49 protein-coding genes, 1 tRNA gene and 1 pseudogene (2 of these 51 only partly in view) are annotated in these 56788 nt (G+C 72.5%); 29 read left to right on the top strand and 22 right to left on the bottom strand.

The features are described from left to right. The 9 genes from topA to ABFY07_RS18080 form a co-directional block, all read left to right on the top strand. Positions 1 to 574, top strand: the final stretch of a protein-coding gene (topA, locus tag ABFY07_RS18120; RefSeq protein WP_346175487.1) for a type I DNA topoisomerase. It extends 2321 nt beyond the left edge of the window; the window shows 574 of its 2895 coding nt (coding positions 2322-2895); its start codon lies beyond the left edge, outside the window; its stop codon occupies positions 572 to 574. Between the two features lie 104 nt (positions 575 to 678). Beyond that, entirely contained in the window at positions 679 to 3963 is a 3285-nt protein-coding gene (gene tmk, locus ABFY07_RS18115) for a dTMP kinase (RefSeq protein WP_346175486.1), read from the top strand. Between the two features lie 93 nt (positions 3964 to 4056). Further along, on the top strand, positions 4057 to 5334 hold the full coding sequence (locus ABFY07_RS18110) for a DNA polymerase III subunit delta' (RefSeq protein ID WP_346175485.1): 1278 nt from the start codon (positions 4057 to 4059) through the stop codon (positions 5332 to 5334). A gap of 145 nt (positions 5335 to 5479) precedes the next feature. Beyond that, positions 5480 to 7021 (top strand): alpha/beta hydrolase, encoded by a 1542-nt coding sequence (locus tag ABFY07_RS18105; protein ID WP_346175484.1) that lies wholly within the window; start codon positions 5480 to 5482, stop codon positions 7019 to 7021. Between the two features lie 129 nt (positions 7022 to 7150). Further along, positions 7151 to 7224: transfer RNA gene (locus ABFY07_RS18100), tRNA-Thr, on the top strand. A 116-nt stretch (positions 7225 to 7340) separates the two neighbouring features. Then, a complete protein-coding gene (locus ABFY07_RS18095) occupies positions 7341 to 7664 on the top strand; it encodes a hypothetical protein (protein WP_346175483.1) in 324 nt (107 codons plus the stop codon). Positions 7665 to 7674: 10 nt separating this feature from the next. Continuing rightward, positions 7675 to 8328: a nucleotidyl transferase AbiEii/AbiGii toxin family protein gene (locus ABFY07_RS18090; RefSeq protein WP_346175482.1), complete on the top strand. Its 654-nt coding sequence runs from the start codon at positions 7675 to 7677 to the stop codon at positions 8326 to 8328. A gap of 1337 nt (positions 8329 to 9665) precedes the next feature. Further along, on the top strand, positions 9666 to 10307 hold the full coding sequence (locus tag ABFY07_RS18085) for a hypothetical protein (RefSeq protein WP_346175481.1): 642 nt from the start codon (positions 9666 to 9668) through the stop codon (positions 10305 to 10307). Between the two features lie 112 nt (positions 10308 to 10419). After that, on the top strand, positions 10420 to 11043 hold the full coding sequence (locus tag ABFY07_RS18080) for a hypothetical protein (protein WP_346175480.1): 624 nt from the start codon (positions 10420 to 10422) through the stop codon (positions 11041 to 11043). A 278-nt stretch (positions 11044 to 11321) separates the two neighbouring features. On the opposite strand, the gene ABFY07_RS18075 is transcribed toward ABFY07_RS18080, so the two are convergent. The 11 genes from ABFY07_RS18075 to ABFY07_RS18025 form a co-directional block, all read right to left on the bottom strand. Beyond that, positions 11322 to 12455, bottom strand: a complete 1134-nt coding sequence (locus ABFY07_RS18075; protein WP_346175479.1) for a polyprenyl synthetase family protein — start codon at positions 12453 to 12455, stop codon at positions 11322 to 11324. Between the two features lie 240 nt (positions 12456 to 12695). After that, complete coding sequence (locus ABFY07_RS18070; RefSeq protein ID WP_346175478.1) at positions 12696 to 13478, bottom strand: sensor histidine kinase; 783 nt, start codon at positions 13476 to 13478, stop codon at positions 12696 to 12698. After that, the gene (locus ABFY07_RS18065) at positions 13475 to 14161 is read right to left on the bottom strand and encodes a response regulator (RefSeq protein WP_346175477.1); all 687 of its coding nucleotides are present in this window, start codon (positions 14159 to 14161) and stop codon (positions 13475 to 13477) included. Before ABFY07_RS18065 ends, ABFY07_RS18070 begins: the two co-directional genes overlap by 4 nt. Before the next feature lie 6 nt (positions 14162 to 14167). Continuing rightward, the gene (locus ABFY07_RS18060; RefSeq protein WP_428836952.1) at positions 14168 to 14956 is read right to left on the bottom strand and encodes a phosphatase PAP2 family protein; all 789 of its coding nucleotides are present in this window, start codon (positions 14954 to 14956) and stop codon (positions 14168 to 14170) included. Between the two features lie 394 nt (positions 14957 to 15350). Then, the gene (locus tag ABFY07_RS18055; RefSeq protein ID WP_065961442.1) at positions 15351 to 16028 is read right to left on the bottom strand and encodes a response regulator; all 678 of its coding nucleotides are present in this window, start codon (positions 16026 to 16028) and stop codon (positions 15351 to 15353) included. Beyond that, on the bottom strand, positions 16025 to 18310 hold the full coding sequence (locus tag ABFY07_RS18050) for a PAS domain S-box protein (RefSeq protein WP_346175476.1): 2286 nt from the start codon (positions 18308 to 18310) through the stop codon (positions 16025 to 16027). Before ABFY07_RS18050 ends, ABFY07_RS18055 begins: the two co-directional genes overlap by 4 nt. Further along, positions 18310 to 18765, bottom strand: coding sequence for a hypothetical protein (locus ABFY07_RS18045; RefSeq protein WP_346175475.1), 456 nt, complete (start codon positions 18763 to 18765; stop codon positions 18310 to 18312). Before ABFY07_RS18045 ends, ABFY07_RS18050 begins: the two co-directional genes overlap by 1 nt. 106 nt (positions 18766 to 18871) lie before the next feature. Beyond that, positions 18872 to 20545 (bottom strand): hypothetical protein, encoded by a 1674-nt coding sequence (locus ABFY07_RS18040; RefSeq protein ID WP_346175474.1) that lies wholly within the window; start codon positions 20543 to 20545, stop codon positions 18872 to 18874. Between the two features lie 25 nt (positions 20546 to 20570). Next, complete coding sequence (locus ABFY07_RS18035; protein WP_346175473.1) at positions 20571 to 22499, bottom strand: ArnT family glycosyltransferase; 1929 nt, start codon at positions 22497 to 22499, stop codon at positions 20571 to 20573. Further along, positions 22489 to 23781, bottom strand: a complete 1293-nt coding sequence (locus ABFY07_RS18030) for a glycosyltransferase (protein WP_346175472.1) — start codon at positions 23779 to 23781, stop codon at positions 22489 to 22491. The genes ABFY07_RS18035 and ABFY07_RS18030 overlap by 11 nt, the downstream gene beginning before the upstream one ends. After that, entirely contained in the window at positions 23778 to 24275 is a 498-nt protein-coding gene (locus ABFY07_RS18025) for a GtrA family protein (RefSeq protein ID WP_346175471.1), read from the bottom strand. The genes ABFY07_RS18030 and ABFY07_RS18025 overlap by 4 nt, the downstream gene beginning before the upstream one ends. 462 nt (positions 24276 to 24737) lie before the next feature. Here ABFY07_RS18025 and ABFY07_RS18020 point away from each other — a divergent pair, with 462 nt between their 5' ends. The 5 genes and pseudogenes from ABFY07_RS18020 to ABFY07_RS43160 form a co-directional block, all read left to right on the top strand. Beyond that, on the top strand, positions 24738 to 25799 hold the full coding sequence (locus tag ABFY07_RS18020) for a S8 family serine peptidase (RefSeq protein WP_346175470.1): 1062 nt from the start codon (positions 24738 to 24740) through the stop codon (positions 25797 to 25799). 158 nt (positions 25800 to 25957) lie between these two features. Then, a complete protein-coding gene (locus ABFY07_RS18015) occupies positions 25958 to 26911 on the top strand; it encodes a glycoside hydrolase family 6 protein (RefSeq protein WP_346175469.1) in 954 nt (317 codons plus the stop codon). Positions 26912 to 27302: 391 nt separating this feature from the next. Beyond that, on the top strand, positions 27303 to 27650 hold the full coding sequence (locus ABFY07_RS18010; protein ID WP_346175468.1) for a response regulator transcription factor: 348 nt from the start codon (positions 27303 to 27305) through the stop codon (positions 27648 to 27650). Continuing rightward, positions 27647 to 28945, top strand: coding sequence for a glycoside hydrolase family 5 protein (locus tag ABFY07_RS18005; RefSeq protein ID WP_346175467.1), 1299 nt, complete (start codon positions 27647 to 27649; stop codon positions 28943 to 28945). The genes ABFY07_RS18010 and ABFY07_RS18005 overlap by 4 nt, the downstream gene beginning before the upstream one ends. 294 nt (positions 28946 to 29239) lie before the next feature. Then, positions 29240 to 29698 (top strand): annotated as a pseudogene (locus ABFY07_RS43160) (signal peptidase II); the annotation flags it as partial. A 19-nt stretch (positions 29699 to 29717) separates the two neighbouring features. On the opposite strand, the gene ABFY07_RS18000 reads toward ABFY07_RS43160, so the two are convergent. From ABFY07_RS18000 to ABFY07_RS17975, 6 genes are all read right to left on the bottom strand, one after another. Further along, on the bottom strand, positions 29718 to 30212 hold the full coding sequence (locus ABFY07_RS18000; protein WP_346175466.1) for an anti-sigma factor family protein: 495 nt from the start codon (positions 30210 to 30212) through the stop codon (positions 29718 to 29720). Continuing rightward, positions 30209 to 30880, bottom strand: coding sequence for an RNA polymerase sigma factor (locus tag ABFY07_RS17995; protein ID WP_346175465.1), 672 nt, complete (start codon positions 30878 to 30880; stop codon positions 30209 to 30211). The genes ABFY07_RS18000 and ABFY07_RS17995 overlap by 4 nt, the downstream gene beginning before the upstream one ends. A 197-nt stretch (positions 30881 to 31077) precedes the next feature. After that, complete coding sequence (locus ABFY07_RS17990) at positions 31078 to 31893, bottom strand: zf-HC2 domain-containing protein (protein ID WP_346175464.1); 816 nt, start codon at positions 31891 to 31893, stop codon at positions 31078 to 31080. Then, positions 31890 to 32483, bottom strand: a complete 594-nt coding sequence (locus ABFY07_RS17985; RefSeq protein ID WP_043491081.1) for a sigma-70 family RNA polymerase sigma factor — start codon at positions 32481 to 32483, stop codon at positions 31890 to 31892. The genes ABFY07_RS17990 and ABFY07_RS17985 overlap by 4 nt, the downstream gene beginning before the upstream one ends. A 317-nt stretch (positions 32484 to 32800) precedes the next feature. Then, positions 32801 to 33829, bottom strand: coding sequence for a rod shape-determining protein (locus ABFY07_RS17980; RefSeq protein WP_346175463.1), 1029 nt, complete (start codon positions 33827 to 33829; stop codon positions 32801 to 32803). Positions 33830 to 34083: 254 nt separating this feature from the next. Further along, entirely contained in the window at positions 34084 to 35814 is a 1731-nt protein-coding gene (locus tag ABFY07_RS17975; protein ID WP_346175462.1) for a bifunctional 3'-5' exonuclease/DNA polymerase, read from the bottom strand. 224 nt (positions 35815 to 36038) lie between these two features. Here ABFY07_RS17975 and ABFY07_RS17970 point away from each other — a divergent pair, with 224 nt between their 5' ends. Beyond that, the gene (locus ABFY07_RS17970; protein WP_065961482.1) at positions 36039 to 36263 is read left to right on the top strand and encodes a DUF397 domain-containing protein; all 225 of its coding nucleotides are present in this window, start codon (positions 36039 to 36041) and stop codon (positions 36261 to 36263) included. A gap of 90 nt (positions 36264 to 36353) precedes the next feature. Next, complete coding sequence (locus tag ABFY07_RS17965; RefSeq protein ID WP_346175461.1) at positions 36354 to 37505, top strand: site-2 protease family protein; 1152 nt, start codon at positions 36354 to 36356, stop codon at positions 37503 to 37505. A 135-nt stretch (positions 37506 to 37640) separates the two neighbouring features. On the opposite strand, the gene ABFY07_RS17960 is transcribed toward ABFY07_RS17965, so the two are convergent. After that, on the bottom strand, positions 37641 to 38144 hold the full coding sequence (locus ABFY07_RS17960) for an ATP-binding protein (protein WP_346175460.1): 504 nt from the start codon (positions 38142 to 38144) through the stop codon (positions 37641 to 37643). A gap of 305 nt (positions 38145 to 38449) precedes the next feature. Between ABFY07_RS17960 and ABFY07_RS17955 the strand changes: the two genes are divergently transcribed. The 3 genes from ABFY07_RS17955 to ABFY07_RS17945 all read left to right on the top strand — a co-directional run bounded on the left by ABFY07_RS17955 (position 38450) and on the right by ABFY07_RS17945 (position 41581). Further along, positions 38450 to 39313 carry a helix-turn-helix domain-containing protein gene (locus tag ABFY07_RS17955; protein ID WP_346175459.1) on the top strand — a complete coding sequence of 288 codons (864 nt, stop codon included), beginning with the start codon at positions 38450 to 38452 and terminating at the stop codon, positions 39311 to 39313. Positions 39314 to 39436: 123 nt separating this feature from the next. After that, positions 39437 to 40894, top strand: coding sequence for an aldehyde dehydrogenase family protein (locus ABFY07_RS17950; protein WP_346175458.1), 1458 nt, complete (start codon positions 39437 to 39439; stop codon positions 40892 to 40894). 126 nt (positions 40895 to 41020) lie between these two features. Next, complete coding sequence (locus tag ABFY07_RS17945) at positions 41021 to 41581, top strand: DinB family protein (RefSeq protein WP_346175457.1); 561 nt, start codon at positions 41021 to 41023, stop codon at positions 41579 to 41581. Between the two features lie 43 nt (positions 41582 to 41624). On the opposite strand, the gene ABFY07_RS17940 is transcribed toward ABFY07_RS17945, so the two are convergent. Continuing rightward, entirely contained in the window at positions 41625 to 44096 is a 2472-nt protein-coding gene (locus ABFY07_RS17940; RefSeq protein ID WP_346175456.1) for an ABC transporter permease, read from the bottom strand. After that, complete coding sequence (locus ABFY07_RS17935) at positions 44090 to 44848, bottom strand: ABC transporter ATP-binding protein (RefSeq protein WP_346175455.1); 759 nt, start codon at positions 44846 to 44848, stop codon at positions 44090 to 44092. The genes ABFY07_RS17940 and ABFY07_RS17935 overlap by 7 nt, the downstream gene beginning before the upstream one ends. A gap of 133 nt (positions 44849 to 44981) precedes the next feature. Here ABFY07_RS17935 and ABFY07_RS17930 point away from each other — a divergent pair, with 133 nt between their 5' ends. From ABFY07_RS17930 to ABFY07_RS17900, 7 genes are all read left to right on the top strand, one after another. Further along, positions 44982 to 46490 (top strand): sensor histidine kinase, encoded by a 1509-nt coding sequence (locus ABFY07_RS17930; protein WP_346175454.1) that lies wholly within the window; start codon positions 44982 to 44984, stop codon positions 46488 to 46490. After that, positions 46463 to 47122 carry a LuxR C-terminal-related transcriptional regulator gene (locus tag ABFY07_RS17925; RefSeq protein WP_346175453.1) on the top strand — a complete coding sequence of 220 codons (660 nt, stop codon included), beginning with the start codon at positions 46463 to 46465 and terminating at the stop codon, positions 47120 to 47122. The genes ABFY07_RS17930 and ABFY07_RS17925 overlap by 28 nt, the downstream gene beginning before the upstream one ends. Before the next feature lie 313 nt (positions 47123 to 47435). Then, positions 47436 to 48128: a PadR family transcriptional regulator gene (locus ABFY07_RS17920; protein ID WP_346175452.1), complete on the top strand. Its 693-nt coding sequence runs from the start codon at positions 47436 to 47438 to the stop codon at positions 48126 to 48128. A 220-nt stretch (positions 48129 to 48348) separates the two neighbouring features. Beyond that, entirely contained in the window at positions 48349 to 49341 is a 993-nt protein-coding gene (locus ABFY07_RS17915; protein WP_346175527.1) for an ATP-binding cassette domain-containing protein, read from the top strand. A 128-nt stretch (positions 49342 to 49469) separates the two neighbouring features. Continuing rightward, positions 49470 to 50222: an ABC transporter permease gene (locus ABFY07_RS17910; RefSeq protein WP_346175526.1), complete on the top strand. Its 753-nt coding sequence runs from the start codon at positions 49470 to 49472 to the stop codon at positions 50220 to 50222. Positions 50223 to 50299: 77 nt separating this feature from the next. After that, the gene (locus tag ABFY07_RS17905) at positions 50300 to 51706 is read left to right on the top strand and encodes a hypothetical protein (RefSeq protein ID WP_346175451.1); all 1407 of its coding nucleotides are present in this window, start codon (positions 50300 to 50302) and stop codon (positions 51704 to 51706) included. A 36-nt stretch (positions 51707 to 51742) separates the two neighbouring features. Further along, entirely contained in the window at positions 51743 to 51979 is a 237-nt protein-coding gene (locus tag ABFY07_RS17900) for a hypothetical protein (protein WP_346175450.1), read from the top strand. Here ABFY07_RS17900 and gad read toward each other — a convergent pair. Beyond that, a complete protein-coding gene (gad, locus tag ABFY07_RS17895; protein WP_346175449.1) occupies positions 51940 to 53361 on the bottom strand; it encodes a glutamate decarboxylase in 1422 nt (473 codons plus the stop codon). The two genes, ABFY07_RS17900 and gad, sit on opposite strands and share 40 nt — an antisense overlap. Before the next feature lie 105 nt (positions 53362 to 53466). After that, on the bottom strand, positions 53467 to 54183 hold the full coding sequence (gene leuE, locus ABFY07_RS17890; RefSeq protein WP_346175448.1) for a leucine efflux protein LeuE: 717 nt from the start codon (positions 54181 to 54183) through the stop codon (positions 53467 to 53469). A 120-nt stretch (positions 54184 to 54303) separates the two neighbouring features. On the opposite strand from leuE, the gene ABFY07_RS17885 reads away from it, so the two are divergent. The 3 genes from ABFY07_RS17885 to ABFY07_RS17875 all read left to right on the top strand — a co-directional run. Continuing rightward, positions 54304 to 55065 carry a MerR family transcriptional regulator gene (locus ABFY07_RS17885; RefSeq protein ID WP_346175447.1) on the top strand — a complete coding sequence of 254 codons (762 nt, stop codon included), beginning with the start codon at positions 54304 to 54306 and terminating at the stop codon, positions 55063 to 55065. 261 nt (positions 55066 to 55326) lie between these two features. After that, complete coding sequence (locus ABFY07_RS17880; RefSeq protein WP_346175446.1) at positions 55327 to 56028, top strand: DedA family protein; 702 nt, start codon at positions 55327 to 55329, stop codon at positions 56026 to 56028. Positions 56029 to 56168: 140 nt separating this feature from the next. Continuing rightward, a protein-coding gene (locus tag ABFY07_RS17875) for a threonine/serine exporter family protein (protein ID WP_346175445.1) crosses the window boundary here: on the top strand, positions 56169 to 56788 show its beginning. Its footprint extends 1087 nt past the window's final position; the window shows 620 of its 1707 coding nt (coding positions 1-620); it begins with the start codon at positions 56169 to 56171; its stop codon lies off the right edge, out of view.

Raw genomic sequence — 56788 nt, 5'->3', positions numbered from 1 at the left:
GCCGCGCGTGGTCGGCACCGACCCCGAGGGCGTCGAGATCACCGCGCAGAACGGCCGCTACGGCCCGTACCTGAAGAAGGGCACGGACTCGCGGTCGCTCGACAGCGAGGAGCAGCTCTTCACGATCACGCTCGACGAGGCGCTCGCGATCTACGCGCAGCCCAAGCAGCGCGGCCGGGCCGCGGCCAAGCCGCCGCTGAAGGAGCTGGGCACCGACCCGGTCAGCGAGCGGCCGGTCGTGGTCAAGGACGGCCGCTTCGGCCCGTACGTCACCGACGGCGAGACCAACGCGACCCTGCGCCGCGACGACGACGTCGAGACGATCACCCCGGAGCGCGGCTTCGAGCTGCTCGCCGAGAAGCGTGCCAAGGGCCCGGCCAAGAAGACCGCCAAGAAGGCGGCGAAGAAGACCACCACGGCCAAGAAGACGGCGGCCAAGAAGACGGCGGCGAAGAAGACCACGACCGCCAAGAAGACCGCCGCCAAGAAGACGACCGCGGCCAAGAAGACCGCGGCGAAGAAGACGGCGACGGCTGCCAAGGCGGCCGACAAGCCGGCGGCCGAGACCGACTGAACCGGGCGGCCGAGGCCGGGCGAACCCGGCGGAACCGCGCGGACGCCCGCCCGTTTGTTCGGGCGGGTGGCCGTGGGTTCACGCGATCCGGATAGGCTGGCGGGATGACGCGAGAGCAGCCTACGGACGTGACCCCCACATCCGGCGCCCTTGCCGCGGACTCCCGCGAGCGAGCCGTACGAGCCCTGCTGCGCCATCCGCCCCTGCGCCGCCTGTGGAGCGCGGGCCTCGTCGGTGGCACGGCGGACGCGCTGGCCGTCCTGGTGCTCGTCCTCCTGTCGCTGCAGGCGTCCGTCACCACCGGCGCCTTCGGCGACGGCTACCGCGGCGCGGCGCTCGCCGTCGCGGCGGTCCTCGGCGTGCGGCTCCTGGCGACGCTGCTGTTCGGGGCGGTGCTGCTCGGCCCGCTGTCCGCGCTGGTCGGGCCGCCGGGCCCGCTGGACCGCCGCTGGACCATGATCGGCGCGGACGCGGTGCGGCTGGCGCTGCTCGTCGTCGCCCCGCTGTGGATCGACTGGACCCCCGACGACGCCGTCGCCTGGCTGCTCATCACCACCTTCGTCGTCGGCGTCGCCGAGCGGCTGTGGACCGTGGCCAAGGACGGCGCCGCGCCCGGGCTGCTCCCGGCCCCGCCCGCCGAGGGCGCGGCCGTCCGCCCGCTGCCGGACCACCTCGACGCGCTGCGCCGGCTGTGGCTCCGTACGGGCTTCGTGGCGCTGCCCCTCGCCGCGGCCGCGCTGCTCGCCGCCATGCTGGTCGCCCGGCTGCTGGCCACCGGCGTCGCGTGGTTCGACCTCCACCAGGCGGCCCTGGGCTCGTACCTGGGCGCGGGGCTCTTCTCCGCCTCCCTGTCGATCCTGTACTTCGTCGAGCTGCCCGGGGCGCAGGCCCCCCGCGCGCGCTCCCCGCTCGAGGGGCTGCGCCGCCCGCGTGCCGCGTCGGGCTCCGGCCCCGACAAGGGCCGCACCGGCGCCGTCCCGCTGCTGGTCCTGGCCTGCGGCGCCGTCGCGGCCGCGATCGCCGCCGCCGTCGGCGTGGCCGCCCTCCAGGCGGTCGACCTCGGCGGCGGGCCGGTCGGCTTCTCGCTGCTCGTGCTGGCCCTCACCGGCGGCCCGGCCGTCGGCATCCGCTGGGCCCCCAAGGTCCTGCCCGGCCTGTCGCGGCGCCGCCTGCTCGCGCTGGCGATCGCCCTGACCGGCCTCGCGCTGCTGGTCGCGGGCCTGGTCCACGACACCACGACCGTGATGCTGATCGCCGTGGTCGCGGGGGTCTCGGCGGGGGTCGCCGCCAACATCGGCCACACCCTGCTCGACCAGGAGAGCGAGGACTCCCGCCGGGCCCGTACGACCGAGCACCTGCACGCCGTCGTCCGCGTCCTGGTCGGGCTCGGCGCGGTCGCCGCCCCGCTGCTGGCCGCCGTGATCGGGCCGCACCGGCTGGGCAGCGGCGACTTCGTCTTCGCCCACGGCGGCGCGGCCTTCACCCTGATGCTCGTCGGCGCGCTGCTGCTGCCGGTCGCCGCCCTCGTCCTCGGCAAGACCGACGACCGCCAGGGCGTGCCGCTGCGGCACGACCTGCGCGAGGCGCTGCGCGGCGCCGACCCCGTGGAGGCCCCGGCCCCGACCGGCTTCTTCATCGTCGTCGAAGGCGGCGACGGGGCGGGCAAGACCACCCAGGTCGAGGCGCTCGCGGAGTGGATCAGGGCCAAGGGCCACGAGGTCGTGGTGACCCGGGAGCCCGGCGCGACCGCCATCGGCAAGCGGCTCCGCTCCATCCTGCTGGACGTGTCCTCCGCCGGGATCTCGCACCGCGCGGAGGCGCTGCTGTACGCGGCCGACCGCGCCGAGCACGTCGACACGGTGGTCCGCCCGGCGCTGGAGCGCGGCGCCGTCGTCATCTCGGACCGCTACATCGACTCCTCCGTCGCCTACCAGGGCGCCGGCCGCGACCTCGCCCCCACCGAGATCGCCCGTATCTCGCGCTGGGCCACCGGCGGCCTCGTGCCGCACCTGACGGTGCTGCTGGACGTCTCGCCGGAGACCGCGCGGGAGCGCTTCACCGAGGCCCCGGACCGGCTCGAGTCCGAGCCCGCCGAGTTCCACCAGCGGGTACGGGCCGGATTCCTGACCCTCGCGGCGGCCGACCCGGCCCGCTACCTCGTCGTGGACGCCGGCCAGCTGCCGGAGGCCGTCACCGCCGCCGTCCGCCACCGCCTGGACCGGATGCTGCCGCTGTCCGAGGCGGAGGTGAAGGCCCAGGAGGAGGCGCGCCGCAAGGCCGAGGAAGAGGCGCGCCGCAAGGCCGAGGAGGACGCCCGCCGCAAGGCGGAGGAGGAGCGGCTGGAGCGCGAGCGGCAGGAAGCGCTCGCCAAGGCGCGCGCCGAGGAGGAGGAGCGCAAGCGCCGCGAGCTGGAGGAGGCCCGGCAGCGCGAGGCCGAGCGGCAGGCGGAGGAGGCTCGCAAGCGGGCCGAGGACGCCCGTCGGCGCGCCGAGGAGGAGCGCAAGCGCATCGAGGCCGAGGACCGCGCCCGCGCCGCCGAGGAGGAGCGGCGCCGCCGCCAGGCCGAGGAGGAGGCCCGGCTGCGGGCCGAGGCGGAGGAGCGCCGCCTGGAGAAGCAGCGCCAGGCCGAGGAGGCCCTGCTGCGGGCCGAGCAGGCGCGGCTGGCGGCGGAGGCGGCGACCTCCGGCCCCGCGAGCACGCCGCCCGCCCCGGCCACCCCGCCCGCGCCTCCCGCCGCGCCGCCCGTCCCTCCCGCCGCCCCGCCCGTGGGTGCCGACGCGCCGACGATCGAGACCCCGGCCGTCGGGACCCCCGCCTCGGTGCCGCCCCCGGCCTCCGCCCCGGCCGACGACGCGACCGGCGCCACGACCGGCGCCACGTCCGGTGACGCGGACTCGACGGACACCGTCCAGACGCCGCGCGTCGACCCCCGGGTCGCCCGCCCCGGCGGTGGTTCCCCCGACGCCGACGAGACGGCCGTACTGCCGCCCGTACGGCCCCAGGAAGGCCCGGACGCCGAGGAGACGGCCGTCCTGCCCAAGCCGCCCGTCCCGCCGGCGGGCGCGGCCGACGAGACGGCCGTGCTGCCGCCCGTGCGCGACGACCGGCCCGGCGACCACCGGTCCGCCGACCCGGCCGACCGGGTGCCGCCGTGGCTGTTCCGGCCGGAGGAGTCGCAAGGCGGCGCGGAGGGCAACGAGCGCACCCGCGAGCTCCCGCAGTTCGGCGAGGGCGGGCCGCCCCGGCAGGCCGAGCCCGAGCCGCGCCGCTCCCGGCAGCGGCGCCGCCCGGAGTGGGCGGAGGAGACCCCGCTGGACGACCTGCCGACGCTGGCCGACGAACTGCTGGGCCCGCACGACGACGAGGACGGGGGCCGGCGGCGCCGGTGACCCCGCGCCGGTCGTGCTGGTCGGCGCTGTCGGTGGGGTGACCCACAATGGGAGGCCGGAGAGGACGAACGGCGGGGCACGGCGGAGGCGGTCATGGCGGTGTGGGACGACCTGGTCGGACAGGACCGGGTGGCGAGCCAGCTGACCGCTGCCGCGCGTGACGCGGACGCCCTGGTCACGGCGGAGGCGGCCGGCGGCGGCCGGCCCGCCTCGCGGGACGCGGCCGACGCCTCGGCTGCCTCGCCGGTCTCGGCTGCCTCGCCTGCCTCGCCTGCCTCGTCGAAGATGACCCACGCCTGGCTGTTCACCGGCCCGCCCGGCTCCGGCCGGGCCGCCGCCGCCCGCGCCTTCGCCGCCGCGCTGCAGTGCGTCAGCCCCGACCGGGCGCTCGGCGGCGCCCCCGGCTGCGGCTTCTGCGAGGGCTGCCACACCACCCTGGTCGGGACCCACGCCGACGTCGAGGTGGTGCGTACGGACCTGCTGAGCATCGGCGTGAAGGAGACCCGCGACCTCGTCCGCCGCGCCCAGCTCTCGCCCGCCGGCGGCCGATGGCAGGTGATCGTCCTGGAGGACGCCGACCGCCTGACCGAGGGCGCGGGAAACGTGCTGCTCAAGGCCGTCGAGGAGCCCGCCCCGCGCACGGTGTGGCTGCTGTGCGCGCCCTCCCTTGAGGACGTGCTGCCCACCATCCGGTCCCGCTGCCGGCTGCTGACCCTCCGCACCCCGCCGGTGGACGCCGTCGCGGACCTCCTCGTCCGCCGGGACGGCATCGAGCCCGAGCTCGCCGCCTCCGCCGCCCGCGCCACCCAGGGCCATATCGACCGGGCCCGCCGGCTGGCCACCGACGAGCGGGCGCGGGCGCGCCGCGCGGCGGTGCTGAAGCTCCCCCTCCGGATCGACGACGTGGGCGGCTGCCTCAAGGCCGCCCAGGAGCTGATCGACGCGGCCGCCGAGGACGCCAAGCAGGTCGCCGAGGAGACCGACGCCAAGGAGACCGAGGAGCTGCGCGCCGCGCTCGGGGCCGCCGCCGGGACGGGCGGACGGCTGCCGCGCGGCACCGCCGGGGCCATGAAGGAGCTCCAGGACCGCCAGAAGCGCCGGGCCACCCGTACCCAGCGCGACAGCCTCGACCTCGCCCTGACCGACCTGGCGGGCTTCTACCGGGACGTGCTCGCGCTCCAGTTCGGCTCGCGCACGGCCCTCGCCAACACCGATGTCCAGGGCGCGCTGGAGCGGATCGCGGCCGGCTCCAAGCCGGAGCGGACGCTGCGCCGGATAGAGGCGGTCAGGGCCTGCCGTGAGGCGCTGGACCGCAATGTGGCTCCGCTGCTGGCGGTCGAGGCGATGACCATGGCGCTGCGCGCGGGCTGAGCCCCCTCCCGGCGCCCGCGATCACCCGTACGGGCGCCGCCTGTCCACAGACGTGGTCCACAGGCGTGGTGGCGTATCCACAGGCGGACGCAGAAAGCGCCGATCCGGATACGCTCCGCATATCCGACTCGACCGAGGATCGCCGATGGACATCAGCCGCAGCTCGTTCCGCGCCATCGGCGCCGCGCTCGCCGCCCTCGCCCTGCTGCTCTCCGGCTGCACCTCCGGCGCCGCCTCGCCCCGCACCCCGGCATCGACGAAGGCGGCGGCCCGCACCGCCCTCACCCCGTACTACCTGCAGAAGCTCGCCTGGCACGAGTGTGGCGGCGGCGCGGGCTTCGAGTGCGCCACGCTGAAGGCCCCGCTGGACTACGCCCGGCCCGCCGACGGCCGCGACGTGAGCCTCGCGGTGTCCCGCAAGAAGGCCACCGGCCCCGGCGAGCGGCTCGGCTCCCTCATGGTCAACCCCGGCGGCCCGGGCGGCTCAGCAATCGACTACCTGCAGTCCTACGCGGGCATCGGCTACCCGTCCCGGATCCGCGCGCGCTACGACATGGTGGCCATGGACCCGCGCGGGGTGGCCGCCAGCGAGCCCGTCACCTGTCTGGGTGACAAGCAGATGGACGCCTTCACCCAGACGGACCTGACCCCCGACGCGCCCGCCGAGACGCGTCGCCTGGTCGCCTCGTACAAGAATTTCGCGCGCGGCTGCGCGACCCGCTCGGGCGGCATCCTCGGCCATGTCTCGACCGTGGAGGCGGCGCGCGACATGGACCTGCTGCGGGCGGTCCTGGGCGACCGCAAGCTCACCTACGTCGGCGCCTCGTACGGCACGTTCCTCGGCGCGACCTACGCCGACCTCTTCCCCCACCGCGTCGGCCGCCTGGTCCTCGACGGGGCGCTCGACCCGGCGCTGTCCTCCGAGCGGATCAACCGCGACCAGACCGCCGGCTTCGAGACCGCCTTCACCGCCTTCGCCGAGGACTGCGTCCGCCGCGCCGGCTGCCCCCTGGGCACCCAGGACGTCGCCCGGGCCCGCGAGCGGCTCACCGCCTTCTTCACCCACCTGGACACCCACCCCCTGCCCACCGGCGAGCCCCGCCGCCTCGGCGAGTCCCTGGCCACCACCGGTGTCCTCGCCGCCCTGTACGACGAGGGCGCCTGGCCCCAGCTGCGCACCGCCCTCCGCTCGGCCATGCGCGGCGACGGCAGCGGCCTGCTCACCCTCGCCGACCTCTACTACGAGCGCGACGCCGACGGCTCGTACGCCAACCTCATGTACGCCAACCCCGCCGTCAACTGCCTGGACCTCCCGCCCGCCTTCCGTACCCCCACCGACGTCCGCGCCTCCCTCCCCGCCTTCCGGAAGGCGTCCCCCGTCTTCGGTGAGGCCCTCGCCTGGGCCGCCCTGAACTGCGCCTACTGGCCCGTCCCTCCGACCGGCACCCCCCACCCCCTGCGCGCCAAGGGCGCCGCCCCCATCCTCGTCGTCGGCACCACCCGCGACCCGGCCACCCCCTACACCTGGGCCCGCTCCCTGGCCTCCCAGCTCACCTCCGCCACCCTCCTCACCTACGACGGCGACGGCCACACCGCCTACGGCCGCGGCAGCGCCTGCGTCGACACCGCCATCAACACCTACCTCCTCACCGGCACACCCCCAGCCCCCCAGAAGCGCTGCACCTGACCTGCGCCGACGCTCCCCGTACACTCCGCGCCCGGGTCGCGTCCGGGCCGCGGTCAACCCCGTACGGAGCACCCCTCGAAACTGTGTAGACTTGGCGACGCTGCTGATGCCAGCCTGGCCAGGCAGCATGCCGCCTTAGCTCAGTCGGCCAGAGCGACGCACTCGTAATGCGTAGGTCAAGGGTTCGATTCCCTTAGGCGGCTCCGAGAGGAAACCGCAGGTCAGAGTCTCTGACCTGCGGTTTCCTTTTCTCTTGGACCATGGACTTCCCTTGCCGTGAGGACTCCCTGCTGCGGGCTTCCATCGGCATACTGGGCGCATGGAGACACGCGTGCGGTATGCCGAGATTCGGCCGTACACGGTCCCGGCGACGCTTGCGGAGCTTGCCGGACCGACGGGTGGGGTCGTTGTGCTGCCGACCGCGTTGGACTGGACGCCCAAGAAATCCTATGACCTGGCGGATGACGTTGACCTCCGCATGCTCTACGAAACGGTCATCCGCGAGGCCATGCACATCGAGGACTTGCGAACATTCCTGAACGCACGGCTTCTCGCGGAGGCGTGGCCGAGATTGTGGCTCCCGCTACGGGTGCGGGGCGCCTGGGAGAGCCGGTTCCCTGACCTGGCGAAGGCCGCCGCGTAACATCACGGGCATGGACCCCTTGCACGCCAGGCTCGCCCGTCTTGGGCTCGAGGCGGCAGCCAAATACGGCTTTGTTCTGGCCGGCGGTTATGCCGTGCAGGCGCATGGGTTCTTGGAACGTCTCTCGGATGATGTCGACCTCTTCACCGACGTTGGCGACCCAACCGCGTTCGCTGAGGCGGTGGCTGCCGTGACCGAGGCCTACCGCATAGCGGGATTGACTGTTGAAGTTGACTGCAGCGGCGATGTCTTCGCCCGCCTGTCCGTCGTGGATGAGCAAGGGCGCGACGCGAAGATCGAGATGGGCTGTGATTGGCGGTCCCGGCCGCCGGCGTTTCTGGAGATCGGACCAGTCCTGCACCCGGACGATGCGGTGGCCAACAAGGTGACCACCCTGTTCGGGCGCGCCGCGCCGCGTGACTACTTGGACGTACACGCGGCGCTCGTGTCGGGCCGGTACTCCCCAGACCGCCTACTGGAGTTGGCGGCGGAGCACGATGACGGTTTTGACCAAGGTTACTTCGCCCAGGCGCTCGAAGCGGTCGATCGCTGGCCGGACCGGGAGTACGAGGTCTACGGAATTGGAAAGGAGCAGATCGAGGCCATGCGTCAGGGTCTTCGGGCCTGGGCCGCAGAAATCCTTCGAGGTCGCGGAACGCGCTAATGCCGTGATCGACAGTTGTCCACGTTCAGTCATGCAAGAGCGCAGCGGGCATCCAGGTTCCGGGGCGGTGGAAAACCGGCACACCTCGGCCGTACGCCTCGGTGCTCCGCTACCAGGACGTGCTCTCCGTGAGCGCGGCGACGATCACGCAGACGCAGAGCAGCACCACATCTGACGTGGACTACTCGCCGGTGGAGGCGATCTGTCGAGTGGTCCGGGTTGCTTCGTGCGACGGGAAGTGACCGACGCCGTGTGGCTTGCCGTGTCAGCACCGCGCAGGTTGCTCTCGTCTGCCTCGCTCAAGGCGAGTGGACGCTGTCGTGAGGGTGGCCGTGGAGCGCCGTATGGGAACCAACTGCGAGCATGGGCGTGGAGCGTGCGCGCAGTCCGTGGGTCGAGCGAGTCGGCTGAACGCCGTGGCTCGGCATTTGCCGTCGTGCCGGCACCGAGCTTGCCTGGCCCAACATGGAGCCCCGGATGCGCAGGTGGCCTGGCTCCGTTTGTAGAGGAAACTAGTTAACAGTGAACGACGCAGCGTGGCCACTGCTTTGCGTATTTGATCTGGGAAGTACGCAGGTCAGAGGGGTCGATCGAATCACGTTTCAGATGGTTGTCGACTCTGTTGTGTGCCATGTGAACTTCTTGCGCAGTGCACTGCGCAGTTGTTGAGGTTCTAGCACGCCACCTACCGTGACGGCCATGAACACCACCGATCCACTGCTTACGGGTGCCGACATCGCGCGGCTGGCCGGGGTGAAGCGGCCGGCCGTCAACAACTGGCAGCGACGCCACCAGGACTTCCCCACGGCCGTCCACTCGGGCGGCGTAGCGTGCTTCCCGCTTAGCCGCGTCGTGGCCTTTCTTGACTCTCGTGTCATCCCGACCAGGTTCCTGACCGAGCATGAGCTGCCGGGGACCACCTACGGGGACAGAGTGCGCGCGGCTCCGCCTTACCCTGTCGAAAACAGTACGTCATACCGGTCAGAGGGCCTCTCCGGAAGCCCGGCTCAGGCAGATCGCATCGGGCCCCTACAGGCGGCTCCGGAAAAGGCCAGGTCACAGAGCCCGTGACCTGGCCTTTCGGCTTGCCCGCCGCAGCCCCGGCCAACCCCTCCGTTGCCCTGGCGCGGCCTTGCCGCCGGCCTGCTCGGGTCGTGGGTGCGGTTGTGGCTTTTCCCGTATCTCGAACGCGGTTCGCCATTTCGGCAGTTGATGCTAACTGGTGTTGTCATGTACAGATCCTTCGAGGAGGGTGTCCGGTGGAACGATGCAGGATGACCCGACGCGCGGTGCTATCCGCGGCGGCGGGGATGGCGGCGTTGGGCTCCGGGGCGTTCATGGGGACCGCTGAGGCGGCGGCGAAGGTGGGGGCGAAGGCGGCCGCCGCGCCGCCGGCCGGGACGGTGCGGGTGCTCTGGCTCAGGCCCACGGATGTGGCGTTCGATCAGCGGTACCCCGATGGCATCACGCGCGTGATGCAGGAGTCGCAGCGTTTCTATCGGCAGGAACTCGGGAAGACGTTCAAGCTGAACAACCCGACGGTGGAAGTGGTCACGGGCGACCACAACCGGGCGTGGTACGAGAACACCGCCAACGGCGACGACCCGTACTGGTGGGTGGTCTTCAACATGCAGCGGGAGTTGATGACCAAACTGGGGCTCCGCGCCCCGGACTCGCGGTGGCTGTGCGTGGGCGAGATCAGCGCCGAGAAGCAGGGCGTCTCCGGTGGGGGTGGAGGGGGCGGCTGGGTGATCCTCAGCGGGCATGACGCCGACGGGGCCGCTGGTACGAACGGGGCCATGAACCGGTGGTACGGCGGCATGGTGCATGAGCTGGGTCATGCGCTCGGGCTGCCCGACTCCACGTACACGGACGGGATGCCAATGTCCGCGTCGTTCTACGACTACCCGAACTGCCACTTCAGCCAGGCCCAGAAGAACGGGATGCTGAACGGCCCGTACGGCAGCTTCCTCCCTTGAGCCCCTAGGGACAGGAGGGACAGGGGTACCCGAAAGGGTGCCCCTGTCCTGGGTTTCGGGCGGCTGCGGCATGCTTGCTGACCGTCAGGCGTGAGGGAAGCAGGGAGCAGGCATGGGAACGCCCGAGTCCGTCGTGGTCACCGAGGGGAAGGCGGCCGGGGCCGCTCCGTCCAGGGTGCGGCGGTGGGTCAACTCGCTGGTGTGGGGCCTGTCGGTGCCGCTGGCGTTCACCGTGGCCGCGTGGCTGGCGCAGCTCCCGTCGGTGGGTATCTACGTCGGAGTCGTGCTCGCGCTCGGGACGTTCGCCGTCGCGGCCACCGTGGCGGGCGGGGTCTGGCACCGGGCGGGGGCGGCGGTGCTCGTGTCGTGCGGGGGGTTCGCGCTGACGCTGTTCGCCGGGCCGGGGCTGTACGAGCTCTACATGAAGACCCTCGGGGAGAAGGTGCCCGCCGTGGTCACCAAGGTCGAGGAGCGTGACGACAAGCGGTACTGCACGGTGGAGGAGGCGACCGGGGGCCACGCCGTGCACGAGATATCGCAGCAGCAGAACTGCTTCGACCACATCAAGCCCCGGCAGCGCGTCACGCTCCGCCAGGACCCGATGGGGGTCCTGGAGCCGCGGCTGCCGGACGGGCCCGACCAGGAGGGCCGGACCGGCCTCACGCTGGCGATCTCCGCCGGGCTGTTCGCGGTGACCGGCGGCTCGATGTTCTACGCCGGGCAGCGCAGACGCTGACGGGCGGGCGCTGACGGGCGAACGCTCACGGGCGGGCGCCGGGGGACTGGAATACGAGGCGCTGACGGGCGGGTTTCCTCGCTGTGGGCATCAGGGAGCGAAGGAAACGGCTGTCGGCGATCGTGACGATCGCGCGGCGGGCCCGGGCCCTCGGTCCGGGTGGGCGGCGGCGCTGTCGAGCGCGTCGTTCCCGGCTTGCTCATGGCGCGGGGGACGAAGGGGGCCGCTGCCGGGCCGCCGCGGAGCCCCCGGGCATCGAGCCCGACCCCGACGCCGTCTCACGGCTGCGCCGGTTCGGGGAGTCGCTGCTCCGCGGCGACCAGCGGGGGTGAGGCGGGGGACGAGGCCGGCGGTGAGGCGGGGAGCGAGGCCGGGAGTGAGGCGGGAAGTGAGGCCGGGCGGCCGCGCGTCACGAGATCGCACAGGTCCTCCAGCGCCCCCCGGGCCGCGCCCGCGGGCAGCGGCGCCAGCGCCGTGCGGGCCTGGTCGGCGTAGCGGGCCGCGGCCACCCGGGCCAGGTCCAGGGCGGGGTGGGCGCGGAGCCGGCGCAGCGCGTCCGCGTAGCGCGGCTCGTCCGCGCGCCCGGTGGTGAGCAGGTCGCACAGCTCCCGGTCCTCGTCGGAGCCGGTCGCCTCGGCCCGCGCCCGCAGATACAGGAGCGGCAGCGTCGCGAAGCCCTCCCGCAGGGTGGTGCCCGGGCACCCGCGCGGCACGCCGCCGGCCCCGCCGGCGCCGGCGATGTCCAGTACGTCCTCGGCGAGACGGCAGGCGACGCCCAGCAGTTCGCCGTAGCGGGCGAGTGCGCCGGCGACCTCGGGACCGGCGCCGGACGCCAGCGCGCCCAGCCGCCCGGAGACCGCGATCAGCGAGCCCGTCCTGCCCGCGAGGACCTCCAGATAGTGCTCGACCGGGTCGCGGTCGCCGCTGGGGCCGGCCGTCTCCAGGATCTGGCCGGTGACCAACTGCCGGAAGGCGTCGGCCTGGATCCGTACGGCCTCCGGGCCCAGGTCGGCCAGCAGGTGCGAGGCGCGGGCGAAGAGGAAGTCGCCGGTGAGCACCGCCACCGAGTTGTCCCAGTGGGCGTCGGTGCGGGGGGTGCGGCGCCGCGCCTCCGCGTCGTCCAGCACATCGTCGTGGTGGAGCGTCGCCAGGTGCGTCAGCTCGACGACGACGGCCGAGGGCACCACGCCCGGCGCCTCCGGGTCGCCGAACCGCGCGGCCAGCAGCACCAGCAGCGGCCGCAGCCGCTTGCCGCCCGCCCGCACCAGGCGCTGGGCGGCCTCGGTGATGAACGGGACGTCGCTCTTCGTGGCCGCCAGCAGGCCCGCCTCGACCTCCGCCAGCCCGGCTCGTACCTCGGCCTCCGCCGCGCGGTCCCGCATGCTCAGCCCCATGGGCCCGGGGAGGGTCACGGACGGGTCTCCTGTCTTCGGGGGCGGCTCTTCGGGGGCGGCTCTTCGGATGGCTCTGCGGGCGGTTCTGCGGGCTGCTGGCTCTGCGGGCGGTTCTGCGGGCTGCTGGCTCTGCGGGCGGTTCTGCGGGCTGCTGGTGGGCGGGCCGTGCGGGCGGGCCGTGGGGGCTGCCGACGGCGCCGGCGCGGAGCAAGCAACCTAGCAGGGGAAATGTCTCATATGCCGCCGGGGCCCGGGGGTTCAGGGCGCCGTGGGGACGGTGACCCGGACGCGGCTGCCCCGGCCCGGGCGGCTGTCCACGCTGAGCGTGCCGCCCACCTCCCGGGCCCGTTCCCGCATGGACAGCAGGCCCAGGCGGCCCGGGAAGGACCCGCGCGAGTCGAAGCCCACGCCGTCGTCGGCGACCGTCAAGGTGACGGTGCCCGGGCCGCTCAGCAGGTGGAGGCGCACATGCCGCGCGCCCGCGTGCTTGGCGACGTTGTGCAGGGACTCCTGGGCGATGCGGTAGAGGGCGTGTTTGGCCTCCGGCGTCGTCTCCGGCTCCGGGCCGAGCGTCGCCTCGGCGGCGATGCCGTACCGGTCGCGCAGTGCCGCCACGTGGCGGTCGAGGGCGGCGACCAGGCCCTCGGCCTCCAGCGTCTCGGGTCTGAGCCGGCCCAGCAGGACCCGGGTCTCGGCGATCGCGGTGTCGGCGAGCTGCCGGATGTAGTCGATCGGCTCGGCCAGTTCCACGAGTCCGTCCACGCCGGTGGTGTCGTCCCGCCGGTCCCCGCCCCGTTCCCCGCGTTCCCTGGCGCGGTCGATCTCGCGGTCGATCTCGCGGTCCAGCAGCTCGCGGGCGGTACGCGCGCCCAGGGAGATGCCGTACAGCGCCTGGGAGACGGAGTCGTGCAGCTCCCTGGACAGCCGCCGCCGCTCGTCCAGGGCGCCCTGGTCCCGCGCGGCCGCCAGCCGCCGGCTGTCGTCCCTCGCCCGGGTGACGGCTTCGCGTATCCGCCGCCGGGTGCCGCGGATCCCGATCACGCCGACCACCACTGGTCCCGCGTCGCGTCCAGGGGCTCGGGCGTGGTCAGCTCCCCGGCCGGCACCAGGCCCGACTGGACGGCGTACACCGCGGCCTGGGTGCGGCTGTGCACCCCGAGCTTGGTCAGGATGTGGCTCACGTACGTCTTCACCGTCTGCTGCCCGATCCGCAGGTCGCGCGCGATCTCCTTGTTCGACTTGCCCCGGGCGAGCATGGTGAGGACCTCGGCCTCCCGCTCGGTCAGCTGCTCCGGCCCGCTCGGGGCCCTGACCTGGCCCATCAGCCGGGAGGTCGCGTCCGGGGAGACATGGATCCGGCCGACGGCGGCGCCCTTGACCGCGCTGCGCAACTCGTCGGCCTCGGCGTTCTTCAGCAGAAAGCCGATCGCGCCCGCCCGGACCGCGCCCATGACCATGGTGTCGTCGAGGGCGCTGGTCAGCGCCACGACCTCCACCTCGGGGAGGTCCTGGCGGATCTCGGCGGTGGCCGAGATCCCGTCCATCACGGGCATCAGCAGATCCATCAGGACCACGTCGGGGCACAGCTCCCGGGCCAGTCGTACGGCTTCCCGGCCGTTGGTCGTCTCGCCGACCACCTTGATGTCGTCGTCGAGGCTGAGGATCATCCGCAGGCCCTGGCGGACGACCGCGTGGTCGTCGGCGATCAGAACTCGAAGTGCCACTTTGGCTCACCTGCTCACGGAACGAGTCGGACACGGGCGGGGGCGGCGCGCCGGGGGCGAGCGCGCCCCGAGCCGGTCGGGCCCGCCCAGCCGCCCGCCCCGTCCGTCCTGCCCGCCCCGTCCGTCCTGTCCGCCTCCTCCGCCCTGTCCGAACCGTCCGAACCGGCCGAGCCGCCGCTCCGCCGCGGCGACGAACGGCTCGAGCAGCGGCAGGGACAGCAGCACCAGGGCCCCGGCCGCCCAGCCGCCGAGCACGTCGCTGACCCAGTGGGTGCCCAGATAGACCGTGGCGAGCCCGATCCCGAAGGCCATGAGCCCGGCCGCCACCCGCGCCGCCCGGCGGTGGCGGCCCGCGAGATAGGCGAGGGTGCCCCAGACGACGACCCCGTTCGCGGTGTGGCCGGAAGGGAAGATCATCCCGTCGTGGAACAGCTCGGCCGAACCGACGGTGTGCGCGTAATGGGGGCCGAGGCGGCCCGCGCCGAGCTTGACGGCGCCCACGCTCGCGTTGAGCAGGGCGAGGGCGGTGCCGAGGACGAGCACCGGGCGCGCGCTCCCGGTCCGCCAGGAGCGCCAGCCCAGCCAGGCCAGCGCCGCGACGGCGGTGGGGCCGCGCTGGCCCGCGACGACGAAGACGTCGAGCGGCCCCTGGGCGCACGGCCACTGCTTGTACGGTTTGAACATCGCCACGTGCCAGTCGAGACGGACCAGGGGCGAGGTGGTGAGCACGCCCGCCGCGACCACCGCGTAGCTCGCGGTGGCGGTCAGCAGAAGGGTCCGATGGCCGCGGTGCACGGGGAGGAAACTCGCCGCACCGTGCCCGGAATTCCCCCGAGTGGGGGTTTTGTCACCCCTAAGTGGAGTCCGCCGGTCGGCGGCGGGTCGTTCCTCACGGAGTCTGCGGGTTGGCGGAGGTCGTTCCTCAGCGGAGTCTGCGGGTTGGCGGCGGGTCGTTCCTCAGCGGAGTCCGCCGGTCGGCGACGGGCCGGTCGGCAGAGGTCGTTCCTCAGCGGAGTCTGCGGGTTGGCGGCGGGTCGTTCCTCAGCGGAGTCCGCCGGTCGGCGACGGGCCGGTCGGCGGAGGTCGTTCCTCAGCGGAGTCTGCGGGTTGGCGGCGGGCTGTCCCCCAGCGGAGTCGGCCGGTCGGCGGCGGTCCCTCAGCGGGGCCGCCGGTCGGCGTTGGCCGGCCCTCAGTCGGGCTCCACGTGGCGGAAGCCCCAGTCGGCGGCCTTGGCGACCGCCTCCAGCTGGGACCGCACCTCCAGCTTCTCCAGGATCTTGCGCACATGCGTGCGTACGGTGGCGTAGCTGATGCTCAGCCGTTCCGCGACCGCCCGGTTGTCCAGGCCCTGGCTCATCAGGGTCAGGATCTCCTGTTCGCGCGGGGTCAGGCTCTCCAGCCGCTCGGTCTGCTGGGCGGAGGAGCGCGCGCTCTCCCGGTGCCGGGCCAGCACCTCGACGAGAGTGCTGGCCGGGATGAGGGTCTCGCCCTCGGCCGCCGAGCGGATGGCCGAGGCGATCTCGTCGCCGCTCGCCGACTTGAGCAGATAGCCGCAGGCCCCGGCCTCCACCGCGGCCAGCAGCGCCGAGTCGCTGGCGTCCGCGCTCAGGATCACGATGGCGGTCGAGGGGTCGTTGGCCCGGATCGCGGCCGCCGCGTCGGCTCCCGTGCCGTCGGGCAGGCGGAAGTCGACCAGCGCCACGTCGGGGCCCAGCTCCTTGGCCATGGGGACGACCTCCGCGACCGAGTCGGCCCACCCCACCACGGTCAGGTCCGAGTACTCCGCGAGCAGCGCCCACAGCCCCTCGGCCACCACCCGGTGGTCCTCGACGATCAGCACCTTGGTGAGATCGGCCGGCGCGGTCACGGCTGTGTGTCCCCTTCCGGACGGTGGAGTTCCGGGCGGCCCAGCTCGGGGTGGTCCAGGTCTGGGCCGTCCAGGTCCGGGCCGTCCAGGTCAGGGTCGTTCAGGTCCCGGCCGTCCAGATCCCGGCCGTTCAGGCGGGGGTCCTCCAGCTGAGGGTCCAGGCGAGGGTCGTCCGGGCGGGGGTCCTCCAGTCGGGTGTCCTCCACCTCCGGGCCGTCCACATCCAGTCCGTCCGCGTCCGGGCGGTCCGGGCGGTCCGGGCGGTCCGGGCGGTCCAGCCCCTCCAGCGAGCCCAGAGACCCCGGCGGTTCCAGCGACCCCGGCGGTTCAAGCGACCCGGGCGGCTCCAGCGACCCGGGCGAGCCCAGCCCGCCGCCCGGATAGTCCGAGGCGTCGGCGGGCCCGAAGGGCAGCGGGCGGTGGCCCGGGGTGTCGCCCAGCGGCACCCAGAACTCGACCGTCGTGCCCGCCCCCGGCGCGCTCTCGATACGGCACCAGCCGCCCGCGATCTGCGCCCGCTCCTGGATGAGCGACAGCCCCAGATGGCCGGGGCGGGACTCCACCTCGAGCGGGTTGTAGCCCTGGCCGTCGTCCACGATCCGCACCAGGCAGCCGTCGTCGAGCCCCAGCAGTTGCACATGGACCGTCTTCGCCCGCGCGTGCTTGCGCACGTTCATCAGGGCTTCCTGCGCCGTGCGGTAGATCAGGGCCATGGTCTCGGGCGGCGGCTTGGCCGCGATCCGGTCCTCCAGCCGGTATTCGACGCCGGTCTCGGTCCGTATCTGCTCCAGGAGGCCGCGCAGCGCCGCGGCCAGGCAGCCGTGCTCCAGGCTGGACGGCCGCAGGTCGAAGATCAGCTGCCGCAGCCGGCTGAGCGAGAGCTTGAGGGTCTCGTCCAGCTTCTCCATCACCCGCTGCTCCTCCGGGTCGCGCAGTCGCCGCCGCAGCTGCTGCAACCGGAGGCTGGCGGCGGTGATGACCTGGATGGTGTCGTCGTGGATGTCGGCGGCGATGCGTCCGCGCTCCGCCTCCTGGGCGTGTACGAGATGGCTGAGCAGCGCCTGGCGGTCCCGGTCGGTGACCTCCAGCAGCTCCAGGCTGCGCTCCAGGACGAACTGGGCGCGCTGCACCTCGGTGATGTCCCTGATGGTCAGTACGGTCAGCAGCCCGTCCTCGGTGCGCAGCGGGCTGACGCTGACGTCGGCCGGGAACTGCTTGGCGTCGCTGCGCCGCCCGACCAGCTCCATGCTGTGGCCCATGAGCTCCTCGGGGGAGTCGGCCCAGTCGCGCAGCGAGATGGTCAGCGGCTGGTCGGGGAGGAGTGCCTCGACCGCGCGGCCGATCAGCTGGTCGCGGTCGTAGCCGAAGAGGGCCTCGGTGCGGCGGTTGGCCGTCTGGATCCGCCCGGCGGAGTCCACGATCACCATGGCGTCCGGGGAGGACTCGATGAGCTGCCGGAACCGGCTCTCGGCCGCCCGGAGCCGGCTGAGGTCCGCGACGAAGACCACGCACCGGGGCCGCCTGCCCTGGAGGTGGCCGCCGCTGAACTGGGCGGGGAACTCGGTGCCGTCCCGGCGCCGGCCCGTCATCGCGGACGGGGCGGTGAACAGCCGTCCGACCAGCTGCTCGGTGGCGGTGCGGTAGCGGTCGGGGACGAGGTCGCGCAGCCGCTTGTCGCGCAGCTCGGCCGAGCTGTAGCCGAACATATGCCGGGCGTGCGCGTTGGCGGACTCGATCCGGCCGCGGGCGCCGACGATCAGGACGCCGCACGGCGCGTGGCCGAGCAGCTCCAGGTACGACTCCTCGAGTCGGCCGCCCACCAGCTCCTCGAACCGCCAGGAGGCGCGGTCGGCCCGCCGCAGCGGCTCGGTGCAGTCGGCGACCAGCTCTCCGGCCATGCTGAACTGGTCGCGGGCGGCCCGGGTGATCGCCTCGGTTATCTCCTCGGCGGGAGTGCCCTTGACCAGGTAACCCGTGGCCCCGGCGGTGAGCATGTTGAGGACGGTCTCCCGGTCGCCGTGGGCCGACAGGGCCACCACGCGGGCCCCGGGCACCCGCTCCCGGATGGCGCGGACGCTGCTCGGTGCGTCGCCCTTGGGCATGTGGACGTCCATGACCACGACGCGGGGGCGGTGCTCGGCCGCGGCGCGGACCGCCTGCTCGTGGTTGACGGCCAGGCCCACCAGGGCCAGGTCCGGGTGGGAGTCGATCAGGTCCGCGAGTGCTTCCCGGACCACGGGGTCGTCATCGGCCACCACGACTCGGATCCGGTCGTCGCGCATCAACCTCCACCTCCCTTGAGGACGGCACCCTGTGCCTTGAGGACGGCACCCTGCAGCTCCGGGGTGGTCAGCTCGTCACGCCGGCAGTGCGCCAGCGAGGGCATGACGGCGGCCAGCGGAGCGACCAGCACGTTGTAGTGGCTGCCGATGCGGTCGCACACGGCGACCGCCGCCGCGGCGTCCCACACCGCGGCCCAGAAGGCCCAGTCGTGGCGCTGGTGCGCGCGCGCCGCGTCCAGGGCGGCCCGGCGCGCCACGGAGGCGGCGACCAGGATCCGGTACCGCTCCTCGTCGGACGTGGTGCGGTGGACTTCAGCCCAGCCCTCGGCGCGGGTCTGGCTGGAGGTCTGCTTCCACAGATCGGCCACGCGGTCGATCTCCTCCGGGGAGAGGTCCTCGATGTGGGTCAGGAATTGTAGGACTCTTCGAGAATTCGGGCCGAAAATAACACTCATAGGACACTCCAGGACATGCATGGTACAACTATGGAACACCGGGCTTACCTGTGAGCCGTCCCCGGCCGCCCCCCGGCGGCCGTGAGCGGGCCTGACCAGCACCTGACTAGTGCCCCTGGCCCTGTGAGTAGTTGATGCCGGCCTTGGCGACCCCGCCGCTCTTGGAGCCGATGAGCTTGAAGGACACGCCGCCCTCGTCGGCCGGAGTGATCCGGTACGAGCCCACGGCCGCCGCCTTGCCCCGGCCGTCCACCTGGAAGGTGGCGATCTTCCGCCCGGCGACACTGCCGTTCCCGGCGTAGACGGTCACCGTCTCGTTGGGTGCGAACCCGGCGCAGTAGAAGCTGAGCGTGGTGCCCGCCTTGCCGCCGAAGGTGCTGGGCTCGGCGCTGGGGGAGTACGGCAGCACGGTGAAGCCCGAGCGGGTCACGGCCCGGCTCTGGTCGCCGATCGCGGTGAGGCTCTGCCTGCCCTTCAGCCCGAACGGCACGTCGAACGCCACGTCCCGGAGCTGGCCGAAGGAGTTGGCCTGCGTGGTGAAGGCGGGGAGGCCGCTGGTGGCGTTGATGTAGACCAGCACCCGCTCGTTCGGCGCGAAGCGGTTCCCCGACAGCCTGATCCGCTGCCCGGCCTTCAGCGCGTACGGGGAGGACTTGATCGCCGGGTACAGGCTGAGCATCTGGAACGGCGCGGTGGCCGTGGTCTTGCTCTGCTGTCCCACCAGCACCAGCGTGCTCTGGCCCGTCGGGGCGACGCCCACCCTGATGTCGGCGCGGCCCACCCCGCCCGAGCTGTCGGTGCGCAGCCGGGCGACGGGGGTGCCGGTGGTCCGCCCCCAGAAGACGTTGATCTGCTCGCCCGGCTTGAAGCCGCGGGCGCTGATCGAGACCACGTCGCCCGGCCTGCCGACCGTCTTGTTGATCCTCGCGGTGCCTATCGCACCGCCGCTGATCAGCTCCGCCTCGGCCGACCGGCCGCCGCCGCGCTGCTGGGCGACCAGCGTGCCGGGCTTGCCGCCCAGCGACTCCGGCATGGTGAAGTTCGTGTAGAGCGAGCCGTGCTTGTCCGTGCGGACCGTCCGGATGGCGCGGCCCTTGGTGTCCGACCGCTTCGTCTTCAGGAGCAGGTCCACCGTGCTCTTGGGCTCGAAGCCGCCGCCTTCGACGGACGCCTTGCCGCCGGGGGCGACCAGACCCGGGTTGATCACGATGATCGGCCCGGAGGTCTGCGGCACCCGCTGGTTGCCCAGCCTGATGGTCTTGGGCTTCGTCGACGGGCGGACCTCCTGCTCCTGGGCGGGGCTCTTCTTGTGGCCGCCTCCGCCGCCGCTCGTGCCGAGGGAGCCCCCGAAACCGCCGCGCGCGACCATCTGGACCAGGGAGCCGACGAGCGCGCAGGCCACGATGGTCAGCAGGATCGTCTTCCAGGTGAACCGCTTCCGCTTCCCGCCGGCGGGGGCGCTCGGCTCCTCCCCGGAGCCTCCGGATCCTCCGGAGCCAGTGGGGGCACCGGTGACCTTGTGGGTCTTGCGGGCCTTGTGGGACTTGTGGGACCCCGGCGTACGCCTCCTCGCGGGCTCCCCGTAGTCGTCGGACTCGTCGAAGTCTTCGGATTCCCCGGACTCGTCGAAGTCGTCGAGGTCGTCGCCGAAGAAGTCGTCGTCGGAGTCGCTGTATGTCCTGCGGTCGTCGTACGTGTCGTCCCCGTAGTCCTCGTCTGCCCTGCGGGTGTCGTACTCGTCGCGCTCGTCGTAGTCGTCGTAGTCCTCGTACTCGGGCATGGCCTTCACCTCCTCTTCCGGCGGGCTATTTGTTCACCCGATAGATTTCCAGCCTGATGCCGCCCCGGATGTCCGCCCATACCCTTTCCGAATTCCGTAGCGCCGCCAGGATCCAGTTCTCCCGGCCGTCGCCGTTGTTGCGGTGAATCGAATTGCGCATCTTGTTGGACATGATGATGTAGTCGACGTTCTGCCATCTCTTGCGGAAGAGCTTGTCCCGCAGGGCGGGGTCGGACGAGGCGTTCCAGTGGGAATGCGCGTACGGATAGAACGGGTGCACGTCATGCAATTCACCCCACATGTCGTCGTCCATGATGATGCGCGCCTTGGGCGAGACGTGCTTGCGCACCCAGGCGATCTGTGCCTGCTGCATATGGGTCAGGGCCAGCTTGGACTGGTACTGGTCGGCGACCGCGACGCGGCCCTCGGTGTTGACGGTCAGGAGATATCCGGTGGAGGGCGAGGCCAGCAGCAGTACGCCGAGCATCGCGGGCACCGCGATCCGCACCTTGGAACTCATCCGCCCGAGCAGCCTGCGCAGCGCCGGCCGCTTCAGCAGTCGGTCCGCGACCATGCCGATATTCATGGCGAATATCGGAATCAGCGGGGTGATGTAGAAGTCCAGCACCACGCTGCCGCGCAGCAGGTAGAAGGAATATCCGAAGGCCAGCGTCCCGGCGACGAAGAACCCCAGATCCCGCCGCTTTTTCCGCATTCCCCACCACAGGCTGATGACCATGGCGGCCATCCCGGCCAGCAGCAGGAACGCGTCCCGGGGCAGCCAGCTGGTGTACAGCAGGCCGTGGTGGTTGAGCAGGCTGCCCTGACTCCGGTGGATCTGCCACCACAGGGTGTAGAGCAGCGAGACGTGGTCCGCCGGCGGGTTGGCCAGGTCGAAGTCGAGGCCGCTGGGCATCAGCTCGTTCTTGAGCAGGGCGTAGGTGACATACGCGCCGACCGGCGCCGCGGCGGCGAATGGCCACAGCGTGCGGGTGAACCGGTGGCTCGGGGAGCCCTGGATCCTCCGATACAGCAGATACATGAAGGTCGGGGCGAAGAAGAGCGCGTTCTCCTTGGTGATCAGCGCGATCCCCAGGGCGGCCCCGCCGGCGAACGCGGATCTGATCGTGGTCTCGCGGCGCAGCAGGGCGTACAGGGCCAGCAGCAGCCAGAACATCATCAGGTTGTCCAGCAGCACCTGGCGCTGGTAGTAGACGGCGATCGGCGAGAGGTTGAAGAAGAACGCGGCGATGGTGGCGGCCAGCACGCTGCCGGACAGCCTCCGGGTGACCTCGAAGAGCAACACGACCGCGCCGAGGTGGACCAGCAGCATCAGGAACCGGCCGGTGTTGATCGCGTTGCCGAAGGTCTCGAACTGCTTCGGCAGCGGGAACGCCCAGCCCGCCAGCGTGATCCAGCCCGCCGGGGCGTGGTCGTAGTCGTAGGTGTACGGGGACAGCCTGGTCTCCCGGACCAGCGACCAGGCCCGCTGCATGTAGATGCCCTCGTCGGTGAGGTACAGCGGGTAACGGAACAGGTGGTAGCCGTGGCTGAGCAGCCCGGTGAGCACGGAGAAGAGCAGCGCCAGCCGGCCGTTGCGGCCCAGCTTGGGGAAGATCCCGCGCTCGACGGACAGCCGGGGCGGGCGGCGCCGCCGGGGGCGCCGCGGGGGTTCCGCGACCGCGACCGGGCGCTGGGGGCGCTGGGGGCGTTCGGCCTGCTCGGGGCGCGGGGGCCGGTCGGGTCGGTCGGGGCGGTCGGGCCGCTGGGGCCGGTCGGCCCGCTCGGGGCGGGGCCGCGGGCGTCGTTCCGGGTGTACGAACCGTTCGGAGCGTTCGGGCCGTTCGGAGCGTTCGGGCCGTTCGGGCCGTTCGGAGCGCGGCCGCAGGGGCCGCTCGGGCCGTGAGGCCGGCTCGGGGCGCGGGGGCCGCTGGGGGGTGGGGTCATGCGACACGGGAGTCCGCCTCCTCGGTACGGGCCCGGTGGGCGCCCACGTGCTGGGTCTTCTCCCAGTCGTGCCGGCCGAGCAGCTCCCGCCGCATGGCGCGCACCGCGGCGTAGGCGAGGACCATCTGGAAGGGGAACCAGGCGACGGCCATCTTCACGACCGTCGCCGGTGTGGCCTCGAGCCCATGGGCGTCGGTGAACTCGTACAGTCCGACCACGGCCACCAGGAAGTGCGCGCACAGCAGCAGGACGGGCAGATAGGAGAAGAGCGCGATCAGCACCGGCACCTTGAGGATCAGGATCATCCCCAGGGAGATCGGCAGATACAGGCCGAGCAGGGCCTGGCCGCGCGGGAACGCGAGGACGTAGAAGGCGAGCCACCGCTGTTTGCGCGTGGGCATCTGTTTCCAGGTGCCCTTCTTCAGGGTCTGCATGAACCCCTGGCTCCACCGGGTGCGCTGCCGGATGAAGTGGCCCAGCGTCGGCGGCGTCTCCTCCTTGGTCACATAGCGGTCGTCGTAGACCACGCGCACCCGCTCGCCGCTGGCCGACACCCGCAGGCCCAGGTCCGCGTCCTCGGTGAGGTTGTGTTCGTCCCAGCCGCCGAGCCGGACCAGCAGTTCGCGCGCGAAGAAGACGGTGTTGCCGCCGAGCGGAATGGACCCGTAGTGCGCGTGGTAGTGCAGTCGGCTCTTGAACCAGAAGAAGTACTCCAGGACGTTGAGCGTGGAGTACCAGTTGGAGTCGAAGTTCATCAGCTGGACGCCCGCCTGCACCACCTTCACCCGCTCCTTGAGCATGACGGTGTTGACCAGCCGGAATATCTCCGGATGGATGTCGTCCTCCGCGTCGAAGATCGTCACCACCTTGTGGGTGGTGTGCGGCAGGGCCACATTGAGCCCGTGGGGTTTGTTGACGGGCTTGTCGTCGAACACCACGACCTCGACGTTGTGCAGACCTTCCCGCTCCAGCTCGGCGATTTTCTCTTCCGCCTTTTTGATCGTGCCGGTGTCGTCCTGCGAACAGATCACGAAGACCTCCAGCAGTTGCGCCGGATAGTCGGCCCGCACCACTCGGTCGATGGTGGTCTGGATGACGTCCTCCTCGTGCCGGGCGGGCAGCAGTACGCTGAACGAAAGCCGCGGCGCGACAAAGGTGTCCGGGGCCCTCGCCTTGCGTGCGGCGTCCGACCGGTCCCAGGTGTAGAGCATCAGGTAGAGCACATGGGCCGACTGAATGGTGAGCAGCACCGAGATCAGGACGAGGCACAGATAGACAATGGTTGTCATCGGCCCCGCCTCCCCCAGACCCAGCCCGCGCTCGCGGCGAAATTGGCGGCGAACGCGGCGGCTATGCCGAGGCAATTGGCCAGCAGCAGATGGAAGCCCCAGCGTTCCAGCAGCCAGACGACCAGGACATTGACCGCGAGCCCGCCCAGCACGGACACATTGAATTTCAGGAACCGCCGGAAGGACGGAGCACCCACGGCGAAGGTCCACCGGTCGTTGAACACGTAGTTGTTCACCACGGCGAGCTCCACGGCGACCGGGGAGGCGACCAGCAGCGGCCAGTGCGCCCAGTGGTACAGCGCGAAGAGGGCTGCCGAGTTCACCAGCACGCCGCCCACGCCGACCACCGCGAACCGCAGGACCAGACCGCTCAGCGCGGCCAGCGGGCCGCTCAACGAGAGCCTTCGAAAGAACCGTCTTTTCGACTTCCCGGGGTTGTCCACCCGTTCGCTCGGGTCGCTGGTGCGATCGCTGAACGTTCCGAAACGCTGCATCGCGACTCCCTACGGAGGGGCTCGTTCGTCGATGTCAGTCCAAGAGTGCGCCGCCGGATTTCCGAGGACATCACGCCTTCGGGGGAGGGTGGACTCCACCTTCGGTGGACCGGCTTTCTCCCCCGTTTTGGGGAGGCGCGGGGACGGGACCTGGCACCGGTCCCCCGAAAAGGGGGGCGGCCGGTCCCCCGCTCGCGGGTGTCCACACCGCGGGGGCCCGCAGAAGATGAAACGGCCAGGCGTCTGCCGACGGCCTCGCGTCCCCACGCGATGAAGGTAGGTGACGTAATGTCAGGCCATGTGATCTCGCACCGCTCATTCGCCGCCCGGGCCGGGGCCGTCGTCGCACTGATGGCGTTCTCGCTCGCCCCATCGGCGGCGGTCGGCGTTTCCGGAGGTCTCTCCGGGCGGCTTTCCGGGCGACTTTCCGAGGACCCCTCCCGGGATTCCGACTCCGGAGCGATGCACCATTCCGAATGGGCGCTGAACGCTCTGCAGGCCAAGAAGGCATGGAAAATCAGCAAGGGCGCCGGGGTGACCGTCGCGGTCATCGGCACCGGCGTCGACGCCGCCCATCCGGACCTTCGCGGAAGGGTGCTGGCCGGCAAGGACTTCGGGGACGGCCCCAGCGGCACCGGCACCCGGGACGAGGGGCTCGCGAACGAGCAGGCCACCCACGCGGCCGGGATCATCGTGGGCACCGGCCGCAACTACCGGGGCAACGGCCTGCTGGGGCTGGCGCCCAAGGCCCGGGTGCTGCCGCTCGGGGTGTACGAGGGCGAGAAACCGCTGGCCGACGCCACGGCCAAGGCCATCCGGCACGCGGTGAGCCGCGGGGCCGGGGTCATCGATGTGGCGGTGTCCTTCAAGAAGCCGAACGCCGCGCTGCGCTCGGCGGTCGGCTACGCGGTCGCCCAGGACGCCGTGGTCGTCGCGGGCGCCGGCGACAACGGCAAGGACGGCAACCGCCCCACCTACCCCGCCGCCTACCCCGGCGTGGTGTCCGTCGTGGCGACCGACAAGAAGGGCGCCGTGTGGACCGACTCGCACCACGGCGGGGCCGTCACCCTGGCCGCGCCCGGCGTCTCCATCCTGACCACCGCCCCGAACAGCGACTACTGGACGGGCGAGGGCACCGCCTACGCCGCGCCGTGGGTCGCGGCCGGCGCGGCGCTGGTGCGCTCCGAGCACCCCCACTGGACCGCGGGCCAGGTCGTGCAGAAGCTGATCGACACGGCCGACCGCAAGGGGTCGGCGGGGCGCGACCCGCGCTACGGCTTCGGGCTGATCGCCCCGGCCAGGGCGCTGGCCGACCGCGCCGCGCCGCCCGCCTCCACCGACCCACCCGGCTCCGCGCGGACCCCGGCCAAGCCGGACCACAAACACTCCGCGGCCCGGTCCGAGGAGGGCTCGGCGCTGGTGGCGATAGGGGCGGTGGCGGCAGCCCTGGCCGTGCTGGCCGCCATCGCGGTCTTCCTGATCAGCCGCCGGAAGCCGCCGTCCGACAACTCCGACAGCCACTGAACGGCGGACCCGACGTGAACGAGCGGACCCCCGGACGGCGGGGGCTCATGGAACGGCTGAGAGGGCGACCTTCGCGGGAGCGCCGGGGGCGGCGGCCGGGGCGCGGGTCTCCGCGGTGGTGGGGCAGGGGTCTCGTCCACCTGCTGGCCCTGGCCCTGATGGCCGAGTTCGTGACGGCGGCCACCTCGCTGCACCCGCCCCTGGGCCGGCCCGCCGACGATTCCGCCCTTCGCCTGGCCAAGCCGTACTTCCCGGCCACGACCCGGTTCTACGCCGACCCCGACAACCCCGCGGCGCAGTGGGTGCGCGACCATCCCCGCGACCGCCGGGCGGCGGTCATCCGCGAGCGGATCGCCGACGAGCCGCAGGCCGCCTGGTTCACGGACACCGACCAGGGCCGCGCCGAGGCCGAGGTGCGCCGGGTGGTGCGGGCGGCCCGCGCCCGCGGGCGGCTGCCGGTGCTCGTCGCGTACGCCATCCCGCAGCGCGACTGCGGGAAGCACAGCTCCGGGGGGATGGGGGACCTGTCGGGATACCGGCAGTGGATCGGCGGCTTCGCCCGGGGGATCGGCACCTCGCGCGCCGTCGTGATCCTGGAACCGGACGCCCTCGCGCATCTGACCTGCCTCAAGCGGCGGCAGCAGGCGGAGCGGTTCTCCGCCCTCTCCGACGCCGCGCGCACGCTGCGGCGGCAGGCCCCGCACGCCCGCATCTACTACGACGCCGGAAACTCCCGCTGGCAGCCCGCGCCGGTCATGGCCGAGCGGCTCAGGCGGGCGGGGATCGACCGGTACGGGGACGGCATCGCCCTCAACGTCTCCAACTTCAACGCCACGCGCGACGAGGTCCGCTATGCCCTGGCCCTCCTCAGGACGCTGGGCCGCCCCCGGCTGGGGGCGGTGATCGACACCAGCCGCAACGGCGCCGGGCCCACCCATGACCACCGGTTCTGCGATCCGCCGGGGCGCCGGCTGGGCACGCCGCCCACCGCTCGTACGGGGATCCCCGGCATCGACGCGTATCTGTGGATCAAGCAACCGGGGCAGGCCGACGGCTGCGCCGCGACGGCCGGGCTCTTCGTCCCGGGCTACGCCTTCCGGCTCACCCGCTGAGCGCCCGGGCCTCCGGCTTCTCCCCCTCGCCCAGTCCCCCGTTCCGTCCCTCCGCCCGCCCCTCCGGCTCTCTGCTTCGACTCCCTCGACTCCTCCCTGAACCCCCGCCGACCCCCTCGGCGGGGGTTTTTGCGGCCTCCGTCAGTCACCATGAGTGACCGAATGAGCGCTCATCGAAGCGAAACCGGCCGCCAAATCAGGACATAGAGTCACCAAAACGGTCGAATTCCGCCTACCTCGATTGAGGTAGGCGGAATTCGGCCGTTTGGCGTGCCCGCAATTCCCGCAATTGAGGTAGCGAGATTTCAGTCAGGCGTACGGTGATTCGGGTTCGGTGCACTCCCTAATGTCGTTGAGCGAAAGGGAAAGCCGCCACGAAGGAGCTCCACCGATGAAAAGAGTTCTCGTCGTGGAGCACCACCATCTGGTTTCGAGCGCACTCGCCGACCTTGTGTCCGAGACGCCCGGACTGGAACTGGCCGGCGTCGCCAGATCGGTACGTGAAGCAATTTCACTGGCCGAGCGAAGCCAGCCGGATGTGGTGCTCATCGACGTGGACAAGTCGAGTTGGAAATCGCTCCGTCTCGACCTGCTGATCGCAGATCTCCTTCCGCGCGCGCGGCTTGTCCGGCTGACCGCAGTCTCCGACCCGCGAACGGAATGTCTGGAATCTCCGACGAACACCCCCAGCGTCCCGAAAACAGCCATACCCGATTTCCTCAGGAGTCTCACCGCATGAATTCCCCCATGGACAACAACGTCCCGACCGTTTCCGAGACCACCGAGTCGAAGCGTGGCCGGCGTTCCTACCGCCTGCGTGTCGGTATCGCGGCCGGAGTTGTCGTGGCCGCCGCCGTCGGTGGCACCGTGACCGCCTTCGCTGTGAATTCCGAGCCCGCTTCCTCGTCCGCTTCGAACGGCTCCTCCGCCCTGTCCGCCTCGAACGGCAAGGCCGCGGCCGTCGACGGTCCGCTGTCCACGAAGGGGAGTGACATCGTGGACTCCAAGGGCCACAAGGTGGTCCTGACCGGTATCAACTGGTTCGGCATGGAGACCGGAAGCTTCGCGCCGCATGGCCTGTGGGCCCGTAACTGGAAGAGCATGCTCGACCAGATCGCGCACAACGGCTTCAACACGATCCGGCTCCCGTACTCCAACGAGATCTTCGCTGCCAAGAGCAAGCCCAACGGGATCGACTACAAGCAGAACCCGGACCTCAAGGGCCTCACCGGCCAGCAGATCATGGACAAGATCGTCAAGGGTGCCACGGACCGCGGCATGATGGTGATCCTGGACCAGCACCGTCCGGACCAGTACGGGCAGAGCGAGCTGTGGTACTCGCAGAACCTCACCGAGAAGCAGTGGCTGGACGACTGGAAGCAGCTGGCCAAGCGCTACAAGGACAACCCCCGGGTGATCGGCGCCGACCTGCACAATGAGCCGCGTGGCCAGGCCACGTGGGGCGACGGCAACCCGAAGACCGACTGGCGCCTGGCGGCCGAGAAGGCCGGTAACGCCATCCACTCCGTCAACAAGAACTGGCTGATCTTCGTCGAGGGCACCGACCGTCACGGCGACGAGCAGTTCTGGTGGGGCGGCGACCTCCAGGGCGTCAAGAAGTACCCGGTCAAGCTGAAGGAGTCCAACAAGGTCGTGTACTCCGCGCACGACTACGGCCCGGGCGTCTACAACCAGAACTGGTTCATGGCCAAGGACTTCCCGAAGAACATGCCGGCCATCTGGAAGAAGCACTGGGCCTACATCAAGCAGGACAACATCGCTCCGGTGCTGCTCGGCGAGTTCGGTGGCCGCAAGACCGCGGGCAAGAGCTCCGAGGCCGTCTGGCAGAACGCCCTGATGGACTACCTCAAGAAGAACCAGATCAGCTACACCTACTGGTCCCTGAACCCGAACTCGGGTGACACCGGTGGTGTCCTGAAGAACGACTGGAAGTCGGTCGACAAGAACAAGATGAAGATGCTGTCCAAGTACCAGGCGCCGCTTCTGCCGGCCAAGGGGAAGACGTCGGAGTAACCCCGACGGTACGGCCGCCGGACCCCGGCGGTGGACAGCGAGGGCCCGCAGGCAACGACGCCTGCGGGCCCTCCGTCGTACCCCCGCAAAAGCACCCGCGCCCAAACCCACGCCGAAACCGCGCCGAACCCGCGCCCAAACGCCCGGTCTACCCCGTGCCCGGACCCCCGCCCAACCCCGCGCCCAAACCCGTGCCCGAAAAGGCGGCCCATCGGGAAGCGACACGTCACCCCGCCGGGTTTCCTCTCCGGGCCCGCTTTCCGCATCGGCCCCCACGGCGCGAGGAGGCCGACGATGAAGCCCCAGCAGCGCACCGGCCGCGTACTCTTCCCGCTGGCCGCCCTCGCGGTCGCGGTGGCCGACCAGGTGAGCAAGGCCTGGGCGGTGGCGGCCCTCGGCGGCACGGCGGGGCCGCAGGACCAGTTCGGGCCGGTACGCACCCTGCTGGTACGCAACACCGGGGTGGCCTTCGGCCTGGCGCGTGGCCGGCCGCTGCTGATCGTCCTCATCACGCTCGCCGGGGCGCTCGCCACGCTGGCCGCCGTGGGCGCGGGGCTGCGGGTCCGCAGCCGGGCCCGGGCGCTGGCGCTCGGGCTGATCGCCGGGGGAGCGCTGGGCAACGGCGCCGACCGGGCCGTACGCCACCCCGGGCCGCTGCGGGGCGCGGTCATCGACTGGGTCATGGTGTCGCCCCGCGGCCCGGTGTTCAATCTCGCCGACGCCGCGCTGGCGGCCGGCGCCTGCCTCATCGTCCTCGTACTGCTGCGCGACATCACCCTCCCGCTTTGGGGACCGCGCTCTCGCTGGCGTCCGGCTCCCCGGGTGGCAGGGGCGCGTCCTCCAGGCCAGGAAGGGGACTCGGCTCGCGTTCGGCCCGCTCCTGCGGCAGATCAGCCCGTTCCGGCGGGGGACCGTTCCGTTCCTGCGGCAGCGCTCGGTCCCCGGGCCGGTCCCCGGCGCGGCTCCGATCCTCGGACCGGCTGCGCTCGGGGTCCGCGAGGGAGCCCGCGAGGTCGCGCAGCCGCCCGAGCGCCGCTTCGTCCAGGCCCTCCCGGGCCCGGCGGGAGGCCAGCGCGTTGGTGACGCGCTGATACGCGGCCAGCTCCCCGGCACAGCGGTGGCACCGCGCCACGTGGGCCCGGATCCGGCGCGAGGCCGGCGCGTCCAGCTCACCGTCCAGGTACGACTGGAGCTCCGCGTCGTCCTCGGGGCAATCCCTGGCCCAGCGGCGCTCGGCGCTCCGCCACCACATCCACCACCTGCTCATGCCCCACCTCGCTGTCCTTGGGGTCCCGGCTGCCCTGCCTGTCCCGGCTGACCCGGCCGCCCCGCGGGTCCCAGCTGACCTGACCGCCCCGTCTGTCCCGGCTGTCCCTGCGGTCCGGCGGTTCCGGCGGGGTCGATGGTTCCGGCGGGGCCGGCGGCCACCAAACGATCCCGGATCCGGTTGCGCGCCCGGTGCAGCCTGCTCATCACCGTCCCCTTGGGGACGCCCAGCACCCGCGCCGCCTCCGCGTACGACAGCCCGTCCACGTGCACCAGCCGCACCACCTGCTGGTCGCGCAGCGGCAGCGCCGTGAAGGCGGCGTCCACGGCCTCGTCGAAGGCCGTGTCGACCACCAGCTCCTCGGGGGTCGCGCCCGGGGCGGACGCGAGCCGGTCGAATTCGGTGTCCGGGTCGTCGAGCAGATGCGGCCGGCGCTGCCGGCGCCGGCTCACCTCCGCGTGCCGCATGATCGTCAGCAGCCAGGCCCGCGGATGCCGGCCGTCGAACCGGCCGACCGCCCGGTAGGCCCGCAGCAAGGTGTCCTGCACGAGGTCCTCCGCGTCGGCGGGCTGCGCGGTCAGTGACATCGCCACCCGCAGCAGCACTTCCACCTCGGGCAGCACGTACTGGGCGAACTTGCGCTGTTGACGGGGGTCCGGGTCAGCCACGGGTGCCTCCTCGGATCCTGACCCCCCGGGACGCGGTGACGACTGTCACACTCTGTGTAACACCGCCCGCACGTCAGCGCACGCCACGATCGGCTGTCCGAGTGGTGGGATCGAGGGGCCCGGGAGGCCGGGGGTCCGGGAGGCCGGGGAGGCCGGGGAGATCAGGTCGCGGGCGGAGGCGGGTGTGAGCGCTGTGCTCACAGCTTCACGGAGACCAGGACCTTCCCGTCGAGCGTGCGGATCTCGAAGTGGTCGATGCCGGCCATCTTCTCGGACGCGCCGCCCTGAGCGAAGAGGGGCGCGCGGGCGGTCTCGTCGGGGCTGTTCGCGATCCCGTACCCCTGCGGAGGCACCGACCAGTTGGTCATGACCTGCTCCTGGCCGCTGTGGGAGATCATGACCAGGCTGCAGGTGAGGGGGCCCTTGACGTTCTTCAGCCGCAGGACGGCGTCGGTGCCCCACTTCTTGTCTTCCATGGCGATCGTGGCGCTCACCTTGGTGTCCGGGTCGGTGGCCTCGGCCTTCGTTGACATCCGGTCGAAGGCCGCGCTCGCGGTCGACGCGGCCGTGACGCTCGTACCCGAGCCGTTGTCCGAGGTCAGGGCCACCGCGCCGAGCGGCCCGCCGATGATCAGCACGGCGGCCGCGGCCACCAGGTAGAGGGTGCGGCGGCGTCTGCGGTGGCGGACCGCGGCGACCTCGCCGACCATCCGGTTCAGCAGGCCGGGGCCCGGGCGCGCGGTGAGCGTCTCGATGGCGTTGGGGGTGGCGGTGAAGGAGCGCGGCACGTGGGGGGTGAGTCCGGGCCGGCCGGGGGCGCTGTGGACGCCGGGGACGCCGGAGGCCAGCTCCGCCAGCAGGGGTTCCAGCCCGGCCAGCTCGTCGAGCCGGGCTCCGCACTGCTCGCAACCGGCCAGGTGCTCCTCGAAGTACGTGGCGTCCGCGTCGTCGAGGACGCCGAGTACGTACGCGCCGACGGCGTCGTGCCCGGCGTGGTGCGCCTGCGCGGTCATGCCGTCACTCCTCTCTCCTCGAGCGCGAGCTTCATGGAGCGCAGCGCGTAGAAGACCCGGGACCGCACGGTCCCGCTGGGTATGCCGAGCGTCTGGGCCGCCTCGTTGACCGTGCGGCCCTTGAAGTACGTCTCGACGAGCACCTCCCGGTGCGCGTCGCTGAGGTCGTGCATCGCGTCTGAGAGGGTCATCAGCCGCAGCGCGCGATCGATCTCGTCTTCGGCGGGCATGAGCTCCAGGGGGGAGGGATCGACCTCCTGCGGGCGGGCCTGACGGCTGCGGTGCCCGTCGATGACGATCCGCCGGGCGACGGTGACCAGCCAGGGCCGGATCGAGCCGGTGGCCCTGCTGAGCTGGTCCGCGTTGCGCCAGGCGCGGACGAGGGTCTCCTGGACGACGTCCTCGGCCCGGTGCCGGTCGCCCGCCACCAGGCGCAGTACGAAGGCGAGCAGCGGCCCGGCGTGCTCCTGGTAGAGCGCGCGCATGAGCTCCTCGTCCGGCGTACCGCGCTGGGATCTCGACCGATGCGCATCGGTCACGGCGGCGTCGTCGCGCACCAGAACCTCCAGGACGGAACCCGAGTTGGACATCATCTGCAGACACTCCCGGTATGTGGGCCGGGGGTTGTGTGGCCCGGACGGCCTCTTCCTCCATCACTACGGACGGGGCTGGACCGCCGCTCAACTCGTGGCGAAAGATTCTTGAAGTGATCGCGGACGGCGCCATGTCGCACCAGCCGTCACACCCGCCTCAGGGGTTCGGGTTCGGGGGCGCCTCAGGGGGGTGCGGGTTCGGGTTCGGGGGCGCCTCAGGGGGGTGCGGGTTCGGGTTCGGGGGCGCCTCAGGGGGGTGCGGGTTCGGGTTCGGGGGCGCCTCAGGGGGGTGCGGGTTCGGGTTCGGGGGCGCCTCAGGAGGCCAGCGGGTCCAGGACGACGGGTCGCAGCTTGCCCTCGAGCATCGCGCCCAGCCCCTCGACCGCGCAGGTGTCGGGGCGGTCGGCGATGTGCAGGGGCATCCCCGTCGCCTCCCGGAGGAGCGAGTCGAACCCGGGCAGCACCGCGCTGCCGCCCGCCAGCATGATGCCGCGCTCCGCGAGGTCGGCGACCAGGTCGGGCGGGCAGCGGCGGAGCACCGCGCCGACCGCGTCGAGCACCCCGGTCAGCGGGGTCCGGACCACGGCCCGGATGCCCTCGATGTCGATCCGCACCGAGCGGGCGAGGCCGGTGGCCACGTCCCGGCCGTGCACCTCGGCGTCGTCCACGCTCGGCCCGGCGCCGGCCAGCGCCAGGTGCAGCGGGTGTACGGCCTGGCTCGGCAGCATCAACGCGTGCTCGTTGCGCACGTGTTGGACGACGGCGTGGTCGATCGTCTCCCCGCCGACCGGCACCCGCTCAGCGGCGACGATCGAGCCCAGCGACAACACCGCGACCTGGGTGGTGGCGGCCCCGCACACCACGATCATCGTCGCCTCCGGCCGCTCGACCGGCAGACCGCAGCCCACCGCCGCGGCGAGCAGGGTGTCGACCAACTCCACCCGCCGGGCCCCGAGCCCGGTCAGTGTCTCGACGGCGGCGCGCTGCGCCAGCGGGTCCGCGTCGTGCGGGACGCACACGGCGGCGCTCGGCAGCGCCTTGCGCCGCCAGGCCCGGCGCAGCTTGTTGCCCACGAGGAACCGCAACATGCGCTGCGCCATGGCGATGTCGACGACCCTGCCGCCGGCCACGGGCCGTACGACCCGGATGTGAGGCGGGGTCCGGCCGGTCATCCGCTCGGCGAGCGCGCCCACCCCGATCAGCCCCCCGGTCCGGATGTTCACGGCGGCGACGGTCGGCTCGTCGACGATGAGCCCGGTGCGCTTGAGATAGACCCGGGTCCTGGCGGCGCCGAGATCGACGGCGATGGTGCAGCGGCGCAACCGCTCGAGGCTGATGGTCATGTCAGGTCTCCTGCGTGGGCGGCGTGACGGGCCCTCGCCCCCGGCGGCCCTGCGATCATCGTCCTCGCCGCACCGAGCGCCTCGCCTGTGCTGCTGCGCCGGTCGGGCGAGGCCCTCCACCCGGCGTCGGGGCCCGCGGGCTGGTGCCTGGGCCGGGGCCGGGGTGGGTGCCTGGGGCCGGGCCCAGGGCTGGTCCCTGGCGTCGGGCCCGGGCCAGTCCTGGCGTCGGGGCCGGGCCGGGGCCGGGGCCGGGGCTAGGCGCTGGCGTCGGCGTAGTCCTTGGTGTCCGGGGAGTCCTTGGCGTCCGCGTAGCACTCCACGGCGGCCGTCGTGAGCGGGAACCGCACGGGCGTCTCGCCGAAGGCGACGCGCCCGGCCGTCTCGCCTGCCGCGGCGATCGCCGCCCGCACCTCGGGGACCTCCTCGGCCGGGCAGTGCACGATGACCTCGTCGTGCTGGAAGAAGACCAGCTCCGCGCGGAGCCCCGCCCGGGCCAGCGACTGCCGCAGCGCGGCGAGCATCAGCACCGCCCAGTCGGCGGCGCTGCCCTGGACGACGAAGTTACGGGTGAACCGGCCCCGGGCGCGGGCACCGGCCGTGCTGCCGTACGTGGGCTCGTCCTCCTGGTCGCGGGGCAGGCCCGCCTCGTCGGCCGGGTCCGCCGACGAGGCCGCGGGTGGGCAGGTGCGGCCCAGCCAGGTGCGGACCAGCCGCCCTTCCTCGCCCGCGCGGGCCGCCTCGTCCACGTACGCCACGGCCGCGGGGAAGCGGCGCCGCAGGGCCGCGAGGTGCTTGAGGCCGTCGCCCGAGGTCTGCCCGTAGATCGCGCCGAGGAGCGCGAGCTTGGCCTGGTCGCGCCGGCCGGAGAAGGCGCGGTCGGACAGCGTCGCGTACAGGTCCCGGCCGGTGCCCGCGACGTCCATCAGGCCCCGGTCGCGGGAGATGGCGGCCAGCACGCGCGGCTCCATCTGGTCGGCGTCGGCGACCACCAGCCGCCACCCCTCGTCGGCGACCACCGCGCGCCGCACCACCTTGGGGATCTGCAGCGCCCCGCCGCCGTTGGTGGTCCAGCGGCCGGAGACCGTGCCGCCGGGCAGGTATTCGGGGCGGAAGCGGCCGTCCCGCACCCAGGACTGCAGCCACGCCCAGCCGTGCGCGGTGTGCAGGCGGTAGAGCTTCTTGTAGCGCAGCAGCGGCTCGACGGCGGGGTGGTCGATGCCCCGCAGCTCCCAGGCGCGGGTGGAGCCGAGCGCGATGCCCTCGCGCGCGAACGCCTTGACGACCTCGGCGGGCAGATCGGGCCGCACCCGTACGCCGCCGAAGGCGCGGGAGACCTCGTCGGCCAGCTCGGCCAGCCGCTGCGGCTCCAGGCCGCCCGGGTAACGCTCACCGAGCAGCTCGTCCAGCAGCTCGCGGTGGCGGTCGGCCCGCCAGGGGACCCCGGCGCGCCGCATCTCGGCGGCGACCAGCGTCCCGGCCGACTCGGCGGCGGTCAGCAGCCGCATCCGGCCGGGGTGCTCGGCCGCGTCCGTACGGGCCAGCTGTCCGGCGTAGACCGCCAGCAGCGCGTCGAGGGCGTCGGTGCCCGGCGGCAGCGGCACGGGGCCGGGCTCGAAGAGCGACGGCTGGGTCTCGGCCGCCCGCACCGGCGGGTCGTCGGGGACCGGCAGGCCGCGCAGCCGCGCCCACGCCGCGGCGAGCGAGCGCGGCTCGCCGGAACGGCCCTCATGGCCCAGCAGCAGCGCCTCGGCGGCCTCCATGTCGTAGCACCGCTCGACGCGCACGCCGGCGGCGAGCAGGCGCGGGTAGAGCTCGGAGGTCGACCGCCACACCCAGCGCTCGGCCTCCGGCCGGGACCGTACGGCCTCGACGACGCCGCCGGCCGCGGCCGGGACCTCGGTCACCGGACCGGCGGCCCGCCCGGCGGGGTCGAGCGGGCAGAGACGAGCACCCCCGTCGCCCGTCTCCGCCACCGCCCATCTCATGCCGGTGAGTGTGACAGGGGGGTACGACAACGCTTCTCGTCCGGTGATCAACGGGTGAGCGCCTGGATACGCATGGTGCACGTGCATCTGCTGATGCATATGGCAGTGCATTTGCGCACTCGAATGCTCATGCATTTGCAGAACAACAGGGTTATGATCCGGGTCAGTTGACAGCTGCACCAAACCAGTGGAGAAGCCCTGTGCGCGACCACCCGTACAACGGCATGGCGGCCGCGGACCTTCAGGGGGCCGCCTGGCAGAAGAGCAGCCACAGCAATTCTCAGGGATCGTGCGTCGAGTTCGCCAAATTGCCGGGCGGGCATGTCGCCGTGCGGAACTCCCGCTATCCGGACGGTCCGGCCCTCATTTACACCCCGGCCGAGGTCCAGGCGATGCTGCTCGGCATCAAGGACGGCGAATTCGACCATCTGGTGGGGGACCCGGCCTGACGCCGCCCGCGAGCCGACACCGCCCCGGTGAGCGACACTGGTAGGTGGGTGCGATGCCCGGCTGGCCGAGACGGCTGGGGTGAGACGGCGATGAATGGGTCGGTGCGCGTCGGACAGGTCTTCGGGGTGCCGCTGCGGTTGCACTGGAGCGCCCCGGTACTGGTGGCTCTGCTCGCTTACGGGCTGGGCCACGAGACGCTCCCGGCCTGGACCCCGGGCCACTCGAGCGCCGTCTACGCGATCGCCAGCGTGATCGGGGCCGCGTTGCTGATGGGGAGCCTGCTGCTGCACGAGGCCGCGCACGCGGTCGCCGCCCGCAGCAAGGGCGTCTCGGTCGAGGATGTGACGGTGTGGGCGCTGGGCGGCATGACCCAGATGGGACGGCCGCGCACCGCCGGGGTGGCTCTGCTCGTGGCCGTCAGCGGCCCGGCGACCAGCCTGGTGATCGGGGGTGCCGCGATCGGGGCGGGGATCGGGGCGCATGGGCTGATCGGCTGGGGGGTGCCCGCGGCGCTGCTGGTGTGGCTGGGGTGGGCCAATCTGCTGCTGGGGGTCTTCAATCTGCTGCCCGCCGCGCCCCTGGACGGGGGGCGGGTGGTGCAGGCGGTGCTGTGGTGGCGCACGGGGGACCGGGAGCGTTCCGAGCGGGCGGCGGGCCGCAGCGGACAGATCTTCGGCATGGCGATGATCGCCTTCGGCTGGGTGTCGTTCGTACGCGGCAACACGGGCGGTCTGTGGTTCGCGCTCATCGGTCTCTTCATGGTGGTCGTCGCCAACGCGGAGCGGCGCCGCGCCACTGTCAACGAGGCGCTGCGCGGGGTGCGGGTGGCGGATGCCATGTCCCACCCGGTGGCGGCCGGGGCCGACTGGCTGACCGTGGACCGCTTCATCGACGAGGTGGCGACGCCCGCCCGGCACTCGGTACTGCCGGTCGTCGACTTCGAGGGCCGGCCGAGCGGGGTGGTGAGTCTGCGCGGCCTCGCGGCGGTGCCCCGCGAGGGGCGGGGGGACCGGCGGGTGCGGGATGTGGCCACCCCGGTCTCCCGGTGCACGCTCGCCGTGCCGGGCGATCTTCTGAACGAGGTCATGGAGCGGGAGGCGCGGCCCGGGGCCGGGCTGCCGATCCTGGTCGTCGACCACGGTCATCTGGAGGGGATCGTCACCGCGCACGATGTGACCCGGCTCTTCCAACTGCACGCACTGGGCATGCCGGCCGCGCGGCCGAAATCCAGCCCTCTGTGACCCGGCTCAGCCCCCTGGGATCCGGCGCAGCCCTCTCTGACCCGGCGCAGGCCCCTGTGATCCGGCCCTCCTGCGGGCGGGTACGGCCGGGGCGTGGCGACCGGCTGGTGCGCGTGCGCGTGTGCGTGTGCGTGGCTAGCGTGTGCGCGGCAGCAGGAACAGCGCCCAGACGACCTTGCCGCGCAGGGTGCCGGCCAGCCGGTGCCAGCCCCAGTCGTCGGTGAAGGACTCCACGAGACACAGGCCCCTGCCCGACTCCTCGCTCAGGTCGGCCTCGCCGGCCACGGGGCTCTTCTCGCTCGGGTCCCGCACCGCGCACACCAGACGCGAGTGCCAGCGCATCAGATGGAGGCGGACCTGGGTCTCGGGCTCAGCGCCGGGCGGGCTGTCCGGGCGGACGCCGGGGACGGCGTGGCGCAGGGCGTTGGTCACCAGCTCGGAGACGACCAGGGCCACCTCGTCGAACAGCTCCGGGAGTTCCCACTGTTCCAGCGTGGCCCCGGTGAACCGCCGGGCGCCCTTGACCGCGTCGAAGCGGGCGGGCAGCGAGCAGGACGCGGAACCGGATACGCCGGGGGCGTCGATCGGCTGGAGCCCCCGCCACACGGGCTCCAGCATGGTCGATCCTTCGGTCCCCATGCGAGCACTCCTGCATCCGTGGCCCTGACGAATCCTGGCCAGATCTCGTACGAGCTTGCACGTGCGCAAGACCTATGGTTCCGAATGCGCACAACGGATGCAAGGGCAGATGCACGTGCACGCAGCATTTTTGAGACTATGTACCCAACTTCGACACAGATTCTCCCTACGCCCACTTGCGTACGCCCCACACTTGAGTAACGACATGTGCACAGGGCGGAGCCTGAACAGTGGCAGACTTCGGCCTCAGGGCTGCGGGGGGTCGCCTTCGGAAGGGTGCGTTCCGTACAGGGAGGGTCGCAGACATGAGCGCAAGCGAGTCGAGCGGATCGGTGGTGCGCCGGATTCTCCTGGGCTCCCAGCTCAGGCGGTTGCGCGAGTCCCGTGGCATCACGCGGGAAGCGGCGGGCTATTCCATCCGGGCCTCCGAATCCAAGATCAGCCGGATGGAGTTGGGCCGGGTGAGCTTCAAGGCGCGCGACATCGAGGACCTGCTCACGCTCTACGGGGTCACGGACGAGGCCGAGCGCGCGTCCCTGCTGGGCCTGGCTCGCGAGGCCAATGTCGCGGGCTGGTGGCACAGCTACGGCGATGTGCTGCCGAACTGGTTCCAGACGTACGTCGGCCTGGAGGGTTCCGCCTCGCACATCGCCTGCTACGAGGTGCAGTTCGTGCACGGCCTGCTGCAGACCGAGGGCTATGCCCACGCCGTCGTCACCCGGGGCCAGCCACAGGCCTCCCGGGCCGAGGTGGAGCGTCGGGTCGCGCTGCGGCTGGAGCGGCAGAAGCTGCTGGTCTCCGAGCGGGCGCCGGCCTTCCATGTGGTGCTCGACGAGGCCGCGCTGCACCGGCCCTACGGCGGGCGGGCCGTGATGCGGGCCCAGCTCCAGCACCTCATCGCGGTCTCCGAGCAGCCCAATGTCACGCTGCAGGTGATGCCCTTCTCCTTCGGCGGACACGCCGGGGAGAGTGGGGCGTTCACCCTGCTGCGCTTCCCGGAGTCCGACCTGCCGGACATCGTCTATCTGGAACAGCTCACCAGCGCGCTCTACCTCGACAAACCCGAGGAAGTGGGGCAGTACCGGCGGGTGTTGGAGCGGCTGAGCGAGGACGGTCTGTCCGAGGAGAAGAGCCGTGACGTGCTGCGGGGGCTCCTCCAAGACCGTTGACACGTCAGTAAGATGACGTTCTGTCAGTAGTTCGGTTCTGTCAGTTCTGCCAGTTCTCTCAGCGAGTCCCCCATGCGTACGTGGGGTCGGTAAACGGTACCCCGTCCTCCAGATAGGGATGGCATGTCCTACTTCTCCGAGTTGGCCTTTCAGTACATCGACGGTGAGTGGCGGACCGGCAGCGGTTCCTGGGACATCGTCGACTTCAACCCCTACAACGGGGAGAAGCTCGCCTCCATCACCGTGGCCACCGTCCAGGAGGTCGACCTGGCCTACCGCGCCGCCGAGCGGGCGCAGCCGGAGTGGGGCGGCACCAATCCGTACACCCGGCGCCTGGTCTTCGAGCGGGCTCTGCGGATCATCGAGGACCGCGAGAAGGAGCTCACGGAGGCGATCATCGCGGAGTGCGGTGGTACGCATGTGAAGGCGGGGTTCGAGCTGCATCTCGCCAAGGAGTTCCTGCGTGAGGCGGTACATCTGGCGCTGCGGCCGGAGGGCCGCATCCTGCCGTCGCCGGTCGACGGCAAGGAGAACCGCCTCTACCGGCTGCCGGTCGGTGTGGTCGGGGTCATCAGCCCGTTCAACTTCCCCTTCCTGTTGTCGCTCAAGTCGGTCGCGCCGGCCCTCGCGCTGGGCAACTCCGTGGTGCTCAAGCCCCACCAGAACACTCCGATCTGCGGGGGCGGGCTGGTCGCCAAGGTCTTCGAGGACGCCGGGCTGCCCGCCGGGCTGCTCAATGTCGTGGTCACCGATATCGCTGAGATCGGCGACGCCCTGATCGAGCACCCGGTGCCCAAGGTCATCTCCTTCACGGGCTCGGACAAGGTCGGCCGCCATGTCGCCACCGTCGCGGCCTCCCACTTCAAGCGCTCCGTCCTGGAACTGGGCGGCAACAGCGCCCTGGTCGTCCTCGACGACGCCGATGTGGACTACGCGGTCGACGCCGCCGTCTTCAGCCGCTTCGTCCATCAGGGCCAGGTCTGCATGGCCGCGAACCGGGTGCTCGTGGACCGTCGGATCGAGCGCGAGTTCACCGAGAAGTTCGTGGCCAAGGTCGAGTCGCTGCGGGTCGGCGATCCGAGCGACCCGACGACGCACATCGGCCCGCTGATCAATGAGGGCCAGGCCGAGGCCGTCGGCGCGCTCGTCGAGCAGACCGTCGCCGAGGGCGCCACCGCGCTGGTGCGCGGGCGGACCAACGGCACGCTCGTCGAGCCCAGCGTGCTCACCGGGGTCGCGGAGGACGCCGCGATCCTCGGCCAGGAGATCTTCGGCCCGGTGGTGCTGCTGATCCCCTTCGATGGGGACGAGGAGGCCATCCGGATCGCCAACGCCACCGAGTACGGGCTCAGCGGCGCCGTGCACACCGGCGACGTCGAGCGCGGGGTGCGCTTCGCGAAGCGCGTGCGCACCGGCATGATCCACGTCAACGACAGCACGGTCCACGACGAGCCGATCGTGCCCTTCGGAGGCGAGAAGAACTCCGGGCTCGGGCGGCTCAACGGCGACTCCTTCGTCGAGGACTTCACCACCACCAAATGGATCTCCGTTCAGTACGGCCGCAGCCAGTTCCCGTTCTGAGCCGAGGCGTCGGGTGAGTCGAGGACAGAAGCCGAACGAGTTGAGGACAGAAGCTGACCGCAAGGGTCCGTAACGTCGGAGACATCGGGAGACGGAACTCCCGAAGGACCGACGAAAGGCGGACCCATGCCCACTCTGGTGAACCAGGAAGCCCGTGGAGACGAGGCCGGAGCCCTCCTGGGCTTCCTCGACGCCCAGCGCGGTGCCATCCGCCGGACGCTGCACGGCCTCACCGACGAGCAGGCGCTGCTCAAGCCGTCCGCGAGCGAGCTGTCGCTGTTCGCCCTCCTCAAGCATGTCGCCGAGGTCGAGCAGGGCTGGGTCGAGAACGCCAAGCAGGTGCCGTACTCCATTCCGCGCGACCACACCACCTGGCACCTGAGCTTCGAGCCCGAGGAGGGGCGGGCCACGGTCAAGGAGGTGCTGGCCTTCTGGGACGAGGTCGCGGCGGACACCGAGAAGTTCATCCGCTCCCTGCCCGACCTGGACGGAACCTTCCCGCTGCCGAAGGCACCGTGGTTCCCCCCGGGCAGCGTGCGCTCCATCCGCTTCATGCTGCTGACCCTGATCCAGGAGATCGCCCGGCACGCCGGTCACGCCGACATCATCCGCGAGACCATCGACGGCAAGACCGCCTTCGAGCTCATCGACGCGATCGCGGCGGAGGAGAGCGGTACGGCCCGGTAGCAGACGGGGCCCGGTAGCAGACCGGAGCGGCCCGGCACCCGGCTCACCCTCGCGGGGTGAGCCGGGGCCGCAGCGCGCACCAGGCGGGCAGGACGGAGGAGACCACCGCCAGCAGCGCGCAGGCGGCCGCCGCCGCGCCCACCGCGTCCCAGGGCACCGCGAGCGAGGCCGGTACCGACAGCCGCGCCAGCGCGCCCCACAGGCCGAGCAGTTGCACCCCGGCCACGGCCGCCCCGAGCAGCGCGCCCACGGCGACGGTCAGCACCGCCTCGGCCGCCACGGCGCCCAGCACCTGGGCTCTGGTGGCGCCGGCCAGCCGCAGCGCGGTCAGCTCGGGTATTCGGTCGGAGGTGGCCATGACCAGCGTGCCCGCGAGCGCTATGCCCGCGTAGACCAGGGCGATGCCGACCACCACCAGCAGGCCGAGCCGGGTCTGCGGGCTCGTCCGGGGGTGGACGGCCTCCGCCCAGGCGTCCGGGGTGAGCACCCGCCCGCCCTCGGACCGCACCGCGGCCCGCAGCCCCTTGGCGACGGCGGCCGCGTCGGCCCCGGGCCGCAGCCGCACCTCGATCCTGTCCACCGCGGCGCCGCGCGCGTTGCGCCAGGTGACATACGCGCCGTTGTCACCGGTGCCGGTCCCCAGCACGGCCACGATCCGCAGCGTCGCCTTGCGGCCGTCGCCCAGCCAGACGGTGACGCGCCGCCCGACGGTGGGCCGCTCCCACTCCTCATTGACCACGATGCCCCAGTCGTCCAGGTCACGGACCGACCCGGCGACCACGGGCAGCCGCCCGACGGCCGCGAGCCGGGCCGGATCCACCGCCCGCGCCGCCGACCTGACCAGCGCCGACTCGCCGTCGCGGGCGAACACGGCGGTGCCGCCGGACGGGGACGCCAGCGCCCCGGGGACATCGGCCACGCGCCGCGCCGCGGCCGCGCTCAGCCCCTCGGAACCCTCCCGCGCCGTGACCACGAAGTCGGCGCGGGTCTGCGCGCGCAGCTCCGCCGCCTTGGCCTGGCTCACCGTCGCGGCCGCGCCCAGCAGCGATCCGGTCAGCGCGACCGTGATCAGGACCGGCGCGGCCACGGACGCGGTGCGCCGCACCCCCGCCGAGGCGCCCTCCCGGGCCAGCATTCCCGCCGCACCGGGCAGCCGGGCGGGGAGCCCGCCCAGCGCGCGCACCACCGGCCGCACCAGCAGGGGCGCCAGCAGGCCGACCGCGGTGATCAGCACCATGGGCCCGGTGGTGTAGGTCTTCCGCTTGAGCAGCTCGCCCGGGTCGTCGACCAGCGTCCACCCCAGCATCGCCACCCCCGCCAGCAGCAGCCCGCCGCCCAGCAGCCGGCGGGGGAGCGGCATGGTCCCGCGGTCCACGGCGGCCTCGCGCAGCGCCTCGGCCGGCTCGACCCGCCCGGCGCGCACCGCCGCGGCCCACACGCCCGCGAGCGCCACCAGCAGGCCGGTCCAGAAGGCCACGGGAAGCGGCCAGAAGTGGTCCTCGACGGTGAACCAGTCGGGCGCCATCCCGCCCTCCACCAAGCGGCGGGCGAGCCATGGCGCCCCCCAGGTGCCCAGCGCGCAGCCCGCGGCCGAGGCCAGGACCCCCACCGCCGCGGCCTCGGCGAAGACCACCCGCCTGAGCTGGCCGGGAGTGGCCCCCGCCATGCGCAGCAGGCCGAACTCCCGGCGCCGCTGGGCCACCGCGAAGGCGAAGGTGGAGGCGACCACGAAGACGGAGACGAAACCGGTCACCCCGGCGGCGGTGCCGAGCAGCGCGTTGACCGTGACCAGGGCCCGGTCGTCCCGGTCCGGGTCGGGGTCGGCCCGCCGGCGCTCCGCGCCGGTGAGCACCCGCACCCCGGGCGTGCCCGCCACCGCTGCGCGCACCTTCGCGGCGGGGGCGCGCACCACCAGCGCGTCGACCCGGGGCGAGATCCGGGCGGCCTCGGTGTCCGAGAAGAACACCGCGCTCTCGAAGGCCGACCGGGGGACCAGGCCCACCACCACGCGGGTGCGGCGGCCTTCGGCGGTCGTCACGCCGATCCGGTCGCCGACCTCGGCGGCGCCGCTCGCGACGACGATCTCCCCGGCCCGCTCCGGAGCCCGGCCGGCGGTCAGCCGGTAGGGGGTGAAGGCCGCGGCGGACCAGGGATGGCCGACGCTGCCCCCCGGAAGCGCCCCGGAGCCCACGGGGAAGGTGCGGTCCGGTGCCGCGGGGCCCAGCCGCCCCAGCCGCGCCACCAGCTCGGGCGGCACCGGGCGGGGGTGGGCCAGTGGTGCCGTCACCTTCTCGGTGGCCGGCCCGCGCCGCACGGGGACGGTGAGGGTGTCGGCGCCGCGCACCACCACCGGCGCGGCGGCGAACCGCTCCGGGCCCCGCTCGGGGGCGCCCAGCGTGGAGGCCAGGGCCAGGCACATGGTGGCGATCAGCGCCACCCCGAGGGCCAGGGCGACGAACGTGCCCACGAGCGTGGTCCACCGGGTCCGCAGCCCGCCGAGCGTCATCGTCAGCACGGGACCGTCTCCAGCCGGGTCATCCGGGCGGACACCTGCTCGGCGGTCGGCTCCTGCAGCTCTCCGCTCACCCGCCCGTCGACCAGGAAGACCACCCGGTCCGCGTACGAGGCGGCGACCGGGTCGTGGGTGACCATGACAACGGTCTGCCCCTCGACGTCGACCAGCTCCCGCAGCAGCCGCAGGACATCGCGGCTGGTGGCGGAGTCCAGGGCGCCGGTCGGCTCGTCGCCGAAGAGCACCTGGGGCCTGGTGATCAGGGCGCGGGCGAGCGCCACGCGCTGCTGCTGGCCGCCGGACAGCTCGCCGGGCCGGTGGCCGGCCCGCTCCGCCAGCCCGACCCGGCCCAGCGCCTGCCGTATCTCCGCGCGCGCGGGGGCCCGGCCGGCCAGCCGCAGCGGCAGCGCGACATTCTGCGCGGCGGTCAGCGACGGCAGCAGGTTGAAGGACTGGAAGACGAAGCCGATCCGCTCGCGGCGCAGCCGCGTCAGCCGGGTCTGGCTCAGCCCCTCCAGCGGGGTGCCGCCGATCGAGACCGAGCCCGAGGTGGGCCGGTCCAGGCCCGCCGCACACTGCAGGAGCGTGGACTTGCCGGAGCCGGAGGGGCCCATGACGGCGGTGAAGCTGCCCGCGGGGAAGGAGAGGCTGACGTCGTCGAGCGCCGTCACCCCGCCGGCGCCGGGGCCGGAGTCGTAGCGGCGGGTCACCCGCCGGAGCCGGACGGCGGCCGGGTCCAGGTCAGTTTGTGTCATGCCGTCCAGACAACCGGCTCCGGCCCGCCGGTTCACGACCACTGGGCATAGTTCCGGGGTATGGCCAGCCATACCCCCAAGACGCCTACTGGACCAACTGTGGCGGGGTGTTGCCGGACCGTACCGTTCTCGCATGTCCCCACAAAATCTCCGGCAGGCGCTGTACGAGTCCGGCTATCTGCGTTCCGCCTGGCCCTGGCGCGCGGTGCTGTATCTGCTGAGCAGCGCACCCGTCGGGCTGGTGGCGCTGCTGGGCATCGTCGTCTTCGCGCTGGCCGGCGGGGTGCTGACGATTCTCGTGGTCGGGCTGGCCCTGCTGGCGGCGCTGGGGCTGGCCGGGGTGCCGGTCGGCGCGATCGAGCGCCGCCGGCTGCGGCTGGTCGACAACAGCCCGGCCCGCAGCCCGCACCGCACACCGGACGAGCCGGGTTTCCTCGCGTGGGCGCGCGTGCGGTATCAGGAGCGGGCGACCTGGTACGAGCTGGCGTACACGGTGCTGTTCGCGTTCGGCCTGTGGATGGCGGACGGTCTGGCCCTGCTGGGCGGGCTGGGGGCGCCCCTGGCGATGATGGCCACCCCGGTGCTGCTGGCCCTGGACGGCGGCGGCCAGGCCCAGGTGCTCAAGTACTGGTCCGTCACCTCCTATTCGGAGGCGGCAGGGTGGGCCCTCGGCGGGGCCATGCTGCTCCCGGTGGCCCTGTACTGCGTGGGCACCTTCGCCGGGCTCCGTGCCGCCTTCGCCCATCTGCTGCTCGTGGGCCCCGACGACGCGTTGCGCGAGGAGCTCGGGGAGGTGTCCCGGTCGCGGGCCCGGTTGGTGCACGCCTTCGAGGCGGAGCGCCGGCGCATAGAGCGGGATCTGCACGACGGCGCCCAGCAGCGGCTGGTGGCGCTCACCATGACGCTGGGCCTGGCGCGGCTGGACGCCCCGCCGGGACCGCTGGCCGACCAGCTGGCCAAGGCGCACGACGAGGCGGGCAAGGTGCTGGCCGAGCTGAGGGAGCTGATTCACGGAATACACCCCCAAGTGCTGGCCGACCGGGGCTTGGAGGCGGCGCTGGAGGACGCCGCGGACCGTTCGCCGGTGCCCGTTCTGGTGAATGCCTCGGGGCTCGGCCGGCTGCCCGAACCGGTCGAGAAGGCCGCGTACTTCGTGGTCTGCGAGGCGCTGGCCAATGTCGCCAAGCACAGCGGTGCCGCGCTGGCCGAGGTCGGCGCCGAGGTGCGGGACGGCGCGCTGTTCGTGTCCGTCGTGGACGACGGAGTGGGCGGCGCGGTGCTCCGGCGGGGTGGCTCGGACGGTGGCGGGAGCGGTCGCTGGGGCGGGGATGCGGACGGTGGCGGCGGCCGGGCCGGTGTTTCGGGCGGTGGCTGGGGCGGCGGCCGGGCCGGTGTTTCGGGCGGTGGCTGGGGCGGCGGCCGGCGCGGTGTTTCGGGCGGGGGTTCGGGTGGTGGTTCGGGCAGCGGGGATGCGGGCGGCCGGCCCGGGGTCGGCGGGTCGCGGCCCGGGGGCAGCGGGCTGACCGGCCTGTCCGACCGGGTGGCCGCGCTCAATGGCACACTGACGCTTTCCAGCCCGCCTGGCGGGCCGACGATTCTGGGCGTGGAGATACCGTGCGAGCCGGTCGAAGTCTTCGGCTAGTCCTGGCAGAGGACAGTGTGCTGCTGCGTGAGGGCCTGGTGGGGCTGCTGGAGCGGTTCGGGCACGAGGTCGCCGCGGCCGTCGGTGACGCGCCCGCGCTGCGGGCGGCGGTCGCCTCATGCTCCCCGGACCTCGTGGTCACCGATGTGCGGATGCCGCCGGGGCAGAGCGACGAGGGGCTGCGGGCGGCGGTCGCCCTGCGCAAGGAGCGGCCGGGGCTGCCGGTCCTGGTGCTGAGCCAGTATGTCCAGCGCACATACGCGACCGAGCTGCTGGACTCCGGGGACGGCACGGCGGTGGGCTATCTGCTCAAGGATCGGGTGGGGCAGGTCGAGGAGTTCATGAACGCGCTGTGCCGGGTGGCGGACGGTGGCACGGTCGTCGACCCGGAGGTGGTGCGCCAGTTGTTCCGCCGCCGACGCGACCCGCTGGAGCGGCTCACCTCGCGGGAGCGGGAGGTGCTGGCGCTGGTGGCCGAGGGCAAGTCGAACGCGGCGATCGCCCGCGAGCTGGTCGTCTCCGAGGCGGCGGTGGGCAAGCACATCGGCAACATCCTGGGCAAGCTCGACCTGCCCCCCGGCGAGGACACCCACCGCCGCGTCCTCGCGGTCCTGGCGTTCCTCCGGGCCTAGGAGCGTCCCGTGGATCAGGCTGGGCCCAGGAGAGACCGGGCCGGGAAGAGGCCGGGCCGGGAAGAGGCGGGGCCGGGAAGAGGCGGGGCCGGGAAGAGGCGGGGCCGGGAAGAGACCGGGCCGGGAAGAGGCGGGGCCAGGGAGAGGCCGGGTCGGGAAGAGGCCGGGTCGGGAAGAGACCGGGTCGGGAAGAGGCCGGGCCAGGGAGAGGCGGGGCCAGGGAGAGGCCCGGGCCCGGGGGGTGGTGGGGATGGCGCCGTCTAGCCTGGACAGCGGCGGTCTGTAAGGGGCCGGGAGGGAGAGAGGGCGGGCGATGTCAGCGATCCGGCTGCTGGTGCTGGGAGCGGTGCGCCAGCACGGGCGGGCCCACGGCTATCAGGTGCGCAACGACCTGGAGTTCTGGGGCGCCCATGAGTGGTCCAACGCCAAGCCCGGATCGATCTACCACGCGCTCAAACAGATGGCCAAGCAGGGGCTGCTGCTCGCCCATGACATCGCGCCGAGCACGGTGGGCGGCCCGCCGCGCACCGAGTACGAGCTGACCGACAGGGGGGAGGAGGAGTACTTCCGGCTGCTGCGCGACTCGTTGGTGCGCCATGATCAGAAGATCGACGAGCTGACGGCCGGGGTCGGCTTCCTGGTGGACCTTCCGCGTGCCGAGGCGATCTCCCTGCTGAAGGAGCGGGTGGCGGCGCTGGAGAAGTGGCGTGCCGAGGTCACCCAGCACTGGGTGGCGCCGCAGGAGACGCCCGACGCCTGGGGTCATATCGGGGAGATCATGCGGTTCTGGGTGCACTCGGCCGACAGTGGCGTGGAGTGGACGCGCGGGCTGATCGAGCGGCTCGAGGGCGGGGCGTATGTGATGGCGGGCGAGGGGAAGCGCTCGGTGGACGTGCTGATGGACAGCGCGGACAGCATGGGCAGCGCGGAAAGCAGGGACAGCGTGGAAAGCAGGGGCAGCGTGGACAGCGCAGATGGCGGGGACGCCGGCCCGCGCGGCGACTGACCAGCCGAGGGAAGCGACCAATGACATTGGCCTGGCACATCTAATCAAGTTTGACTAATGCGTGCCTCGGGAAGTACTTTGCCCGCTCTGAGTAATCAAACTTGACTACTCGCCTTACTGCTCGCCTTCTCGAAGGGGAGAGGAGAAGACCTTGGCCGACAGCGACACTCACAGCCACAGCGACACCCTCACCGGCAGCGACACCCACAGCGAACCCGCCATCGTCGTCGAGGGACTGCGGAAGGCGTATCGCGGCCAATGGGCCCTCGCCGGGCTCGACCTGACCGTCCCGTACGGCACGGTCCACGCCCTGCTGGGCCCCAATGGCGCCGGCAAGACCACCTCCGTACGGATCCTGTCCACGCTGCTGCGGCATGACGGAGGGCGCGCGGAGGTCGCCGGATACGACGTGCTGCGCCACCCCGACGAGGTCCGTTACCGCATCGGGCTGCTCGGCCAGCACGCCGCCCTGGACGAGTGTCTGAGCGGACGGCAGAACCTGGAGATGTTCGGCCGCCTCTACCACCTGGGAGCCCGCGGGGCCGCGCGCCGCGCGGACGAGCTTCTGGAGCGGTTCCACCTCGCCGACACCGGCCGTAAACCGGTCAGCCAGTACAGCGGGGGCATGCGGCGCAGGCTCGATCTGGCGGCCGGCCTGATCACCCGGCCGCGCGTGCTGTTCCTGGACGAGCCGACCACCGGGCTCGACCCGCGCGGCCGCGCCGAGGTGTGGACGGCGGTCCGGTCGCTGGTCGGCGGCGGCACCACGGTGCTGCTCACCACCCAGTACCTGGAGGAGGCCGACCAGCTCGCGGACCGCGTCTCCGTGATCGACGGCGGGCGGGTGATCGCGGAGGGCACGGCGGACGAGCTCAAGGCCCGGCTCGGCGGGGACCGGATCGAGGTGGTGGTTCGCCACACCGTTCAACTGGACGCCGCCGTCCCGCTGATCGCCGCCTCGGCCCGCGTCCGGGCCGAGGCCGTCGAGACCGACCCCGACAGCCGGCGGATCAGCGCGCCGGTCGCCGACCGCGTGGGCGCGCTCACCGAGACCGTACGGGCCCTGGAGGCGGCGCGGATCGAGGCGGAGGACATCGCGCTGCGCCGCCCCACCCTCGACGAGGTCTTTCTGCACCTCACCGGGAAGCGCGCCACCGGCAGCGAGGACAAGCAGACCGGCAGCGAGGACAAGCAGCAGGAGGCGGCCGCATGACCACCGCGACGCACCCCCCGACACGCCCCGGGCCCCGCCCCGGGGCCTACCGCGGGCCCCACCCCCCGACCTCCCCCGCGGCCGGCCGGGGCGGCCGGCTCGGGCGGGCCCTGACCGACGCGTGGACCATGACCCGGCGGGGCCTCGCCCACTGGGCGCGGCAGCCCGCCCAGCTGGTCGTCGGCCTGGTCTTCCCGGTGATGGTGCTGCTGATGTTCGCCTACTTCCTCGGCGGCGGCATGACCGTGCCGGGCGGCGGCGACTACAAGGAGTATCTGGTCCCCGGCATGCTCGCCCTCACCATGGCCTTCGGTCTGGAGTCCACGATGATCGCCGTGACCCAGGACCTCAACAAGGGCGTCATCGACCGCTTCCGGTCCATGCCCATCGCCCCCTCGGCCGTGCTGGTCGGGCGCAGCGCCCTGGACATGCTGCAGTCGGCGCTGGGCCTGCTGGTCCTCATCGGGACGGGCCTCGCGATGGGCTGGCGCTGGCACGGCGGCCTCGCCGACGCGTCGGCCGCGGTCGGGCTGCTGCTCCTGCTGCGCTTCGCCATGCTGTGGCTCGGCATCCACCTCGCCATGGTGGCGGGCCGCCCCGAGCTGGTGCAGGCGGTACAGGTCCTGATCTGGCCGGTGGGCTTCCTGTCGAACGTCTTCGCCGCGCCCGAGTCCATGCCGGGCTGGCTCGGCGCGATCGCGGACTGGAACCCGATGTCGGCGACGGCCACCGCGGTCCGCGAGCTGTTCGGAAGCCCTGGTCAGAACGGCGGTTCCTGGCCCGCGGACCACGCCCAACTGCTCGCCGTCTGCTGGCCGCTGGCGCTCCTCGCGGTCTTCTTCCCGCTGGCCGTGGGCCGTTACAAGGGCCTCAGCCGCTGACCGGAGTCCGGACACGCCCGAAAGGCGCGTGAGCCACACCATCACCCGCCATGGGCGGATCCGGATACGGTGCTTACATGGTGAACGACAGGGGGGACACGGGCGCTGGAGCGACGGGTGGGGCCGGTTACGCCCTGCTCGTCGCCGCCGCCCCGGGTGGCAGACAGCGGCTCATGGACGCGGCCGGGGCGCTGCACCAGCTCGCGGCAGTGCCACCCGCCGCGCTGCTGGGGACCGCGGGCGGGGCGAGCGTCGTACAGCTGGTGGATCCGGCCGATCCGCAGACGGTGCTGACGCACCTGCGGACCGCGGCGGCCCACGAGGGGCCGGTGCTGATCTACCTGGCGGGTCAGCTGACCGTGGACACCAAGCAGCGGCTGCCCCACTTCGCGCTGGCCCGTACGACGCCGAGGACCGCTCGCTACACCGCGCTGCCGTGGCACTGGCTGGCGGCCGAGCTGGCGAGGCGGCCGGCGGGCAGCACCACGGTGCTCGTCGATCTGGTGGCGGACGAGACGGCGTGGCCGGGGCTGTCCGACCCCCTCCTGGCCGGGCGGCTGTTGGCGGCCGGGCTCACGCTCTACGGCTCCCTCGCGCCCGCGCCGCCCAAGCGGCGGACCGCGGAGCCGCTCTACAGCCGGGCGTTCGCCGCGGTCCTGAGAGGCACGGCCCACGAGGCGCCGTTCGCGTTACTGCACGAGCGGGCCGTCGCCGAGGCAGGTCTCGGCGGCGGTGCGGAGCTGCTGTTCGACGGGTCCGCCGTCGCGGTCGAGGCCCCGGCGGCCCCCCTCGCGGGCGCCCCGCCCCAGCCCGCGCCGCCCGAGCCGGGCGGCGGAGTGACGCGCGTTGCGGAGGACCCTGCGAAGCGCGTCGCGGAGGGCGCGGTGACGCGCGTCGCGGAAGGCGCCGGCGCTGTGGCGCACGTCGCGGACGCTAAGGCCGAGGCGGAGTGGGCCGTCCCGCCGCCCCGCCCGCAGCAGGCGCCGGCCCCCGTGGCCGCGCCCCCGCCGTCGCCCGCCGCGGCGGAGCAGGCCCCGCCGCCCGGGGCCGTACCCGATCCGCACGCCGCGATCTTCGAGGCCGCGCACGCCGGGCGGCACAGCGAGGCCGCCTCCATGGCCGCGGCCTGGGAGCAGGAGGCCCTCCGGTCGGCCGGCCCGCACTCCGGCGAGGCCATCCACTGGATGGAGGTGCGCGCCGACCTGGCGCGCCTCGCCGGCGACCCCGCCCGCGCCTGCGAGCTGTGGATGGCGGTGGCCGACGCCCGGCTGGGCAATGGCGAGGCCGCCGACGACCCGGACGTCGAGGGGGCCGTGGACCGGGCGCACCACCAGTGGCAGTACGTCCAGGACCCGGCCAGGGCCCAGGCCCTGGCCCCGTTCCTGATATCGCTGCGCGGACGGGTGCCCGGCCGCAGGCCCGGCGCCCTGGAGGCCGTCCGGCGCAGGGCCGAGATCCTGGAGGCCGCGTCGCGGACGGGCTGACGGCCGGTACGTACGCACGCGGCGGGCCGTAGGCACGTGGCGGCCGTACGTACGCCGGCGGCCGCACGGGGCGGCCGCACGTACGCCGACGGCAGCGCGTACGCCGACGGCAGCGCGCACGTCGGCGGCGGTGCGTACGCCGACGGTGGCGCGTACGCCAACGGCAGCGCGCACGCCAACGGCAGCGCGCACGCCGACGGCAGTGCGTACGCCGGGGCCCGGGGGAGGGCCGGTCAGTGGTGGAAGGCCGTGGCCACGGCCTTGGGCCGGTGAAGCGGCTCGGGCTGGCGGCGCAGTTCGGGCAGCAGCGTCCGCAGGTCCTCCAGGAAGAGGTCCGAGAGGTCCATCGAGAAGCCGTTGCGGCACACCACCCGCAGCACGGACAGGTCCTGCCGGTTCGGCGGGAAGGTGTACGCGGGCACCAGCCAGTTGTGCTCGCGCAGCCTCCGCGACACGTCGAACACATCGAAGCTCCCCACGCCCTCGGCCGTGGTGAAGGCGAAGACCGGCAGCTGCTCCCCGCGCGTCAGCAGCCTGAAGTCGCCCAGCTCCTCGATCCGCTCCGCGAGCGAGCGCGCCACGTCCCGCGTGGTCTGCTGCACCGCGCGGTAGCCCTCCCGCCCCAGCCGCAGGAAGGTGTAGTACTGGGCGGCGACCTGGGAGCCGGGCCGCGAGAAGGTGAGCGCGAAGGTCGGCATCTCGCCGCCCAGGTAGTTGACCCGGAAGACGAGCTCCTCGGGGAGGTCCTCGGCGCTTCGCCACAGCGCCCATCCGACGCCGGGGTAGACCAGGCCGTATTTGTGCCCCGAGGTGTTGATGGAGGCGACCCGGGGCAGCCGGAAGTCCCACACCAGGTCCGGATCCAGGAAGGGCGCCACCATCGCGCCCGACGCGCCGTCCACATGGACGGGGACGTCCACTCCGGTGCGCTCCTGCAGGTCGTCGAGCGCCGCGCAAACCTCCGCGACGGGTTCGTACGAGCCGTCGAACGTGGACCCGAGGACGGTGACGACGCCGATGGTGTTCTCGTCGCACAGGTCGGCGGCCGCCTGGGGGTCGAGGTGGAAGCGGTCGCCCTCCATGGGCACCTGGCGCGCCTCGACCTCCCAGAAGTTGCAGAACTTGTCCCAGCACACCTGGACGTTGATCCCCATGACCAGATTGGGCCGGGCGGTCGCCGGGTAGCGCCCCGCGTTGCGCTTGGCCCAGCGGCGTTTGAGGGCCATTCCGGCGAGCATGCAGGCCTCGCTCGAACCGGTGGTGGAGCAGCCCACGGCCGAGTCCGGGCCGGGGGCGTGCCACAGGTCGGCCAGCATCGCCACGCAGCGCCGCTCCAGTTCGGCGGTGCGCGGGTACTCGTCCTTGTCGATCATGTTCTTGTCGCGGCACTCGAACACCACCTGGTCCCCCTGCGGCTCCATCCAGGTGGTGACGAAGGTGGCCAGGTTCAGCCGCGCGTTGACGTCCAGCATCAGCTCGTCGTGGACGAGCTGATAAGCGGTGGCGGGCGCCATCGGGCCGTCGGGCAGCCGGTTGCGCGGCACCTCGTCGACCATGCCGGCGACCGGGTCGGCCATGGCGTAGAAGGGGTTGACCGGGACGCCGCGCCTCCGGTCCTCGTGCGTCGGGCCGTGCTTGCCCTTGTGGAGCGCCATGAGCTGGACAATACGGGCTTGTCGGTCACATAGCCCGTACCCGCGCCCCTGCGCCGTCGGCTCCTACGCCGTCGGCCCCTGCGCCGTCGGCCCGTACCCGCGCCCCTACGCCGCGCTGCTCAGCGACAGCTTCACCGCGAACCCCAGGAACGCCGCGCCCGCCGCCGCCGAGAGCCCGGCGGTCAGCCGCTTCCGCCGCCGGAAGGCCGCCGCCAGATGCGCGCCGCTGAAGATCAGCACCGACAGGTACACCAGGCTGAACAGCTGCGCCCAGGCGCCCAGCGCCACGAAGGACAGCACCGGATGGGCGTACTCCGGGTCCACGAACTGCACGAAGAAGGAGATGAAGAACAGGATCGCCTTCGGGTTCAGCAAGCTGATCACCAGCGCCTTGCGGTACGGCCGCTCACCGGCCGGCTCCCCGGCCCGCGCGCCGTCCCGCTCGCCGGCCCCGGCGCCCCCCGGGCCCGCGACGGCCGCCGCCCGCGCCTCGAGGCCCCCTTCCCCGCGCGAGCCCCGGGCCCGCCACAGTCCCCACGCCCCGCGCAGCATGCCCACCGCCAGCCAGCTCAGATAGCCGGCGCCGGTGAACTTCACCACGGTGAACAGCGTCGGGCTCGCCTGCAGCAGCGAGGCCACCCCGCCCGCCGACAGGACCATCAGCACCGTGTCCCCGCACACCACGCCCAGCGCCGCCCGGTATCCGCTGCGCACACCGCGGCGGGCGGCGACCGAGACCACATACAGCGAGTTCGGCCCCGGCAGCAGGATGATCAGGGCAAGGCCCGCCAGATACGTCGAAAGATCCGTTATCCCCAGCACAGCAGGCAGGATGCCAGCAGCCCCGGACCCGCCCCAGCGAGTTTCCGGGATACGGACTTGAACCTCACGCGACGTGAGGACGCACCGTGGAGCGCGTACCGAGGAAGGAGCGGACGGGCCATGAGCTACTCCGTGGGACAGACCGCGGGCTTCGCCGGGATCACGGTGCGGACCCTGCACCACTACGACGAGATCGGGCTGCTGTGCCCGAGCGCCCGCAGCCGGGCCGGGCACCGGCGTTACGACGACGCCGACCTCGACCGGCTGCAGCAGATCCTGTTCTACCGGGAGCTGGGCTTCCCGCTCGACGAGGTGGCGGTCCTGCTGGACGACCCGGACGCGGATCCGCAGGAGCACCTGCGGCGTCAGCACCGTCTGCTGACCGCGCGGATCGAAAGGCTCCAGCAGATGGCCGCCGCCGTCGAACACGCCATGGAGGCACGGAAGATGGGCATCAACCTCACGCCCGAGGAGAAGTTCGAGCTCTTCGGCGGGGACTTCGACCCGGACGACTACGCCGAGGAGGCCGAGCAACGCTGGGGCGGCACCGAGGCGTACCGGGAGTCGCAGCGCAAGGCCGCCTCGTACACCAAGGACGACTGGCTGCGGATCAAGACGGAGGCGGACTCCATCAACGCCCGGCTCGCCGCGCTGATGGAGTCCGGGGCCGAGCCGCGGTCCGTGGAGGCCATGGACCTCGCCGAGGAGCACCGGCAGCACATCAGTCGTTTCTCCTACGACTGCGGTTACGAGATCCACCGGGGGCTCGCCGAGATGTATGTGGCGGATGAGCGGTTCACCGCCACGTACGACGCGGTCAGGCCCGGTCTCGCCGCGTACATCCGGGAGGCGATCCTCGCCAACGCCGACCGCATGGCCTGACCGCATGGCCTGACCGCATGGCGTGACCGGATGGCGTGCCCGGATGGCGTGCCCGCCGAAATCCGTACGGCCGGGGGACGACAGGGCCGCACCCCCGGCCGGCGGAACCACCAGCGGGAACCGAGGGAACGCACACGGCGTTGATAGCTTTGGGCGGCACACTGTGAAGAACCCCCAGTCGTGAAGAACCCCCAGTCCGCCCCAACCCTGCGGCCGGGCCTCGCACGAGCCTGCACCCCTCGACCCAGGAGCCTGTCACCCGTGACCACTCTCGCGCTCGGCCCCAGCTGGCTGGACCCCGACTATCTGATCAACACCTTCGGCCTGCTCGGCGTCCTGGCCATCGTCTTCGCGGAGTCGGGCCTGCTGATCGGCTTCTTCCTGCCGGGCGACTCGCTGCTGTTCACCACGGGCATGCTGGTCACCACCGATGTGATCAAGCAGGATCTGTGGCTGGTCTGCGTCGCGGTCGCCGCCGCCGCGATCCTGGGTGACCAGGCCGGATATCTCTTCGGCCGGAAGGTCGGCCCCTCGCTCTTCCGCCGCCCCGACTCCAAGCTCTTCAAGCAGGAGAACGTGGAGAAGGCGCATGAGTTCTTCGAGAAGCACGGGCCGAAGTCGCTGATCCTGGCCCGCTTCGTGCCGATCGTGCGCACCTTCACGCCGATCATCGCCGGTGTGAGCCGGATGAACTACCGCTCCTTCATCCTGTTCAACGTGATCGGCGGCGTCGCGTGGGGTGTGGGGGTCACCCTGCTCGGGGCCGCGCTGGGGAAGGTCGACTTCGTCCACCAGCACATCGAGCTGATCCTGGTCGGGATCGTGCTGCTGTCGGTGATCCCGATCGTGATCGAGTTCCTCCGCGGCCGCGGCAAGGCCAAGAAGGAGGCGGCGTCGGCCGAGCCGACGGGCGCCCGGGGCCCCGCGGGCCCGGCGCCGCGGGGCCGCCACGCCAAGCGCTGACGCCGCCGCCCTGGCCCCACACCCTCCGCACCCGCTCTTCGTATGGCGGCCGCCGACCCGCACAATGGGCTCGGTGGCCGCCATAGTGCATGGTGGCCGGGGTACACACGCACACAAGGCGGGGTGAGGAGCGAGGAGACGTGGGGTCCGAGGGACAGCGCGGTCAGCGCGGTACGAGCGTGTCGGAAGCGGACGGGGCCGGGAGCCGCAAGCCGCAGTCGGACGAGGCCCGCAGCGCCTTCACCCCTCCCCTGGGGGTGCCGCTGCCGCCCCTGCCCGAGGACGACCACCCGACCTCCGAGTTCGCCGTCCCCGAGGGGCTGACCGCCGAGCCCGCCTCCGATACGGAGGGCTCGGCCTTTGTGCCGCCCGCCGGGGTCAGGACCGGCCCGCAGGCCGGCCAGGGCGCGAACTTCCCGGCGTTCACCCCGCCGGACGGCATCCCCGTCGTCCGGCTCACCAAGGACACCCCCTGGCAGGACCGGATGCGCACCATGCTGCGCATGCCGATCAGCGAGCGCCCGGCCCCCGAGCGCCAGGAGCGGCAGGACGAGGCGGGACCCGCCGCGCCGCGCGTGCTCGACCTGACCCTGCGCATCGGCGAGCTGCTGCTCGCGGGCGGGGAGGGGGCCGAGGACGTCGAGGCGGCGATGTTCGGGGTGGCGCACGCGTACGGCCTCGACCGCTGCGAGCCGACCGTGACCTTCACCCTGCTGTCGGTCAGCTACCAGCCCTCGCTCGTCGACGATCCGATCACCGC

It is taken from the genome of Streptomyces sparsogenes subsp. cuspidosporus (genome assembly GCF_039532705.1).
In the GTDB taxonomy this organism is placed as follows: Bacteria; Actinomycetota; Actinomycetes; order Streptomycetales; family Streptomycetaceae; genus Streptomyces; species Streptomyces sparsogenes.
Note: the sequence above shows the minus strand (reverse complement) of the source record. Positions and strands in the feature narration are given on the sequence as shown.

Excerpts from the sequence above, each read along its gene's own strand:
- tmk (WP_346175486.1), top strand. The coding sequence starts at position 679 with ATGACGCGAGAGCAGCCTACGGACGTGACCCCCACATCCGGCGCCCTT.
- ABFY07_RS18110 (WP_346175485.1), top strand. The coding sequence starts at position 4,057 with ATGGCGGTGTGGGACGACCTGGTCGGACAGGACCGGGTGGCGAGCCAG.
- ABFY07_RS18105 (WP_346175484.1), top strand. The coding sequence starts at position 5,480 with ATGGACATCAGCCGCAGCTCGTTCCGCGCCATCGGCGCCGCGCTCGCC.
- ABFY07_RS18095 (WP_346175483.1), top strand. The coding sequence starts at position 7,341 with ATGGAGACACGCGTGCGGTATGCCGAGATTCGGCCGTACACGGTCCCG.
- ABFY07_RS18090 (WP_346175482.1), top strand. The coding sequence starts at position 7,675 with ATGGACCCCTTGCACGCCAGGCTCGCCCGTCTTGGGCTCGAGGCGGCA.
- ABFY07_RS18085 (WP_346175481.1), top strand. The coding sequence starts at position 9,666 with ATGGGGACCGCTGAGGCGGCGGCGAAGGTGGGGGCGAAGGCGGCCGCC.
- ABFY07_RS18080 (WP_346175480.1), top strand. The coding sequence starts at position 10,420 with ATGGGAACGCCCGAGTCCGTCGTGGTCACCGAGGGGAAGGCGGCCGGG.
- ABFY07_RS18050 (WP_346175476.1), bottom strand. The coding sequence starts at position 18,310 with ATGCGCGACGACCGGATCCGAGTCGTGGTGGCCGATGACGACCCCGTG.
- ABFY07_RS18045 (WP_346175475.1), bottom strand. The coding sequence starts at position 18,765 with ATGAGTGTTATTTTCGGCCCGAATTCTCGAAGAGTCCTACAATTCCTG.
- ABFY07_RS18040 (WP_346175474.1), bottom strand. The coding sequence starts at position 20,545 with ATGCCCGAGTACGAGGACTACGACGACTACGACGAGCGCGACGAGTAC.
- ABFY07_RS18030 (WP_346175472.1), bottom strand. The coding sequence starts at position 23,781 with ATGACAACCATTGTCTATCTGTGCCTCGTCCTGATCTCGGTGCTGCTC.
- ABFY07_RS18025 (WP_346175471.1), bottom strand. The coding sequence starts at position 24,275 with ATGCAGCGTTTCGGAACGTTCAGCGATCGCACCAGCGACCCGAGCGAA.
- ABFY07_RS18020 (WP_346175470.1), top strand. The coding sequence starts at position 24,738 with ATGCACCATTCCGAATGGGCGCTGAACGCTCTGCAGGCCAAGAAGGCA.
- ABFY07_RS18015 (WP_346175469.1), top strand. The coding sequence starts at position 25,958 with ATGGCCGAGTTCGTGACGGCGGCCACCTCGCTGCACCCGCCCCTGGGC.
- ABFY07_RS18010 (WP_346175468.1), top strand. The coding sequence starts at position 27,303 with ATGAAAAGAGTTCTCGTCGTGGAGCACCACCATCTGGTTTCGAGCGCA.
- ABFY07_RS18005 (WP_346175467.1), top strand. The coding sequence starts at position 27,647 with ATGAATTCCCCCATGGACAACAACGTCCCGACCGTTTCCGAGACCACC.
- ABFY07_RS18000 (WP_346175466.1), bottom strand. The coding sequence starts at position 30,212 with ATGAGCAGGTGGTGGATGTGGTGGCGGAGCGCCGAGCGCCGCTGGGCC.
- ABFY07_RS17990 (WP_346175464.1), bottom strand. The coding sequence starts at position 31,893 with ATGACCGCGCAGGCGCACCACGCCGGGCACGACGCCGTCGGCGCGTAC.
- ABFY07_RS17985 (WP_043491081.1), bottom strand. The coding sequence starts at position 32,483 with ATGTCCAACTCGGGTTCCGTCCTGGAGGTTCTGGTGCGCGACGACGCC.
- ABFY07_RS17980 (WP_346175463.1), bottom strand. The coding sequence starts at position 33,829 with ATGACCATCAGCCTCGAGCGGTTGCGCCGCTGCACCATCGCCGTCGAT.
- ABFY07_RS17975 (WP_346175462.1), bottom strand. The coding sequence starts at position 35,814 with ATGAGATGGGCGGTGGCGGAGACGGGCGACGGGGGTGCTCGTCTCTGC.
- ABFY07_RS17970 (WP_065961482.1), top strand. The coding sequence starts at position 36,039 with ATGGCGGCCGCGGACCTTCAGGGGGCCGCCTGGCAGAAGAGCAGCCAC.
- ABFY07_RS17965 (WP_346175461.1), top strand. The coding sequence starts at position 36,354 with ATGAATGGGTCGGTGCGCGTCGGACAGGTCTTCGGGGTGCCGCTGCGG.
- ABFY07_RS17960 (WP_346175460.1), bottom strand. The coding sequence starts at position 38,144 with ATGGGGACCGAAGGATCGACCATGCTGGAGCCCGTGTGGCGGGGGCTC.
- ABFY07_RS17955 (WP_346175459.1), top strand. The coding sequence starts at position 38,450 with ATGAGCGCAAGCGAGTCGAGCGGATCGGTGGTGCGCCGGATTCTCCTG.
- ABFY07_RS17950 (WP_346175458.1), top strand. The coding sequence starts at position 39,437 with ATGTCCTACTTCTCCGAGTTGGCCTTTCAGTACATCGACGGTGAGTGG.
- ABFY07_RS17945 (WP_346175457.1), top strand. The coding sequence starts at position 41,021 with ATGCCCACTCTGGTGAACCAGGAAGCCCGTGGAGACGAGGCCGGAGCC.
- ABFY07_RS17935 (WP_346175455.1), bottom strand. The coding sequence starts at position 44,848 with ATGACACAAACTGACCTGGACCCGGCCGCCGTCCGGCTCCGGCGGGTG.
- ABFY07_RS17930 (WP_346175454.1), top strand. The coding sequence starts at position 44,982 with ATGTCCCCACAAAATCTCCGGCAGGCGCTGTACGAGTCCGGCTATCTG.
- ABFY07_RS17920 (WP_346175452.1), top strand. The coding sequence starts at position 47,436 with ATGTCAGCGATCCGGCTGCTGGTGCTGGGAGCGGTGCGCCAGCACGGG.
- ABFY07_RS17910 (WP_346175526.1), top strand. The coding sequence starts at position 49,470 with ATGACCCGGCGGGGCCTCGCCCACTGGGCGCGGCAGCCCGCCCAGCTG.
- ABFY07_RS17905 (WP_346175451.1), top strand. The coding sequence starts at position 50,300 with ATGGTGAACGACAGGGGGGACACGGGCGCTGGAGCGACGGGTGGGGCC.
- gad (WP_346175449.1), bottom strand. The coding sequence starts at position 53,361 with ATGGCGCTCCACAAGGGCAAGCACGGCCCGACGCACGAGGACCGGAGG.
- ABFY07_RS17885 (WP_346175447.1), top strand. The coding sequence starts at position 54,304 with ATGAGCTACTCCGTGGGACAGACCGCGGGCTTCGCCGGGATCACGGTG.